Source organism: Pseudoalteromonas sp. RB2-MNA-CIBAN-0110, from assembly GCF_040309305.1.
Lineage (GTDB): Bacteria > Pseudomonadota > Gammaproteobacteria > Enterobacterales > Alteromonadaceae > Pseudoalteromonas > Pseudoalteromonas arctica.
Genome location: NZ_JBEOOQ010000040.1, coordinates 1 through 47,497, shown reverse-complemented (window position 1 = coordinate 47,497; position 47,497 = coordinate 1). Strand labels below are relative to the sequence as shown.

At 38.3% G+C, this 47,497-nt stretch carries 37 protein-coding genes, 3 tRNA genes and 1 pseudogene; 18 read left to right on the top strand and 23 right to left on the bottom strand.

Annotation, left to right across the window (positions count from 1 at the left end):
* From AAEY68_RS16990 to dnaQ, 5 genes are all read right to left on the bottom strand, one after another.
* Positions 1 to 77: transfer RNA gene (locus tag AAEY68_RS16990), tRNA-Asp, on the bottom strand.
* Between the two features lie 27 nt (positions 78 to 104).
* Positions 105 to 181 (bottom strand) — tRNA-Asp (locus AAEY68_RS16985).
* A gap of 27 nt (positions 182 to 208) precedes the next feature.
* Positions 209 to 285 (bottom strand) — tRNA-Asp (locus AAEY68_RS16980).
* A 97-nt stretch (positions 286 to 382) separates the two neighbouring features.
* Positions 383 to 1,753, bottom strand: a complete 1,371-nt coding sequence (locus AAEY68_RS16975; RefSeq protein WP_197102648.1) for a TIGR03503 family protein — start codon at positions 1,751 to 1,753, stop codon at positions 383 to 385.
* Positions 1,754 to 1,762: 9 nt separating this feature from the next.
* On the bottom strand, positions 1,763 to 2,476 hold the full coding sequence (gene dnaQ / locus AAEY68_RS16970) for a DNA polymerase III subunit epsilon (RefSeq protein WP_007586004.1): 714 nt from the start codon (positions 2,474 to 2,476) through the stop codon (positions 1,763 to 1,765).
* Between the two features lie 68 nt (positions 2,477 to 2,544).
* On the opposite strand from dnaQ, the gene rnhA reads away from it, so the two are divergent.
* Positions 2,545 to 3,009 (top strand): ribonuclease HI, encoded by a 465-nt coding sequence (gene rnhA, locus AAEY68_RS16965; protein WP_350586498.1) that lies wholly within the window; start codon positions 2,545 to 2,547, stop codon positions 3,007 to 3,009.
* 161 nt (positions 3,010 to 3,170) lie between these two features.
* Here rnhA and AAEY68_RS16960 read toward each other — a convergent pair whose 3' ends face one another.
* Positions 3,171 to 3,956, bottom strand: a complete 786-nt coding sequence (locus tag AAEY68_RS16960) for a class I SAM-dependent methyltransferase (RefSeq protein WP_101217180.1) — start codon at positions 3,954 to 3,956, stop codon at positions 3,171 to 3,173.
* A 53-nt stretch (positions 3,957 to 4,009) separates the two neighbouring features.
* Here AAEY68_RS16960 and gloB point away from each other — a divergent pair, with 53 nt between their 5' ends.
* Both gloB and AAEY68_RS16950 read left to right on the top strand, forming a co-directional pair.
* Entirely contained in the window at positions 4,010 to 4,783 is a 774-nt protein-coding gene (gloB, locus tag AAEY68_RS16955; RefSeq protein ID WP_350586496.1) for a hydroxyacylglutathione hydrolase, read from the top strand.
* Positions 4,784 to 4,938: 155 nt separating this feature from the next.
* Positions 4,939 to 6,519 (top strand): LysM peptidoglycan-binding domain-containing protein, encoded by a 1,581-nt coding sequence (locus AAEY68_RS16950; protein WP_007586008.1) that lies wholly within the window; start codon positions 4,939 to 4,941, stop codon positions 6,517 to 6,519.
* A 76-nt stretch (positions 6,520 to 6,595) separates the two neighbouring features.
* On the opposite strand, the gene AAEY68_RS16945 is transcribed toward AAEY68_RS16950, so the two are convergent.
* Genes AAEY68_RS16945 through AAEY68_RS16935 form a run of 3 tightly spaced genes read right to left on the bottom strand, consistent with a single transcriptional unit; the run spans position 6,596 to position 8,122 of the window.
* The gene (locus tag AAEY68_RS16945) at positions 6,596 to 7,045 is read right to left on the bottom strand and encodes a flavodoxin (RefSeq protein WP_197113457.1); all 450 of its coding nucleotides are present in this window, start codon (positions 7,043 to 7,045) and stop codon (positions 6,596 to 6,598) included.
* Positions 7,045 to 7,809 (bottom strand): tRNA pseudouridine(65) synthase TruC, encoded by a 765-nt coding sequence (gene truC, locus AAEY68_RS16940; RefSeq protein WP_350586494.1) that lies wholly within the window; start codon positions 7,807 to 7,809, stop codon positions 7,045 to 7,047. The genes AAEY68_RS16945 and truC overlap by 1 nt, the downstream gene beginning before the upstream one ends.
* Positions 7,802 to 8,122: a YqcC family protein gene (locus AAEY68_RS16935; RefSeq protein ID WP_222713074.1), complete on the bottom strand. Its 321-nt coding sequence runs from the start codon at positions 8,120 to 8,122 to the stop codon at positions 7,802 to 7,804. Before AAEY68_RS16935 ends, truC begins: the two co-directional genes overlap by 8 nt.
* Positions 8,123 to 8,226: 104 nt before the next feature.
* Here AAEY68_RS16935 and AAEY68_RS16930 point away from each other — a divergent pair, with 104 nt between their 5' ends.
* Both AAEY68_RS16930 and AAEY68_RS16925 read left to right on the top strand, forming a co-directional pair.
* Positions 8,227 to 9,255, top strand: coding sequence for a DUF3549 family protein (locus tag AAEY68_RS16930; protein ID WP_350586492.1), 1,029 nt, complete (start codon positions 8,227 to 8,229; stop codon positions 9,253 to 9,255).
* Positions 9,256 to 9,555 carry a DUF3301 domain-containing protein gene (locus AAEY68_RS16925; RefSeq protein WP_024593672.1) on the top strand — a complete coding sequence of 100 codons (300 nt, stop codon included), beginning with the start codon at positions 9,256 to 9,258 and terminating at the stop codon, positions 9,553 to 9,555.
* Positions 9,556 to 10,406: 851 nt separating this feature from the next.
* Here AAEY68_RS16925 and AAEY68_RS16920 read toward each other — a convergent pair.
* Complete coding sequence (locus tag AAEY68_RS16920) at positions 10,407 to 11,060, bottom strand: GNAT family N-acetyltransferase (protein WP_008169301.1); 654 nt, start codon at positions 11,058 to 11,060, stop codon at positions 10,407 to 10,409.
* 153 nt (positions 11,061 to 11,213) lie between these two features.
* Between AAEY68_RS16920 and AAEY68_RS16915 the strand changes: the two genes are divergently transcribed.
* From AAEY68_RS16915 to AAEY68_RS16905, 3 genes are all read left to right on the top strand, one after another.
* A complete protein-coding gene (locus AAEY68_RS16915) occupies positions 11,214 to 11,450 on the top strand; it encodes a DUF2789 domain-containing protein (protein ID WP_002958240.1) in 237 nt (78 codons plus the stop codon).
* Between the two features lie 96 nt (positions 11,451 to 11,546).
* A complete protein-coding gene (locus AAEY68_RS16910) occupies positions 11,547 to 11,813 on the top strand; it encodes a hypothetical protein (RefSeq protein ID WP_007378199.1) in 267 nt (88 codons plus the stop codon).
* 13 nt (positions 11,814 to 11,826) lie between these two features.
* On the top strand, positions 11,827 to 12,600 hold the full coding sequence (locus tag AAEY68_RS16905; protein WP_002958242.1) for a Zn-ribbon-containing protein: 774 nt from the start codon (positions 11,827 to 11,829) through the stop codon (positions 12,598 to 12,600).
* Between the two features lie 63 nt (positions 12,601 to 12,663).
* Here the strand turns inward: AAEY68_RS16905 and syd are convergent, their stop codons facing one another.
* Complete coding sequence (gene syd / locus AAEY68_RS16900) at positions 12,664 to 13,203, bottom strand: SecY-interacting protein (RefSeq protein WP_197113469.1); 540 nt, start codon at positions 13,201 to 13,203, stop codon at positions 12,664 to 12,666.
* Between the two features lie 59 nt (positions 13,204 to 13,262).
* Here syd and queF point away from each other — a divergent pair, with 59 nt between their 5' ends.
* A complete protein-coding gene (queF, locus tag AAEY68_RS16895) occupies positions 13,263 to 14,108 on the top strand; it encodes an NADPH-dependent 7-cyano-7-deazaguanine reductase QueF (protein ID WP_197209363.1) in 846 nt (281 codons plus the stop codon).
* A 255-nt stretch (positions 14,109 to 14,363) separates the two neighbouring features.
* On the opposite strand, the gene AAEY68_RS16890 is transcribed toward queF, so the two are convergent.
* The 3 genes from AAEY68_RS16890 to AAEY68_RS16880 are packed head-to-tail and all read right to left on the bottom strand — an operon-like array spanning position 14,364 to position 20,718.
* Positions 14,364 to 15,269 carry a peptidylprolyl isomerase gene (locus AAEY68_RS16890; protein WP_350586489.1) on the bottom strand — a complete coding sequence of 302 codons (906 nt, stop codon included), beginning with the start codon at positions 15,267 to 15,269 and terminating at the stop codon, positions 14,364 to 14,366.
* A 32-nt stretch (positions 15,270 to 15,301) separates the two neighbouring features.
* The gene (tamB, locus tag AAEY68_RS16885) at positions 15,302 to 18,991 is read right to left on the bottom strand and encodes an autotransporter assembly complex protein TamB (protein WP_350586487.1); all 3,690 of its coding nucleotides are present in this window, start codon (positions 18,989 to 18,991) and stop codon (positions 15,302 to 15,304) included.
* A complete protein-coding gene (locus AAEY68_RS16880; RefSeq protein ID WP_350586485.1) occupies positions 18,991 to 20,718 on the bottom strand; it encodes an autotransporter assembly complex protein TamA in 1,728 nt (575 codons plus the stop codon). Before AAEY68_RS16880 ends, tamB begins: the two co-directional genes overlap by 1 nt.
* Before the next feature lie 214 nt (positions 20,719 to 20,932).
* Between AAEY68_RS16880 and AAEY68_RS16875 the strand changes: the two genes are divergently transcribed.
* Positions 20,933 to 21,268: a ribonuclease E inhibitor RraB gene (locus tag AAEY68_RS16875; RefSeq protein ID WP_007378192.1), complete on the top strand. Its 336-nt coding sequence runs from the start codon at positions 20,933 to 20,935 to the stop codon at positions 21,266 to 21,268.
* A gap of 44 nt (positions 21,269 to 21,312) precedes the next feature.
* Here AAEY68_RS16875 and radD read toward each other — a convergent pair whose 3' ends face one another.
* The 7 genes from radD to AAEY68_RS16840 form a co-directional block, all read right to left on the bottom strand.
* Complete coding sequence (gene radD / locus AAEY68_RS16870; protein ID WP_350586483.1) at positions 21,313 to 23,064, bottom strand: DNA repair helicase RadD; 1,752 nt, start codon at positions 23,062 to 23,064, stop codon at positions 21,313 to 21,315.
* 124 nt (positions 23,065 to 23,188) lie between these two features.
* A complete protein-coding gene (locus tag AAEY68_RS16865; protein ID WP_007586043.1) occupies positions 23,189 to 23,491 on the bottom strand; it encodes an H-NS histone family protein in 303 nt (100 codons plus the stop codon).
* A 167-nt stretch (positions 23,492 to 23,658) separates the two neighbouring features.
* Positions 23,659 to 26,475 (bottom strand): TonB-dependent receptor domain-containing protein, encoded by a 2,817-nt coding sequence (locus tag AAEY68_RS16860; protein ID WP_165741699.1) that lies wholly within the window; start codon positions 26,473 to 26,475, stop codon positions 23,659 to 23,661.
* Between the two features lie 1,207 nt (positions 26,476 to 27,682).
* Positions 27,683 to 30,568: a TonB-dependent receptor plug domain-containing protein gene (locus AAEY68_RS16855; protein WP_350586481.1), complete on the bottom strand. Its 2,886-nt coding sequence runs from the start codon at positions 30,566 to 30,568 to the stop codon at positions 27,683 to 27,685.
* 1,685 nt (positions 30,569 to 32,253) lie between these two features.
* Positions 32,254 to 32,496 (bottom strand): hypothetical protein, encoded by a 243-nt coding sequence (locus AAEY68_RS16850; protein ID WP_024593662.1) that lies wholly within the window; start codon positions 32,494 to 32,496, stop codon positions 32,254 to 32,256.
* Between the two features lie 67 nt (positions 32,497 to 32,563).
* Positions 32,564 to 35,452, bottom strand: coding sequence for a TonB-dependent receptor plug domain-containing protein (locus AAEY68_RS16845; RefSeq protein ID WP_007584034.1), 2,889 nt, complete (start codon positions 35,450 to 35,452; stop codon positions 32,564 to 32,566).
* 241 nt (positions 35,453 to 35,693) lie between these two features.
* Positions 35,694 to 38,036, bottom strand: coding sequence for a DNA polymerase II (locus AAEY68_RS16840; protein ID WP_350586479.1), 2,343 nt, complete (start codon positions 38,034 to 38,036; stop codon positions 35,694 to 35,696).
* A gap of 193 nt (positions 38,037 to 38,229) precedes the next feature.
* On the opposite strand from AAEY68_RS16840, the gene dinG reads away from it, so the two are divergent.
* Genes dinG through AAEY68_RS16810 form a run of 6 tightly spaced genes read left to right on the top strand, consistent with a single transcriptional unit; the run spans position 38,230 to position 43,067 of the window.
* Positions 38,230 to 40,305: an ATP-dependent DNA helicase DinG gene (gene dinG / locus AAEY68_RS16835; RefSeq protein WP_350586477.1), complete on the top strand. Its 2,076-nt coding sequence runs from the start codon at positions 38,230 to 38,232 to the stop codon at positions 40,303 to 40,305.
* Complete coding sequence (locus AAEY68_RS16830; RefSeq protein ID WP_024599782.1) at positions 40,305 to 41,081, top strand: TSUP family transporter; 777 nt, start codon at positions 40,305 to 40,307, stop codon at positions 41,079 to 41,081. The genes dinG and AAEY68_RS16830 overlap by 1 nt, the downstream gene beginning before the upstream one ends.
* Before the next feature lies 1 nt (position 41,082).
* Positions 41,083 to 41,691 (top strand): primosomal replication protein, encoded by a 609-nt coding sequence (locus AAEY68_RS16825; RefSeq protein WP_182724950.1) that lies wholly within the window; start codon positions 41,083 to 41,085, stop codon positions 41,689 to 41,691.
* Between the two features lie 13 nt (positions 41,692 to 41,704).
* The gene (locus AAEY68_RS16820; RefSeq protein ID WP_350586474.1) at positions 41,705 to 42,598 is read left to right on the top strand and encodes a histone deacetylase family protein; all 894 of its coding nucleotides are present in this window, start codon (positions 41,705 to 41,707) and stop codon (positions 42,596 to 42,598) included.
* 51 nt (positions 42,599 to 42,649) lie between these two features.
* Complete coding sequence (locus AAEY68_RS16815) at positions 42,650 to 42,931, top strand: late competence development ComFB family protein (protein ID WP_024590772.1); 282 nt, start codon at positions 42,650 to 42,652, stop codon at positions 42,929 to 42,931.
* The gene (locus tag AAEY68_RS16810; protein WP_007584045.1) at positions 42,915 to 43,067 is read left to right on the top strand and encodes a DUF2496 domain-containing protein; all 153 of its coding nucleotides are present in this window, start codon (positions 42,915 to 42,917) and stop codon (positions 43,065 to 43,067) included. The genes AAEY68_RS16815 and AAEY68_RS16810 overlap by 17 nt, the downstream gene beginning before the upstream one ends.
* Before the next feature lie 2 nt (positions 43,068 to 43,069).
* Here the strand turns inward: AAEY68_RS16810 and AAEY68_RS16805 are convergent, their stop codons facing one another.
* Positions 43,070 to 43,591: an SEL1-like repeat protein gene (locus AAEY68_RS16805; RefSeq protein WP_007584047.1), complete on the bottom strand. Its 522-nt coding sequence runs from the start codon at positions 43,589 to 43,591 to the stop codon at positions 43,070 to 43,072.
* A gap of 105 nt (positions 43,592 to 43,696) precedes the next feature.
* Between AAEY68_RS16805 and AAEY68_RS16800 the strand changes: the two genes are divergently transcribed.
* A complete protein-coding gene (locus AAEY68_RS16800; protein WP_197188289.1) occupies positions 43,697 to 44,581 on the top strand; it encodes a DMT family transporter in 885 nt (294 codons plus the stop codon).
* 42 nt (positions 44,582 to 44,623) lie between these two features.
* Here the strand turns inward: AAEY68_RS16800 and AAEY68_RS16795 are convergent, their stop codons facing one another.
* Positions 44,624 to 46,783, bottom strand: a complete 2,160-nt coding sequence (locus AAEY68_RS16795; protein ID WP_350586472.1) for an exonuclease domain-containing protein — start codon at positions 46,781 to 46,783, stop codon at positions 44,624 to 44,626.
* A gap of 128 nt (positions 46,784 to 46,911) precedes the next feature.
* On the opposite strand from AAEY68_RS16795, the pseudogene AAEY68_RS16790 reads away from it, so the two are divergent.
* A pseudogene (locus AAEY68_RS16790) lies at positions 46,912 to 47,112 on the top strand (protein phosphatase); the annotation flags it as partial.
* Between the last annotated feature and the right edge of the window lie 385 nt (positions 47,113 to 47,497).

The window sequence follows — 47,497 nt, the reverse complement described above, 5'->3', positions numbered from 1 at the left end:
TGGCGGAGTGGACGGGACTCGAACCCGCGACCCCCGGCGTGACAGGCCGGTATTCTAACCAACTGAACTACCACTCCAGCTTTTACTTACAAGTTTTACGAAAATGGCGGAGTGGACGGGACTCGAACCCGCGACCCCCGGCGTGACAGGCCGGTATTCTAACCAACTGAACTACCACTCCAGCTTTTACTTACAAGTTTTACGAAAATGGCGGAGTGGACGGGACTCGAACCCGCGACCCCCGGCGTGACAGGCCGGTATTCTAACCAACTGAACTACCACTCCATATTTCCGTTGCTGTTTAGGTCTCCCTGACAGCGGCGTGAATAATACGAACCAACCCCTATTTCGTCAAGGGCTTTTTTGTTTTTTTATAGGTTTTTTAGTCATCTGTCATCGAAAGGTTTAAAATTTCACCTGATCTGTCATTTTTTGAGCCATTTTTACCGACTTGATTTTTTTCTGTGTCGGCAACATCACCTTCACTTGTTTTCTTTTTCTTTAAAAAAGGCAGCTTCACTTTAAATTTAATCGGTTTTTTCTGAACAAATATACGAATTAACAACCAACCGAGTAATAAAATGAGCGTATTGCAGCCTACAATTAAACTAATAATTGTAGATGTGGCCATTTTTTCTTCAACAGGCTCACTCTCAATCATTTTATCTGGCGTAATAATCGTTGCCGGATCAATTTCGGGCACAGCTTCTATGGGTCGTTCTATCTCAAATTTATACGTTGGTAGCGTTGCCATAAATTCACGACCATTAATATTAGTGCCAAAAACAGACAGTTCAACACTATATCTACCCCAATCATAATTTTTTACACTAAGTTGACGTGAATCGTTAGCAGCAGCATCTATGGTAAACATTTGCTCTTCGTTATTGGGATAGTAGATTTTCCCCTGGATGATGACTGTTTCTGGCTTAACAATACTTGGGTCTATATTTATAGTTAACAGATGCTCGTCTGTGTCTTGCTCTGCTAACGCGACTTCGGTTACAAAAGGCGGTTCGTGCACTTCTATTGTATTTTGCACAATGCGACGCTGCAGCAAAGGTGTCGCAACGTAAAGCTCTGGTGTCCATTCACCCGCAGGGAAATCTAAAGTAAACTCGCCGGTAAATACACCATCTTTAGGGCGCTCATCAAATCCACGTCCATCGTCTTTAAATTCAGCTACTTCTTGAATGCCTGCGCCAAAGTTAGCAAAGTTTTCATTGTTGGTACTTACAAAGTCAACATTAAGGCTAACAACATCTCTAAATAGGTTTGTATTAATTGGCTCACCGTCATTTAGTATTTTTCCGGTGATTTTTATTGTCTCCCCCCTAAACAACATTGAAGGAAGAGGCTCTGCTTCAAGAGATATCTCGCCTAATACAACTATTCTGCTGTCGGGTAAAATACTGCCTATTACTTGCCAAGGACCTGCCATAGGTTTTTTTATGGTTACTAAATCGTAGCTGAGTTCATCAAACCAATCTAAGTTAGGGTTTTTAACTGAGTCAGTAGCAAAGTACTTACTGCCATCGGGCCTCACTAAAATAACAGCAGGTGCACCTGATTTTCTAAAAAAAAGCAGTGTTATTTCATCTATTTTGCTATCTATGCGAAAACGATTATCAAGTAAAGGGATCTCATTTTGATGCCCATCGCGCTTGAGCACTTCTACTTGTTTTACGCCATATGCATTGCCAGTAAATAAACTAGCTGCACATAACGCTGTTACAAAATACATCGTTTTCATTAAATCGCCTTATTCAGCGCGCCATATACATTGGCCGCCTTCTTTGTTTACAAGATCTAATCGTGCTTCGTGTGCGCTTTGCTCAGCGTCGCTTGCTCGTAATACAACTAATGGGGCTCTATCACTATTTAAACGCTTTATACCGCCCTTCTGTTGCTCGCTGCCGTCATCTTTATTTTGATTCAAATTTAGCTTTGTTTGACCACCCGTCATGGCAAGGTACACATCGGCTAAAATCTCAGAATCCAGTAGCGCGCCGTGAAGCGTTCGTTTACCGTTATCTACATCGTAACGACGACATAATGCATCAAGGTTGTTCTTTTGACCTGGATGCAAGTCACGCGCCATTTTAAGCGTGTCGAGAACTTGACAAAAAGTATCTGTTTTAGGATAACCCTGATTAAGCAGCGCAAATTCGTTATCCATATGACCAACATCGAACGGGGCGTTATGAATAACTAACTCTGCCCCTTCAATATAGTCGAAAAACTCTTGGGCAATTTGATGAAACAACGGTTTATCACGTAAAAATTCGTTAGTGATACCGTGAACGTCGATTGCTTCTTCTTCGCTTGGGCGTTGTGGGTTTATATAAACGTGAAAGTTATTGCCTGTTAAACGGCGATTTACTAACTCTACACACCCAATTTCTATAATACGATGCCCTTGTTTAGGGTCTATGCCGGTGGTTTCTGTATCTAAAACTATTTGTCTACGTGCCATATCGAATTTTGCCTGATTCTGGTATCTTTCTATAATCACTTTATTGTACATAAGATCAAGGTAAAACAGTGCAAAAAACCGTAGAGATTTACACCGATGGCTCATGTTTAGGTAATCCAGGCCCCGGCGGTTATGGTATTTTTATGATTTATAACGGCCACGAAAAAGAAATGAGCCAAGGTTATAAACTCACAACGAATAACCGAATGGAAATGCTCGCGGCTATTGTAGCCCTAGAATCACTCACTCGAGAATGCGAAGTAAATCTAACAACCGATAGCCAATATGTTAAGCAAGGTATTGAATCGTGGATCACTAACTGGAAAAAACGTGGCTGGTTAACATCAGCTAAAAAGCCGGTTAAAAACGTCGATTTATGGAAACGCCTAGATAAAGCCTGTAGCGAGCACAATGTAACCTGGAAATGGGTTAAAGGGCATAGCGGCCATAAGTACAACGAAATAGTTGACGATTTAGCGCGCGATGCCGCTGGCAGTAACGATTTACTAGAAGATGTAGGCTACCAGCCTTAATTTATTCTGAGCTAGTTGTTATACCAATTTTATTAAAAACATGTTCATTCTATCGCATTAAATAACTCACTAACTGCGTTAAAATCATTCATATAGAACAACTATATGTCACAATTTTCGCCTTGTTAATGTGCTATTTTCTTAGCGCTATAATAGATCACTTATTTAATGCAATTGGTATTATTTTCTTGCTCGCACGATTTAAAGTGTTGCTTTGACGTTTGTCTAAGGCCTGCCCCTTTTACTGGCGCAAACTGCGGCCTTGCATGCCACTTAGGTTTTATTGGCGTAAGTGGCGCAACTCTTTTTCGTGCCACCAGCATATAAACACTGCCCATCGGTTTTAAATACTGTTTTGCAAAAGTCCGCCAAAACTCAAATCTTGATAGCCTATTACCTCTTGCCAGTGATGAATAAATAAAACGTTCGTCACTTACAATTTCAAAACCAAGTAAGTTTAGCCAATCTTTAACCCTCGCAGGTGTAAAAAAGCGCCCCGTCCATGGTAATTTCTGACCACTAAAAGGCAGCATTTGTGCAAGTCCGCACAAACTAAACGGATTAAATCCCGTAATTACTATATAGCCGCCCGGAATAAGTGTGCGATGTGCTTCTCGTAAAATGTGATGTGGGTCTGAATGATACTCTAAGCAGTGACTTAGTATGCATGCATCAATACTGTGCTCGTAAAATGGCAGTTCATCTATGTCAGCAACTACCCCAGTGTAAGGCCCAGGCTCTGCAACACACACTTGGTGTTTAATCGTACTTATACTTGTATTTAATTCGCCACTTAAATTACCTAGCTTAAGCATATGATAGCCAAACATACGCGGCAGCCATTGCTCCATTTTGCGTTCAATATCTTTGCGCAAATAATCCCCATGAGGAAACTGTTGCCACGACAGTGGTTTGGGTCCTTCTTGAAAACTAAGGGCTGGTTTCATTTTTTGAGCTCGTTATACTATGCGGTAAGTGTCACTTTATAGAGCAATTTACCATGGTGCAAGTCAAAGCAATTAAAGCCTTTTCTGATAATTACATTTGGTGTTTAACTACCGATAATAGTAACCAAGCATGGGTAGTCGATCCAGGCCAAGCACAGAGCGTATTAGCGTATCTAGCTGAGCACAAACTAACGCTTGGTGGTATTTTAATTACGCATCATCACTACGACCACACTGATGGCGTAGCTGCATTAGTTGACGCCTATCCAGATATATCGGTTTATGGCCCCGCAAATAGTCCATTTAAAGGCGTCACTCACGCACTCACGGATGGTCAAAGCATCAGTGTGCTTAATATTAACTTTAATATTTTGGCAACTCCTGGGCACACGCTTGATCATATTTGCTATACAAATGATGAACTTGCTTTTACAGGCGATACATTGTTTAGCGGTGGATGTGGGCGCTTATTTGAAGGCACGCCAAAGCAAATGTGGGGATCGTTTAATAAACTAAGAGAGCTGCCTGCAAGCTGCAGTGTGTATTGCACGCACGAATACACGCAAGCTAATCTTGCCTTTGCCAAAGCGGTTGAACCACGTAACCCAGAACTACTCGCGTACAGTAAAAAAGTAGATGAATTACGTAGTAATAACCAAATCTCCCTACCCACTTCTATTGGACAGGAGCTAAAAATAAATCCATTTATGCGTAGCGATTTGCCAACCATTACAGAGTTAGTGCCAGAAAAATTCATCTCGGTTACAAAAAACAATGAACCTTGGGGAAACTTTGCTAGTCTGAGACAGTTCAAAGACAATTTTTAATGCACAAACTAATACTTTAATATTTATTTTATTAGAATCATTAACTTAAGATATAGTGATGATTCTATTTCTGCGTTTTAAAAAGTCATTAAGTGGCAATGTTAACTCATAACAGGTAGTATTCGCCGAGTTTTTTACCCGATGTATTGGTATTTATGAATAAATCTCCCCTATTAGTAGCCTTGGCGTTAGCGCTAAGTGGTTGTCAAACTGTGACAACTCTAGACTCAGACTCTCAAGTCGCCACGCAAGCAAACCAACAACTCGAAGGCGCAAGTCCTAACGACATTAACAATGCATTGATGGTAAACGCACAATATCAGCAAGTTGACCCTGATGAGCAAGAAGCTCCCGTGTTTGATGATGTGTGGGAGCGAATTCGCTACCAACTTTCTATCGAAATACCGCAAAACCGCCCTGTTGTTACTGAACGTAATTATTACGCTCGCCACCAAGCCTATTTAGATCGTATTTCTAAACGTGCAGAACCTTACTTACACTTTATAGTTGAAGAAGTAGAAAAGCGCGAAATGCCAATCGAAATTGCACTACTGCCTATTGTAGAAAGTGCATTTGACCCGTTTGGTTATTCTAATCGCAGCGCATCGGGCATTTGGCAGTTTATGCCTGCAACCGGTGAGCGATTCGATTTAAAACAAAACTGGTGGTACGACGGTCGTCGCGACATAGTGCAGTCGACTCGCGCAGCACTTGACTACTTATCGTATTTACATAAAACACTTGAAGGCGATTGGCTAAATGCAATTGCTGCTTACAACTCAGGTGAAGGGCGTTTAATGCGCGCGATTAAAAAGAATCGTAAAAAGCATTTACCTACCGATTTTTGGTCTCTTGATTTACCAAGCGAAACAACTGCCTACGTACCAAAGTTATTAGCACTTGCCGATTTATTAAAACGCTCAGATGATTTTAACGTTACATGGCAACCAGTAATTAATGCACAAGTGGTTGAAGTGGTTGATGTTGGCTCGCAAATAGATTTAGCGCTTGCTGCTGATATGGCTGATATGACGCTTACTGAGCTATACAGATTAAACCCTGGTTTTAACCGCTGGGCAACTGATCCTAATGGCCCTCACTCTTTATTATTGCCTGTTGATAAAGCAGAGGAATTTAGCCAAAAACTAGCAAACACTGATGTTAAAAATAGATTACGCTGGCAGCGTTATATTGTGGCTCGAGGCGACAGCTTATCGGTAATTGCCAAAAAGTTTACAACAAGCTCAAGTGCAATCCGATCGCTTAATAAACTCAAATCAAATACGATTAAAGTAGGCCAAGAGTTATTAGTCCCGCTTACTGATGGCGCTATAAATAGCGAGCATTTACCAAAGCAGATGCGTTTAGCTGCTAATAAAGCAACTCGCACAAAGCTTTCGCACACAGTTAAAAGTGGCGACACGTTATGGGATATTAGCCGCGAATATGACGTAACTATGGATGAGTTGGCTAAATGGAATAAACTAAAGAAAAACTCTGTATTGCGCCTAAATCAAAAACTAACTGTGTATAAGTCAGCTAATAAACCACAAGCAACGGCAAGCACCAACCGTACTATTACATACAAAGTACGCCGTGGTGACTCACTTGCACGTATTGCGTCTAAGTTTAATCTAAGCGTTAACGAAATTATTAAGTGGAATAATTTAGCCGGTCAAAAATACTTACAACCGGGCCAAAAGCTAAAACTTAAAGTAGATGTCAGAAGTAGTTAATTTATAAAACTATATTAAAAGTAAAAAAGCAAAAAGGAGCGCATGCGCTCCTTTTTTAATACCTTAAAGTTAAGGATTAAACAGGTAGTTTTTCTAGCCATACTTTTAACCAAGGCTCGGTTACTGGCCATGGTTCAAAATCTTCACATGCATCTATTTCTAGGCGGTTGCCCACAGGCTTTGCTTGTAAATCGCGTAGTAACTCGTCAAAGCTACGCCCTGCGCCACAAAATGTATCGCCGTAGCATCTGTCACCCATTGCAATTACACCAAACGGTTTATCGGTAAGCATTGGGAAAGTGCTATTCATTGCAAAGTACAATCCTGCCAAATTACTCGGTACATCACCTTGGCCTGTTGTGGAGGTAACAATTAAAATATGCGATGCATTTTTTATATCATCAAGTGATGCTTCAGTAATTACTGTTGCAGTATGACCCGCTTGCTCTATTGTGGCTGCAACTTCATCGCTTAAACGCTCTGCACCGCCATTAACGCTGCCTACAAAAATACTAATATGTGCCATTAATAATCCTTTTCTTGCTCTGGCCAACCTAGCTGCTTACATATTTCAAGCATGTCTTCACCTAGTGGCGCTTTAATTGTTATTGATTCATTACTATAAGGGTGCACAAAACTAAGCTCTGTTGCAAATAACATTAGGCGTCTTAGCTCAAAATGCTCCCTAAAAAATTGATTATGCTGATTATCACCGTGATTTACATCACCAATAATAGGCAGTGATAAGTGCTTTAAGTGTCTGCGAATTTGATGCTTGCGCCCCGTTTTTGGAAAGCACTCCACTAACGAGTAACGCACTGTTGGGTACTTACCTATAGGAATAGGCAATGCAGCTTGGTGCAAGCAATTAAACTGGGTTTGCGCTTCTTGCGGTGCTTTATCTTGATCTGCAAACTTATCGGCTATTTTATCAAGTTCTTCTTTAAGCGGTTTATCTAAAAATACTGATTCTGGCGCAAAGCCGCGCACTAAGGCCAAATAGCGCTTAGCAATGGTGCCTTCAATAAATAGCTGGTTCATATCGCGAGCTGCTTCAGAGCTCATTGCGAACAGCAATACGCCCGACGTAGGTCTATCGAGCCTATGTACTGGAAATACATGTTGCCCTAGCTGGTCGCGCAGCATTTGCATGGCAAACTGGGTTTCGTGTTTATCTAAAAACGAGCGATGCACTAATAAACCTGAAGGCTTATTTATAGCCACATAGTTTTCATCTTGATACAAAATAGTCAGCTCGCCATATTCAATAGGCGCTGGACGCTCACTCATTTGGTTCTCCTAAAAAGGTATCAAGGGCTGTTAGTAATTCAATTATTTCATCGCTCCCTGCTTTATTCACAAGTGTCATTTGCGCCATAGGGGCAATAGCAAAGTTACGAGGCAGTGGTTGTTTATGTGTTATTAATTGCTGTATTTTATTAATAAATACAAATTGTAACCACTGCTCAAACGCCATTGTATCGTGACAAAAAGGAGTATTTGAAAGCAGTGCATCAGCGTCTATTGGCTCACTTTGCCAAAGCGCATGTTTTTGTAAAAGTGCCGTTAGCTGCACTAAATAAGTTTGGGTTTGCTGGTACATAACCACCCTCTTTTATATATGTAATGCAATTATACCCTGTTCCCTCATAGGCGGCTATGACGTATAATTAATGTAATTTTGCAGTAAAAACAGTTGAGAAAACAATGAGTGATCAAATAGCTACATTAGGTCAGCTTTTAGATGGTGCGGGTACTCAGTGGCGTGCTTTTGATATTGGCAGGCACATTACTAAGCTTGATAAAAAACAATTTTTAGCTATTGAACAAGCTCAAGTGCCTTACCCTTATCCTCTTGCTGGTCATGCTTGGCTCGCTATCCAATTTTGGGATACTAAAGCCAGTAAAGAACCTTATGTATGGTTTTTAAAGTTTCCACTTGATGAGCAAAGTATGCTTGTAAGTGCAAGTCGCGATCACTTTGCTGATATGGTTATTCAAGCGCTAGGCACTGAAATCACAGGTGAGCAAGCCGATGGAAAGCTTGATAATAACCCTTATGTTTTTACACCAAACGCAAATAAATTAGCGGCATTTAACGCCCAAGTAAAAGTACTATTAAAACAGCCTGCGTCGCAATATTACGAGCATGCACAGTTATACTTTAGCGGTAAAATTGGTTTTGATAATTGGCAAGGTGTTGCACTGCAGGGTATTGCCGATTTTGCACTACGCTTAGACAGCGATACAAACTTAAGTAATTTGCAAAAAGCATGGGCGCATTTACCTATTGAAGTACTGCAACCACTCAGTGCCATGCTTGAACACGTTGAAATACCAACATCAATGAGTGAGTTACTTGTTGATTACACACAGACCGCAATTAGTAATAACGATACATTAGCTATAACCGCAGCACTAAGATCTGTTTCAAAAGGTCAAGCTCAAGGGTTATGCGCTCAATTAGTTGATACTGTACTAAGCTCGCCGGTAAGACACGACTCTGACGTGTTACTAACAATAGCTGGGCGGTGTTTTAAGCAATTAGAAAACCCTGAACGCTTACATGTATTTATGGATAATTGCGCACATCATCAAAAAATTGATGAGTTGTTTCCTAGTATTTTTGCTGACTTAGTTGCAATACCGACTATTCGCCCGCATTTATTAGGCTTATTACGTAAAGAAAATCGTAGCGAAACCCTCGCGCGTGCAATTGGAAGGTTATTCTCTTAAATGGCAAGTTTATGGACGTTCATATTTATTGGTAGTGTAATTTACTTATTTTGGCTTAACCGAAAGGTTGCTGAAGCGGCGAACGTTCATGCTAAACGTCAAAGTGAGCAATTGCAGGTGCAATTGATGAGTGTTGCATGCACAAAACGCCGCTTTGGTTTTTTAAAGAACGGCAAGCCAGGCATCAAAAGTGAATTTATATTTGAATTTTCAAGCGATGGTGAAAATGCTTATCAAGGTGTGTTAATTATGGAAAATGAGTTTTTGAAAAGTGTGGTTGTTCCACCGCATAAAATATAAAACTGAATATACTTTAAGAGTATTTGTCTTAAGTTAATAAACTTAATTCAACACAAAAAACTAAGGCGTAACTAAAGTTACGCCCCAATTGGACTGCATCCTGCTAGATATCCATTATCTTAAATCCGTATTATCATCCCCTGAACGAGTAAACAACCTTGTTTACCCTCACATTGCATCCTGCAATATCCATAGCCACCTTGGCAAACCCACGAAATCTATCGTTTGGCTACATACTGCAGCATCATCCCTGGTAATCCTTTTAAGTAGCTCCTGCCACTTTTTGCATCCTGCAATATCCATAGCCATCTTGGCAAACCCACGAAATCTATCGTTTAGCTACATCCCGTAGCATCATCCCTGGTAATCCTTTAAAGTAGCTCCTGCCACTTTTGCATCCTGCAATGTCCACTTGCCATCTTGGCCGTCCTGCGTAAACTAACGCTCCTGCTACTTCCTGTAGCGTCATCCGTGATTATCCTAAAGTAACTCCTAGCTACTAAGTGCTTCATGCACTTCCTTATTCTTCCTTGTATCCGTTTTAGCTTGTCCTTTATGCTTCCTGCTAGCGTCCGCTATGTTGCCTATTCCGTATCCTTGGCAGTAACTCAATCATTGAGCTATGTCGTCTTGACGAAGAGAAGTTTAAAGCAATCAGGGGGGAGAAATAGGACTTAACACTAAATAAATAAACGTCACAAAAATGAAAAATAAAAATAGACTTTAAATAACAATAGCTTGGATTAAAAAAGGCTACTTATTAGTAGCCTTTAACTGATAATGCTCACGACAATGTAAGATATATCTCACGGTCTTATGTCCGTTTGGGCGCATTGGCTTACATTATAATTTTAAATAGTTGGCTCAATTATTGATTTAAATAGTAACTCGCCCTCTACTTGGTTAAAAGTAAGGTGTTTAAATGCTTCAAACTTTTCGGTTTTAAAAAATTCAGTGTGTTCTTTACGCGTTACAAATACAGCCATCCCCGTTGACTCAGCGTTACATTTAACTAAATCATCAAGCCCTCGTAGTAAGTAACGACCAAACCCTTGCCCATGAAAATGCGGATCTACGGCAATAAAAGCTAAAAAGTAGTAATTGCCTTTCTCTTTAAGGGCATCTCTAATTGTTTGTTCTTTATCTATTAATTGATTTGTTTGTAAGTAGCCCGCACTCAGCATTAATTTTAAACGCCAGTGCCAATAACGCTGCGCTTGTAATTGGCTATTAGATTCAAATACACACGCTACTGCTTTTAATTTATCGTTGCGGTATAAACCAATTAATGGCTGCTTTTCTTGCCAAAAACTACTGAGCTCTTCGCGAATTAATGATCGTAATTTTTTTTCGTATACTGATTTATTTTCGTCATTGTAGCTAAGCATGTTTTGTAATACAGGATCGTCATGATAAGCCTGATAAATTAGGCTTGCTGCAGTGCTAATATCTTCTGCGGCTAAATACTGTACGCTGAACGTATCAGCTGGCGTGGTTACACTCATTGTATTTCCTTTATTATTTTAGCTGTAGACTCTTTAACTTTATACCTAACTATATACCTAAAATTATTAACCGTAAATTCAGCGAGAGTTTAACTAGCTAGGAGTAGAGTTAATCCTTAGAATAAGTTTTCATTCGTTTAAAGGAGCAATATCATGGATACGACTAAACACGACATCAATACACTATTTGCACAGCTTGGATTACCTAATTCTGATGAACAAATAGATGCATTTATTGCCTCACATGAATTAGAAGACACAACACTACTCCAAGAAGCTTCTTTTTGGGATGAGGCACAACAGCACTTTTTAGCTGAATCGCTTGCACAAGACGGTGATTGGAGTGAAGTAATTGACGAGTTAGATGTACGCATTCGTCAAAGTAAGTAATTTTATTTAATGTACCCTCCCTTATTTATTGCTAACATAGCATCTGCGCAGCATTTATATGCTGCGTATTTATTTTATTAAAGAGTTATATATCTAATGAATTCAGTTGTATTTGATGCAATCAAAGCCCTTCTCGATGAAGGCAAAACCCCTACTGTAGCACTAACTAAAAGCCGTTTGGCACAACCGGTTCCAATGCCGATGATTATTGCAGCAGTAAGCCAATATAAAAACAATCCTGATTCAATTAATAACTTCATGAGAAACCCACAGCAGTCAGATAATACTGAGCTTAAAACAAGTCAATTAGATAGAATTGAGCAAAAACTCGATAAACTTCTTGCACTGCTAGAACAAAAATAATTTGAGACTATAAATGTTCGTTGTTGATTTAACTTTTGACTGCTACCAAGACACCACCCTAGAACAAGCCGAACAAGCAATAAATCGCTTAGTAAATGCACTGCGTTTTAATGGTCAAATAATGGGCGAAGAATTTCCAACCGTTTTAAAAGATGGATTTTTTATTACCCGTGTAATGTGCCCTACTGAAGATGCAATGCACCCGCTAAATAACAGCCCGTTTGTTAAGCACAGTATCGAAAAGTTACATAGTGCAGGGCTACTTGCGCCAAAAGTAAAAGTGATTGGACAAGATATTCACTCCAACGGCGCTGATTGCTGCAAAGAACCATCAAGTTATATTTTATACACAACCTATGTGCATACGTGTAGCCCGCTCTATTGTGGTGATGACTTTTTGCCTGTGCCGCTATTTCGTATTCCAGCAATTGCTAATGGTGACTATAAAACACTTATAAAATGGCAAGAAGATTGGCAAGCCTGCGATCAAATTCAAATTAATGGCGCAACCCGTTGTGAGTTTCCGGCACTTGAAGAAATATCGAGTATCCAAAGCGACTTATACAGACGCGGAAAAGACATAACAAAGCGAATTAGTTTTTTAACTAAAAAGCCAACCTATTATTATTTATACCGTGTAGGCGGCGTAGATAAAGCGTCTGAACTTGAACGAAAATGCCCTAGCTGCAATGGCGATTGGAAATTACCTGAATCGTGGTTTGGGTTATTCGACTTTAGGTGTGAGCCGTGTGGCTTAGTGTCGAATATATCGTGGGATTTTCAGTAACCACTTTAATGAGCGCTTAAAATCAGCTTAGTGATGACGCTAAGCTGATTTATTAAACACGTTTTAAACCTCTAATGCCTTTAAAAAAGCATTAATGTTAGGTGCAAGTACATGGTGTGTTTTTTTGCCTACGTGCTCTAAACATACTTCACCAGTGTGCACCAATACACTTACTAGTAAATCATCTTGATCTGTTAAACCAATAAATACCGTTTCTGGCTGCTTGAGCTTGCGTTTCATTAAAACGTGACCCGTTATATTTTGCTGTAACAAATTAAAATCTTCTTCGTTCCATGCTTGTAATAATTCAACCTGATGCCCATCAATAACTGCTGAAATGCTTCCACCGTACATATGCCCATATAGCTCGCTAAGCTCTTTTGGGAAATCAAGCTCAAGTGCGCTGGCTAAATCATTAAGCGAACCTGCAGGTTGCTGTCGCGCGCCCTGCCATTGAATGTTTCCTTGCTCGTCAACCTCACCAACTTCACATGGGCTTGGCCATTGTTCGTCGTGCGCAATAAGTGGGTACTTTGTAGTGTTTTTCAGGATATTTTCGCTAAATGTTTGATGAAGTTGTTCTATAAGCAATGCAACAGACATACTGTGAAACTCATTTAAATTAGATATAATGTCCCTATTGTAACTATTTAAGAGCAAACATGACAGATTACAGCAATTCTCCAGACCTTAAAGGTAGCGTATTAGGCCAATCTACTGAGTATGTAGATGTGTACACGCCAAGCTTGCTTTTCCCTATTGCGCGCAAACTAAATCGTGATGCTTTAAATATTGACGAAGCAGAGCTTCCATTTAAAGGCCAAGATATTTGGACAGGTTACGAGCTTTCATGGCTAAACAATAAAGGTAAACCGCAAGTTGCCGTAGCCTTATTTACCTTTGAGTGCCAAAGCAGCCATATTATTGAGTCAAAGTCGTTTAAGCTTTACTTGAATAGCTTTAACCAAACCCGATTTGAAAGCATTGATATAGTAAAACAGCACTTAATTGATGATTTATCAAACGCGGTTAACAGCCCTGTCAAAGTGACTTTATATAATCCTGATGATTACAATTGCTTACCGTGTACAGCGCTGCCAGGTGAATGTATTGATGACTTAGATATTGAAATTAATAATTACGATATTGATGCTAATTCACTTAAAGCAAAAAGTGATAACGTAGTTACTGAAACGCTCTACAGCCATTTACTTAAGTCGAACTGTTTAATTACCTCACAGCCTGACTGGGCAAGTGTGATTATACGATACACAGGCGAGCAAATATGTCGCGAATCGTTACTGCGTTACTTAATTTCGTTCAGAACACATAACGAATTTCATGAACAGTGTGTTGAACGTATTTATAGCGATTTAACAACACACCTTAATATTAAAGAGTTAGAGGTTTACGCGCGTTATACTCGTCGCGGCGGGCTTGATATAAACCCGTATCGCTCTACGCATTATAACGACACGCCATTTGCAGTTAAAATTAATCGTCAGTAGGTTATTTTAAACTGGAATATGAGTATTAAAAAAGGAGCCTAGGCTCCTTTTCTATTTGTATATTTAATTAATACCAATTCGCTTAATTAAGTGAGCTATTTTGAGGCTGGGAAAACGTGTTGATAGCTAGGCAAAAAATTCGCTATTTAGTTGTTCTCGGCAATTGCTCCTGCATTGCTCTACCTTCTGCATCCATGCAGTCGTAAATGAGAATCTTTTAACGCAAGTAGCGACACGTTTAGCCCCGCAAAATGATTAAGTATTATTGCGGATTGGTATAACTTCACGCTTAGTGGGTATAGGCATACCACACACATCAACGTAATTATGTGCTTTAACAAACCATGGTTCAATACGGTTTTTACGAGCACTGATCAAGTTTTTAAACACAGATGAGTTTGTTTTCATCACTTTAAATATACTTTTATCGCTTTGTATATCGCCAAGTACTTGTATATTGGTAATTGGGTTAAATACTTTTCCTTCAGTTGGTGTACGCGCTAAACGATTAAAATGCTCTATACCTTCGAGCACTCGGCCAAACACCGTAATGTTTTTATCAAGGTAACGAGGGCCTTGCCCTATCGTTACAAAAAACTCCGTACTCGCACTATTTATATCGTTATCGCGCGCCATTGCAAACACGCCACTACAATGCACTTGCCATGTTTGCGTATGTGCTGAATTTTGAGCTACTGTAAAGCCGTTTAAAAAACCCGTAACAGGCGCGTAACCATCGCCTTTTAACTCGGTAATTTTAAGTGGTTTGTTTGTTGTTAAATAAAACTCAGCAGGGACTGTTTTATCCGCTGTTTTAATTAACTTTTTACCCGAACTGTCGCCACCTTGCGCTACAAAACCTTCAACAAACCGATAAACGTTGGTATTTTTATAAAACCCTTCTCGTGCTAACTTTTTAATATTTTGAACGTGCTTTGGGGCAAGCTGTTCATTAAGTTCAATGTACGCATCGCCCGTTGGCAGCGTTATCTTTAAAGTATTTTGAGCGTTCACTACTCGCCAGTCATTATCTGTTGCACTCGCAATTACCTCACTCGCGCTCAATAAAGGTAGCTCTTGTTTAGCAACACCATTACCTAGTTGTTGAGCACAACCGCTTAATAAAACACTAAGCAGAGCTGGTAATATAATTTTTTTCATCGCTTATATCCTTATAATTATTATAGTTTTTGTTATTCCCAGTCAAACTTATATAGCACATCAACATTTTGGTATAGGCCGCTCGTTATTTCTATGTATAACTGTGAAAGTAACTGATAACGCACAGCCACTTCACTGAGCGAATCAAATACACCCACGCTATATTTAACTTGTAAGCTAGGTGCTACGTAACCTGATATTTCTACTTTGGTGCTATCACCACTACCTGATGAGCTTAAACTTACATCTGACAGCCCAAAGGTTTCACCTACCTTAGAAACAACCCCTTCGCTGCGGCTAACCCCTTGAGAAAGCAATAACTGCGTAAGCATCGCATCGCTTGACGAACTTTCTCCATCGCCTAAAGGTTGGCCATTAAGTAAATATGCGAGTGCTTGAGCTTGATCCATCGCAGGCTCAGAAAATATTTTAAGCGTTGGTTGTTCAACATTACCCGTGAGCGTAACCCCTGCAATGACACCATTTGCAGTCGTATCGGGGTTACGTATTGCTTTAATATTTAAAAATGGTTGTTCAATTGAACCGCTAAAACCTACTTGCCCGGTGCTGATTATTAAATCTTGCCCAAAGGCTAAGTAAGTACCTTCAATTAAGTTAAGCTCACCTGTGGCTATAATTGGTGCACCTTGACTCATTTTTATCGCTAAATCACCCGCAACTTTTGATTCCAAGCCAAACGATTCTACTTTTACATCGTTTTTCACAATCACTTTTAAATCTATGTCGTAATCAAACGGAACTGTTTCTGTGGCCTCGGTTTTTTGATCAACAATAATTTCATCATCGCTAACTTGCACTGCGCCCTCAGGAAGCTCTTCAATCATTATACGACCGTAAGGCACAACTACTTCACCAGCAAGCTTGAGTGCATTATTAGCCAAGCCTATTTTTAAATCCGGCGATACTTTAAAAGTAACCCCTTGCTGCGCGCGTACATAAAACTGCTCGCCAACTACCGCAACATTTACAGCAGGCTGAGCACCTTGCCAATCAACGTCACCAGTGAGATTTATTTTACCGCCCTGATTGTCGATTAAATTGCCTTTTATTGTGGCTGTTGTTTTATCAAACAATACGTTTATATTTGATTTTTGCAGCGCTATAGGTAATTGATCGCCCTCTAAACTAATATCGCTCACATTAAGCTCGCCATTTAATAATGGATCTTTTAACGTACCTGCTAACGCGACTTTTCCGCTAATATCACCTTTTAACTGCTCGAGCGTTTCAAGAAAAGGTTGTAAGTCTGAAAGGAGTATTTTATCGATATTAATGGTGCCATTAAGCGCTTGCGTATTTTGTATATCATCGATATTAATTTGTGTATTAATTTTTCCTAATACACTTGATTCTAAATTAGCTTCAAGCTTGCCAATTTGAGAATCCGAAAACGCACTAATACTTAATGTTTCGATTGGTAATTTAAAACGATCTTCTTCCGAGGTAAGTACCGCTGTTAAATCAGTAGAATCGATATTTGCGCGTAATGTTTTAAGCGCACCGCCTTGCCAATTAAGTGCAACATCGCCAGCTATATTACCGCGAGTACGAATGCTACGAGGTAGAAAATGCTTAAGCTCCTCAAGTGCTAATTTGCTTAGTTTAGCATTTAGCTGACCAAGTTCTTTTGTTTGAGCTAGCGTGTCTATACATAATTCACTTTGCTCAGATGCCCAACAATGCGCGCTTACATTAAAGTCGCTAGTTTGAGTGTTAAACATAATGGCGATATTTTTAGTGTTGCTAAAGCTTAGCTTTTTATCCCCGAGCGTTACATTGCTAAGCTCGCCATTCCAAGTGGCATTATTAATTTTGCCATTAACTTCAAGCTCTATACTGCCTTGTTCTGCATCTACTGATGCCGTAAGTTGATGATCTGTTTTATCGCCGCTGGCATCAATTTTAACGCTATTAATTTGTTGGTCAGCCACAAGCGCCGAACCAACACTCACCGATACATCGGTTTGCCAATCGGCAGCGGTATCTAACTGCCCTTTTACTGATAATTTATCAATGTTTATTTCATCAAAAATAAAGCGATCTAGTATTAACGCTAAATCAACTGAAGGCGTTAATCGCTCGCCTCTCACTTTTAAATCTGCAAAGCCATCTGCAGTAAATGGAATATTAGCTTTTTCATCACTTTTTAGCGTTACTTTGCCATCAACCTGCCAAATGTCGTCAACTTGCCCACTTAGCGCTAACTTGTTGGTGCCACTACTTAAATAAAAGCTATCAATGTTCGCTTTTAACGTATTGTCGAGCTTAAAGTTAGAAGCAAACTCTAGTGGTACATCGTTAAGTAATCCGTTTAGCTTTGTATTATTCATTTGTAGCTGCCACGCATCAGCTGCAGCATTAAACGAGCCTTCAAACTGCCCTGAAATATCACTTGTTGCAGCGTCAGTTAAATACTGCGCTTTTAAATTAGCAAGCGTGCCATTAAAGTTAGCCTTTATACCTTGTTGCCAATCAACATTGGCTTTAATCACTGCGCTGCTCTCATTCGCTTTTATACTAAGCGCTTGTAAAGTTGCTTTGGTAAGACTGCCTTTTAATTGGGTATTTAAATCTACAGCTGGGTACGCGCCTAATTGACTATTTGCCAGCAGTGTAAGCTGATAGTCGTCGGCATTACCTTTAGCATTAAGGCTAACATTTTTAACCTTCAGCTCATTACTTTGTGCATCAATAAGCCACTGTTTAATTTTGCCATTTAACTCAAACGGATAGTTTTTTTGCTTTAAATTTGCCGTTGCCGTTAAACTAAGTGGGTATTGCCCCTGCGTTTCTAAATTTAGGTTTAGGTTTGATAAGTCACCATTCAACTGCAAATTGGCTTGGTGCTCATCACTTTGTAAAACCACACTCCCTTTTAAAGGTAAGTTCCCTGCAAGCTCAGCGTTAAGATGTGTATTAAGCTGCCACTGCTCATACTTTGCAGAGAATGACTCTAAATTAATAACCGCATCTTCCACACTTAATTGCAGCGAGATGTTTTCAATAACATGCTGCGCTTCATCTTGTTCTATCGTAATGTTAGCTATTTCAAAGTCTTCAACGACTAAATCAAGTGGCGAAGTAAATTCTATACTAGGCAATGCAGGTAGCTGTATTAAAGGCGCTTGAGTATTTTGCGCCGTTTGTGTTTTCGCATCTTGTTCTTGCTCTTTTAAAGCAACAAGTATGGTGGGAATACTCAGGCTTTTAACCGTCAGCTTTGAACCCTCTGCTTTTGCTGAGAGTTTAAAATTATTAACGCTTACATTTGCACTTGGGTGCTCTAGAATAAATTTGCTTATCGCAATATTTTTTACAGCAATATTAAAAGGTAAGCTAATTTTTTCAAGTGGCTCTGCAGCGGCTTCTTCTTGTGACTCTGCAGCTTTTGGTAATGTTAAATTTATAGATTTCGCACTTAAGTTATCTATACAAATTCCATCGCACTGCCACCAAAACAAATCAATTTTCAATTGTTGTGCATTAAAGTCCAATCCGTTGTTAGTAAAGCGCACATTAAAGGCATCATTATAAATAAAGCGGCCATTTTTAATTTCAATATGTAGTCCATCAACCGCTTTGTTAGCACTATAAGCAATAAATTGATTACCGGGTGCGGTAAATAACAAACAAAATAGTGCAACAACTAACGTGACAAAAATAGCACTTACGGCGGCTGTTATCTTTTTTAATACTGACATTAAATTTCTGGCCCTATGGTAATACTTAAACGTGTGCTTTTACTTTCTTTTGTTAATCCCCAAGCGTGGTCTATACGCACGGGGCCAACGGGAGTTAAATAGCGAAAACCAAAACCAGCACCTGCTTCAAAATCATCAGAAAAATCATTAGTCGCAGTACCACCATCAACAAATAAAGCTGCTCGCCAATTTTTAGCAAACTGGTAGTTATATTCCATCGTGCCCGATAGTAAATACTTACCACCTATTAGCTCGCCGTCATCGTTCTCAGGCGAAATTGATTGGTACGCAAAACCACGAACGCTTTGATCGCCACCTGCGTAAAACCGAAGTGAAAATGGCACGTTGTTAATATCATCAACAAGCATTGCTCCTACATTCGCTTTTAAAAACACCAAGTGGCGGTCAAAATAAGTGCGTAGCCATGCATGTTGCATTTGCACCCTAATCAGATTAGTACTCGAAAGCACATCATCTAAGCCAAACTCAGCAGATATAAGCCACTGCTCTCCCCAATAGGGAGTCGTGCCACCTTTTGATTTTTTGCGCGCGTAGCTAATGCCAGGCATTAACATTTCGGTACTTTCTTCGTCTTCATCACCAATACGGTAGGTTTCTTGGTCGCGGCGTAAAAATGCAGTACGCACCCACTTATTTTCGGTCAACCATTGGCGCTGAACTTGCCCTGTTAATATTTCACTGTAAGTGTCGTTTGTGAGCTCATCTTCTAATTTATAACCGACAGAGAATCGCCATAAATCATCATTAGGATCATCAACTGGAATGGTATAAGCCATGGAAATATCTTGCTGCTTTTGTGCCACATTTAAATTAGTTTCGAGGTAATGGCCGTCTTCTGTGATCCACGGTTTACTCCATTTAAAACGCACCTTGGGTCCTAAGTCAGTACTAAAACCACCGCCAATTTCATAGCTGTTAGCTGGCTTGGGTAATACTTCAACTTTAATCGGTACTTGGCTATTTTTACGCGCTGCAATGTCAGCATAAACACGTACACTGGCAAAATAAGGGGTACTTGATAAATCCAAGTTATAGTCAGCAATATGTGTTGATTTATAAGGTTGGCCCTGCGAGAAAGGCGCTATAGAGCGTATGTATTTTTCAGCGGGTGTACTACTGGCAATTTGTATATCGCCAAATTGATACCTAACTCCGGTATCAATTATGAAAGTAATAACAGCACTATTTTTTTTAAGCGACACTTCTAATTTGCGCGCTGGCCACTTAGCATCAAAATAACCAAGCTCCAGCAACATAGATTCTATTTTTTTATGAGCAGAGTCATATTTACCATGATTTAAAACATCACCTTGCTTTAAGTGATTGCTTTTAATCAATGCCTGTAATTGAGTATCACTTTGACCATCACCGTTTAGCGTAATATTAATTGCTTCTATGCGAGTTGCAGGCCCCCGTTCAACTTTAACAATTAGCTCGCTGTCGTCTTTATCATAAATAACCTCGACGGTCGGGCTATAATAGCCAAGTGCTTTGATGCTATTTTGTACTTGTTTTTGAGCATAACGGCGAAGTGTACGGGTTGGCTTCTCGCCAATTAACTGCTTGAGGTAAAGAGCTACGTTATTTTCTAAATCGCCACTTAACCCTTCAATTTCGTAATCTTCTATGACTTTTTCTGCCGCATAGCTATTTGTCGCAATTAAAGCGCTCACAACACACATGCAACGTAAAAACTTAATAAACAAGTAAATATCCTTACTTTTAATATCTTACAAAAAACTGGTTAATTACCCGCATATTAGCATAGCCATAATGAGCAACACATTAACTTAATAACAATCTAACGCGTAAATTTAACTTTGAATAAATATCAGCATAATTAAAATTAGTACGCGTTAAGACAATATTTTAGTTACAATAGTGCCTACGAATAAAAAATTAATTTTAAATGAGTTTTTAATGCAATTCCCTGATGATGATAACGGCCAACTTTTAGCCGAAATAGCCGCTGCTGGCATTGATTTAAATAAAATGCACCAAGTCGATTTTTTTATTTTATTTGAACAAGAAGCCGATGCTGAAAAATTTGCTAAAGAAATAGTCTCTGATGCATTAGTTCAAAATGCTGAGCTTGAAAAATGTAAAGACACTGGCGTTTGGGAAGTTATCACTCAAGTACAAATGGTGCCAGAGCACACCCTTTTAGGACAAGCAGAGCAATACATTGAAAGCATTGCTAATAGCTTTAATGGATACGGTGACGGCTGGGGATTAATGGACGGTGACGAGGCTTAGTTGCCTTTTAATTGTATTAGTTCAATGTACTCTATCAGTTAAGCTTAGCGGCTTAACTGATTTGCCTTCCTAAAATTGCCTTTATAATCAAATAGCTTATCAGCTACTTTCCAACCATATTTTTTGCTTTTTCGTGCAATAACAAAATCCGGTGGTACTAATTCAAATTGTGCTTTTACTACTTGCTCTGCAGTTTTAAAATTAATAGGTGTTTGCCCAAGCCCCACACGTTGACCAAATTGCTTATTAAATATAAATTGCCCGCCTTTATTTGCGAGGTTATATACTTCATCGCAACTTGCACCATCTTCATCAAAATACGTTATTTTAATAAGTTCATCTTTAATTTGAGTTACCGATAACCCACTACATCGAAGCACAAGTGCGTCTTTTAAGTTTAATGCATTACGTAACTTATCATCAGGGTCGGCCATAACCGCGCCACAATCATGGCATTTACGTGCAGCAATATCATTTTGGGCACCGCACTGCTCACACTCTTTAAACCTAAAACGATAATCGCACTGCTCTTTATGCCCATCATCATCTTCTAACAGCCCTTTACAGCGCCTGCCAAAGTGCTCGATTACTTTTCCTGCGGAATCAGTTTTACCCCAAAATATATTCGCAAAACCACAGCCAGGACAAAGTACCTGCACAGGTTCATTATCACTATCGCCTTTTTTATCGCCTACTTCTGGGTGAAATAAATTAAAACCATTGCCGGCATAATCTATTACTAAGCAATCCGTTTTTGATTCAGATAGCCTCAAGCCTCGCCCCACAATTTGTTGATATAAACTAACTGATTCTGTAGGTCTTAAAATAGCTATAAAGTCGACATGTGGCGCATCAAAGCCGGTTGTTAGTACCGATATATTAACTAGATACTTTAATTGCTTAGCTTTAAATTGCTTAATGATTTTATCGCGCTCAGTGTTTGGCGTATCACCTGTTATAAGTGCACTTTGCTGAGCTGGTAGGTAGCTTAATATTTCCTGAGCATGCATTACCGTGGCTGCAAAAACCATAACACCTTCACGCTCTTCACTGTATTGAATTACTTGCTGTAATATCGCTTTCGTTGCGCGCTCACTGTTTTTTAAAAGCGCATTCATATCATCAGTCGTATATTGCCCAAATGCATTGCTATCTAAAGACGAAAAATCATAATGGCTAATCGCTGCATCAACTTCGTTTGGCGGCGTTAAATAATTATGTTTGATCATATACCTGAGTGGTAATTCAAAAATACAACTTTTAAACGGGCTTTCATTAGTCCCTTTAACAAAGCCATGATAATGATGATGGTATATCCACCCCGTTCCTAGCCGATAAGGTGTTGCTGTTAAACCCAATACTTTTAACTGAGGGTTATATTCTTTTAAACTACTTATTACTTTTCCGTACTGGCTTTTTTTATCCCCATTTACCCTGTGGCATTCATCAATAATAAGTAACGAATAATGCTCATTTAATTTATTTAAATTACGAGAAAGTGATTGCACACTGGCAAAGGTTACTTGATGGTTTAATGACTTTTCTTTTAAACCTGCTGAAAATATACTCGCCTCTAAACCAAAACTTTTATATTTTTGCGAATTTTGCTCTACCAGCTCTTTTACATGAGCAAGCACTAATATTTTTTGCTTAGCTATACGCGCAAGTTCAGCAATAACCAAACTCTTACCTGCGCCGGTTGGTAGTACAATAACGGCAGGATCATTACTCTTTCTAAAGTGTAAAACGGTTCGTTCTACGGCTTCTTGCTGGTAAGGTCTTAGTTTATAGCTCATGGGAAAACAAATAGGTTTGAGTGAAGAGATTTTAGCAAATAATAGCTGGGAGTTTTAAACTTTAATTATATTTTATTGAGGGGTAAACAAAAAAGAGAAGCCGAAGCTTCTCTTATATTTAGCTTTAAGCTAAAAATTTCTCAAGCTCAACACCTTCAAACGCTTTAGGACGACGGCCACGGCCTGTCCATTCAATAGTCTCACCATTAAGTTCCATACGGTACTTAGGCTTAACTTTAGTACGTTTGTCAGATGCTCCATCTTGTAAATCTTCTAGCGTAAGTCCTTTTTCTTTTAAAAGATCCAAAACTTCCTGTTTCGCTTTTTGCTGCTGGGTATATTTTGAAATTGCATCATTGATAAGCTGTTGGGCTTTTTCAAGATCCGTTAATGATGCTGTTTTAATAAAAGATCGGACTTCTTTCATTTATATCTCGCTAAATTGTGTGATTAGATTTATTTAAATATTCTTTTTTAGTATAAGGGTATTTTTCAAAAATAACTACGACACATAATTTATTAATGTATATAAAATTTATTTATAAAAAAACCGCGATTAAAATCGCGGCTTTTATCATTTTATATAAATAACAATTAGAACTTAGTAGTAAAGCTTAACTGGAAATAACGACCAGTAACATCATAAGCTTCACCAACAGTGTTTATACCTGATGCTCCACTTACAGAACTTTGGTTTGCTACAGGAGGTTGCTTATCAAAAACATTTCGAACTGACAAAGTAACGTCTGTTCCATCAGTGATGTTATAAGTACCTGATAGATCATGATAAATAACAGTCGGGAAGCGATTAAACTTTTCTAAAGGAGCACCAGTTGAGAAATTTTGGTTTCCTTCAATATTACTATCATTTGAACTTGCCCAGTACTTCATGCGCCATGATACCGCAAAGTCATCAACTGCATAGCCTAAATTTAAATTTGCACGATTAGTAGGAGTTAATACTTCACCTCTGTAATCTATCTCTTCACCAGATTCAATTGATGTTTCAGCATACTCATACAAATGATTCCAAATCAAGTCAGCTGATAATTGCCCGTAAGCAAATTCTTGTTTATAGCTTAATTCAATATCCAAGCCTTTTGTGCTTAAATCATTTTCATTGCTAGTACCAGAGCTAACTTCTGTCAAAGCACCTCTTGTATCACGTATTGCCCCACCACATGTCGCATCAAAGTCTGATGGATTAACACCGTAGCATCGGTTTAATACCGTTGTTCTAGCAGTGGTAGCAATAGCGTTATCTACAGCAATATCGTAGTAGTCAAGCGTTAATGAAAATTCATCAGTCACTTGCCAAATAGCGCCAACACTAAATGAATCAGATGTTTCTTCTTTTACATCTTCATTACCACCAACATAACCGCCAGTGCTTTGACGTTCAATAGTTGTTAAATTGAATGCGCCTTCAGTAGCAACTCGATTAGCCACTTCAGCGATAGAAAGACAGTTAGCCGCTACATTTCCGGTAGATGATGCAGTAATTGCATCACATGGATCTGCAACACCTGAAAATGTTTCACCTCTACCACCGAATAAATCAGCAATATTTGGAGTTCTAATAGCTCGCGCTGCTGATGCTCTTAATTTTACTGTATCTGTAGGAGAGTATTGTACACCTGCATTCCATGTTGTTTGTCCACCAACAATTTCATGATCTGAATAGCGAGCGGCTAAATCTAGTTCAACATTTTCGAGAACTGGTAATACAGTTTCAACAAAAACATCGTTAGTGTAGAAGCTACCATTCGTAGGCTCAGATTTATTTGTACTTGAAGCACCAGTTTGCGCTAAATCACCTGGAGAGTATGAACCTTTTTCAAGACGATGTTCTGCACCAACTGCTAGACCAACCATACCACCTTCTAGCTCAATTGGTAATTCACCTGAAAGGGTTGTTGAAAATATAAATTGCTCAACTTGACCTTGAGATTTTGCAGGTGATCTTACATATGCAACAGCTTCATCAGACAAAGTTCCTGCACCGAACAAATCTAAAGGCACACATCCTTGAAGTACTGCTAAATCATTAGAACATTGGACGTTACCTTCTGCGTTAGTGTATACATCTAATGCATTTGCAGCACGTTCAACATTTATTTGACCACCGTTTTCTTGGCGCTGGTCAGTTTTACCCCATGAAATATAAGAGTTTAAAAGCCAGTTGTCATTAATTTCCCAGTCTATACCTGTCGCAATACGGATAGTATCACGCTCTAAATCTGTTGAACGAGCACCAAACTCAACCATACGGCGAACTAACGTTGGTATATTATTATCCATTGTTAAATCAGGATTATCAGACATTAAATTTTGGCGTAAAAGGTCTGGAACTAAAGGGCTTCCCAGTTTAATCCCACCAACGCCACCACGTGAAGGTAGATATACATCATCCGTAGTAAAAGGAGTTGGTTCAATAGTCGAGTTGTATGTTTTAGATGAATTCCAGTTTACTTCCGTGAAAGAGTGAACACTATCTGAAATATCTTGTTTAAAATTAACTGCTGCGTATTTACGCTCAAGCGGAGTAACTAACTGTCGGTAAGAAGCACGATTGAATGAATTCTCATCACCTACATAAGGTGTCCCATCTGCATTGTATGCGCCAACACGGCCTTGAGGCGGATATGAAGAATTCTGAATACCAACATATTCACCACCCTCATCATTCAAAAATATAGCTTCATCATATCTTGAGAAGTCTCGATCGGATGACTTCAGACCTTTATCATCATCATATCCAGCAGCAATTGTTACACTACCTGAATCCCAGCTATTACCAGCAGTAAGGTTTAAAGAATATTTTTCGCGATCAGACTCATCTGAAACACCTGTTTGAGCGTTAACTTCAACACCTTCAAAATCGCTTCGCGTAATAATGTTCACAACACCAGCAACAGCATCTGAACCATAAATCGCTGAAGAAGCACTTTTAAGAATATCAATACGTTCAATCATTGATGCTGGTATTGCATTTAAGTCAACCGCATAACCACTTGATGGAGAAACGCCTGATACAAAGCGACGACCATTCACTAATACTAATGTTCTTGAAGAACCTAAGTTACGTAAAGATGTAGTGTTAAGACCAACGCCTGTAGTACCAAATGCACTATTTGATTGGTTTGAACCAGCAATAGTGACCGGGGATTGATTCAAAACATCAGCTACATTCAATGCGCCCATTTGAATAATATCACTTCGGCCAATTGATGTGATTGGCACGGTTGTTTCAATATCAGTGCGCTTTATGCGTGAACCCGTTACTTGAATACGCTCTACTTTTTCAACACCTTCGTTTGCAGCGATTGTGTTCATAGAAAAAACAGCTGTAGATGCTGCACCAAAAGCAATCGCTAAGCGAACAGCTTTTGAAACTTGATTATTTAACATTGGATTCTCCCTAGAATACTATTTTAATTGTTTTGCCTTCAAAAACGGTCTGCATTTAATTGCAGTACCTATTTTGATTCGAATAGTAGTCCTAACTTATGCAAAAGGTCAACACTTGGCTAACCAAATAAAACTCTTTATTTACAAAGCTTTAAAGTAACAAAAAACAAACACGATGCCCTTTTTGCAATAATTTATTATTGTATTGCTGTCTTGTTATATGGTTGTATTATTGCAAAAAATTAATTTAAAATAAGTGCTATTTACTGAAGAAATCATATCTAAGTCTCGTCTCAAACAAGTTACTTACTTCCTTATTGTGGCGAATTATGTAGGTGTAAAAGCATGCAAAAAAATAAATTACCTACATAAAATTAACAAAAATGATTGAGACAACTATAGCTATTCAACTATCTGAAAAGCACTACTTGGCCTTTCTAAAAAAGAAAGAATCCATAAGCTATATTTTCATTGATTTCAAAAATCGCACACCGATGGCAGGCTAACTAAAATAGCTGAGTCACTTTTTGTAGTAATTACTATTAAATATGTATAAATGCTTAGTCTATATTTCAGTAAGTCAGCGAGCTAGGAGTGCTAATAACTCCTTGTATAGATAAAGACGCTAGGCAAGTGACGCAAGCTTAATACTTAAACGAAGAAATGAAAGAGTTGCAGCTGTTATGCGTAATGTAATGTGATACTGATAGCTTTAAAACTCAAAGATATTAAAGCACCACCCTATTCATCAGATTAGAATGTAATAAATTTAGAATAGGCTTTTAAAGGATACGAAGACGTTGTTAACGTAGCTTTGAAGCACGTAACCACTCTATCAATAGAGTAATTGGCCTATCAGATATGATCAAGGTTGAGGGCTGTACTACCCAAGAATATATCCAATCACCACATTTTCAGCTTAAGTAATGAAACATAATCTTTCGTTGGTATCCATTCTGTTTTTTAAACGTCTGAAGAACCGCTAAGTAAATCCAACATTTTCCTATCTTACGAAACGTAATATCAACTAGATATAAAAAATTTCTGCCTAGTTATAGCGCGATTTACTTATCGTTAAATAAATCCCTATATAGGCCGGTTGGTATAAACACATATTAGGGCAAGTAAAATATAAAAAAAGCCTACTGAAATTTCAGTAGGCTTTAATATTAAACACTTTCGTTTATAAACTTATTTACTAAAGATATTAGAAACGTAAGTTTAGTCCTAAGTTGAAACGTCTGCCGTATACGTCGTAATACTCACCTTCATCGTATGTGCCAGGATTTCTAGGAGGTGTAATATCAAATAAGTTTGAAACACCTAATCTTACTTCAAGCATTTCGCTAACAGTATAACGACCGTTTATTGACCATTCTGTATAAGAAGGAACATCATTATAGTTGTTATTTTCAGCAGTCCACTCTCTGTCTAATACTGTTGAGTGGCGGTATTTACCAATCATACCTACGTATAAATCATCGTAAGTATAGCCTACCGTTAGGTTACCCTGCCAACGAGGGTATCTTACTTCACCAACTGTAGGTGTTGGTTCATAGCCTTCGCTAGAAACATCTGTATTAAACTCTCTATGCTCAAGGTAACTTGCTAGTAAACGGAAGTTAAATGAACCGTAGCTCGTTTCATACTTGTATGTACCTTCTAAATCAACACCTTTAAGAGAGTAAGATGCTAAGTTATATGGTCCATTACGAACCTCAGAAATATCAAGAGTCGTAGGATCACGGTCAACTAAGTCACAAGCACTATTATCTAAACTAGACGCTTCGTAACAATCATCAATAACACGCTGTGCACCTAAAGAGTTAATTGCATCTTCAACGTCAAAACTCCAATAATCTGCAATTAACGTGATATTTTCAGTTGGGGTATAAATTACACCAAATAATGTATCGTCAGACGTTTCTTCTTGAAGGTTTGCATTACCTGAATTCACACTTGGTGGAGTAACACTACGCCAATCATCAGATGGTCTCCAATCTCCAACTGTAGTACCTGGGTTTGGAATACCTGCAGCTTGACAGTTAGCAATTAAGTTTGCTTTTTTGCTATCACTCGCTGTAGATATATTAGTTTGGTCACATGGATCGCCATAAGACGCGAATGACTGAGTACCAGCAGAATAAAGTTGAGATAATGATGGAGCACGAACCGACTTAGACTTTGTACCACGGAAACGAAGTTCATCGTTCATTGCATAGTTAAAGCCTACCTTCCAAGCTACATTATCGCCCACTGAAGAGTAATCCATGTAACGAGCGGCTAACTCAAGGCTTAATGAATCAACAAATGGTGCATCCACTAATAATGGAACTGACATTTCAACACCAATTTCATCAACTGTAAATTCACCATCCCATGCTTTTACAAAGTTACCAAACACTAGATTATTCTGCATTGCTGCACCAGGTTCATTAGAACCAGTTTCTTTACGATGCTCAGCACTTAAAGCAAAAGAAACACCACCGGCAGGCATATCAAAAGCATAACCAGAAATAACACCACCAATAACTTGCTGCTGTTTAACTTTAGAAATTGATGCTGAGGTAGTAACGTAATCTAAAGCTTCTTGAGATGCACCATTAAGACCGAACAGGCTCAATGCCTGACAACCATCTAACGCACCAACTAAAGAACCATCTGAATCACGGTCTGCACAACGAATTGCTCCGTCAATTTCTACCGCGTCAATAGCCTTGTTAAAGTTCTCAGTAAGGAATTCACCGTTCCATGTAGTGTCGTTTTTATTGCGACCGTAACTAAAATATACTTCGTAATCGAACTCTTCTAGTAGTAACCCTTGGAAAGAAAGAGTTGTATTAAGTGTTGTGCGATCATCTTCATAGGTACGATTACCGAAACCCGAAGCTAGCTTATAAATTGTAACTGAATCTCTATCAGCTTCATCTAGTTGTGCTTTAGCAGCCGGGTCTAAAAATGCATTATCTGAACGAATCGATTCAGCAAGGAAAATTGGGCTACTTTCTGCATAAGCACTTGCTTTTGAAAAAGAAACTTCAAAATTCATTGAATGATCGTCAGCATAATTATTTACAATGTTTGTAAAAACATTAAAACGATTAAGTGGTGTTGCAAGATCTTGATGTTCAATAAATTTGTAACCATTAGAGAAGCCGTCACCAAAATATCTAAGTTGATTATTCGGCGCAGGTCTTGTTACACCACCAACTATAACGGGACTAAATTCACCATTATCACCAAATACAACATGGCCATCAGGTAAGAATGCATCACCTGCGCGATCGTAATAGCCTAGTGTTTGCAAACCGGCAAACTCACCTGTAGCTAAAATATTCTGTGGAATTCCATCTGTGTCAGAAACATTATCAGGGTTTAACATCCCAGAAACTGGGTTACGAAGAAAGTCACGGTCTTGAGCTTCAAGCTGTTCTGTTTCTGAGTAAGATAAGCTCGTAATAAAACTTATTTTGTCGCTTTCACCACCAAATGTGAATGAAAAAGACTCTTCTTCACCACCACTTTGTTCTGTAATAGATTTTTTGTAGTTGAAGTCCATAGTATCTTGAGACTTTTTCAAAATAATATTAACTACACCCGCAATTGCATCTGAACCGTAAACTGCTGACGCGCCGCCATGAACAATATCCATACGTTCAATCATTTCAGTCGGAATGCCGTTTAAATCTACCGCAGGATTATCTACAGAAGCACCTACGTATCGACGACCGTTTACAAGTACTAAAGTACGACCTTCTCCAAGCTGACGAAGATCTGTAGTATTTATACCCGCACCAAAAATAGTGTTAGTAGTTGTTGTAGGTGCAGAGCCTACGCCAGATGAAGGCAGCTTTTGTAACAAATCTGATATGTTTGTGATGCCGGCATTAGATAGCTCTTCGCCAGTAATTGTAGTTACAGGAGTAGGTGAAACCTCTGAAAAACGCTTAATACGTGAACCTGTAACCTCTATACGTTCTACTTTTTCAACGCCTTCTTCTGCCGCAATTGTATTTGCAGCGAAAACAGCCGTTGATGCTGTACCAAAAGCAATCGCTAAGCGAACTGCCTTTGAAATTTTATTGTTTAACATTTGATTCTCCCTAGAATACTATTTTATTATTTATGCTTAATTTTTAAAATTAATGCGCAATAAAGCCACTTAACAAGACTAAAAATGCCTATATGAAGGTACAGTAGGACTTTATTGTGTGACGGATGATAGTACTAGAGAAACAAAGAGGTCAACACATTATTAACTTTAAACCAGCAAAAATAACAAATGTGTCTTTCACCATTACAATAAAATCAACAGTAAGCAGCTGATTTTATTGAAAAAGTAATATGTGTATATTTAAAGCTTATATCACCTTAAAATAAAATACTTTAATAACAATAACTTGAATGTTTGTAAAGATTTGTAACAAAGCATCACTAAAATATATAAAAACATTCATATTTAGTAGACTTATCTAAAGCTGCAGGTTTAAAAAAGTGTCTCTTTTATTTAAGGTGAAATAAAAAACAACCTTACTATCAATTAGATAACCTCACTTTTATACCTTAACAATAAGATATATATGCGATTACTTTAGTCTTTTCGAGTATATGACTTATAGTATGCTTGTAAAATTTATTATAGGAATGGACCCAATTAATGTGTAAACATACATAATTACTTACTCCTTCCTTATTTTGCAATCTGAGTTGTAAATTTTATGTTTTTTAACTTAGATATGTGGAAAAAACCTTTTGAAGTAATCACTTAAATTTTATCCTGATCTTTTTAGGATAGGCAGATTATAACCAAGCTACCTGTGTGGCTTTTATGTAAATACCTACTACTGCCTGCATTTAATTTGTTTGAAAAATTCAGTTTAGAACTATTGGGTACACATGTCAGATTATAAGTTTGGTTATATTATTTTGTAATTTGGCCTACATCGTGTTTAACCTGATTTATTGAGCTAGCCAGCTGCAAATCATAAATAAACTTTCTTTGATATGTCGTAAAAATGTTCATTATCATTTTTATACTCGAAAAGAGCATCGACTGATGAGTGTTTGTTTAATGAGAGGAAATTATGAACTCAATTGTGAAGGTAGTGCTTGAACATTTGGTTATTAACTGGCCAATATTATTCCTTAATACTTGTTCTAATGATATTGAAACCATCTCTTTATTTACTAATTTGGTAACATTCATCTGAGTATCACATTAACCGGTAAATCAAAGTTAAAACATCCAAAATTATCAGATAAGCTACATGTATCTGATACGGCCTTAACTGTTAATATTGAATGTACTTAAGAAGAGTTACCCCCTATTAAGTGTAATGCGGGATACCCTCTATATTCATATTTACAGATACTTTTGCCGGGAGCCTCTACAATGATTATCGCTAGAAATAGAACAACTAAAGTTTATAATTACTCAGAATAAATAAGCTATAAATTATAAATCACGACAAACACTTAAAACACTTATTTCCATTAAAATCAACTACTTAACCGCTCCAAGAGATAAATCATATATAATAATTTTGTAAAACATACGTTATTGAAATACGATAAAACACCAACTAAATACAAAGTTACCACGTTAACAAGGTTTGGCAGATAGTCGAAAATCAATGAAATAATGTAGCCTGGAGGAGGGGTAAGTTTAATAGCAAATAGTTTACTTAATATAGATAACCTGTCCGCATTATTATTAGTACTAACACATCAAGATTTCAAACATAAGTTAAAGTATTGCAATTAAACTTAGTAGTAAAATTAGTTCCTATCTTGGTAAATATTTCCTCTTTTGTTAATTTCTCTCATTGCCTCTTGGTTTTTTTTGCGTCTTTCTTCTGCCAACTCTTTTGACATGCATGTACGCTTTTTAATATTACTACCTGTCACCGCTATTTTTTCGCATACCATATTTTCATTACTGCTCAGAGAGTCTTCACTCAGTGAACTACAACCAGATAGAAATAGTAAACTTGAAATGATTATTACGATTAGCTTTTTCATTTTATTCCCTTAAAGTAAAAGCGCTAATATTATAAATATTAGCGCTTTATTATTGTTTTTCTGAACTCTAGAACTTAGCGTTAAGAGTCAAGAATATATGACGACCAGTTGTATTGTAAGTACGAGGGTCTGTATTATCGTTAAACCCTGTTGCTGCATACGGAGGATCTTCATCAAATACGTTATTAATACCAACAGTAGCTGTGTAGTTATCAAGGAAGTAACTAAAGCGAACATTGTGTATTACTTGTGAGTCAACGGTTCTAATAACATCATAAGAATCAAGAGTACCACCGATATTAACGGCTTCAGTTCTAAATGAAGAGTTAACATCAGCTAAATCATCAGGGTCAATATTTGTAAAGTTTTCTTCAACTTCACCAATGTAACGCAATGCATAAGTTGCAGACCAATTCTCTTGAGCTAACGATACATTGAAGTTAGTTTTCCACTCAGGGAAGTTACCATCACCACTATTTCGGCGGTAGTAGCCAGCATTTTGAAGTGTTGAACCGTCGGCTTGAGTTATTGTGTAGTCGTCATAGTAAGTTGCATCTAAGCTTGCTGATAATGAACCAATTGACGTATCAGTTGTATAAGCAACATTAAAGTCGTAACCAGATGACTCTACACCACCAACATTTATGTTTCTGTTATCAATGTCACTTGAGTTACCAGCTAAAATACCTGATGTATAACGAGTTATTTGATCACAGTATGTACCGCTTTCAGCACACTTGTTTAAAATTAACTGCTCGCCTACAGAGCTAATTGCATTTTCCAGCTCGATATCCCAGTAATCGATTGTGAAAGATAAACCATCAACAAACTCAGGGCTATAAACTACACCAACTGTAAATATATCAGCTTCTTCTGGTTGTAACTCTGGGTTACCACCAAGAGTAGAAGATAATTGGTCACCAATAGGTTCAAAACCAGCTGCTGGTACGCCGTCAGCTATACAGAATGATGTAGGGTTAGTAGCACACGGGTCCGAAACTTCAGGGCTATTATCTGATGCGCCAGAGAATAAATCAGAAGTTGAAGGTGCTCTAAATGCAGTAGATGATGTTCCTCGGAACATAAGACCGTCCATAGGAGACCATTTAATTCCTACTTTATGGTTTGTAGTATCGCCAAAAGTATCATAATCAGAATAACGAATTGCCAAATCTAGCTCTAATACTTTTGCAAAAGGTGCGTCATATAATAGCGGTACATTAAACTCAGCATAAGCCTCATCTACAGTGTAGCTGCCTGATGTTTCTTGACGGCTAGATCCAGATGTAATTCCTAATGCTATTAGTGCATCAGGGAAATCACCACCTTTCTCTTCACGATGTTCTAGACCAAATGCCATACCTAAACTACCTGCTGGTAATTCAAATGCACTACCAAATACACTACCACTAATAATTTGCTGTTCGTTTGAACCAAAATCGTGAGCTTCAAACGAAATAAAATCTAACATTTCTTGAGTAACTTGGGTATCAGTTCCTGGGATACCAAATACATTTAATGATGTACAACCAGCGATAGGATCATCTACAGTTCCACATACAATGCTACCGTCAACGTCTTGGAATGAAGGACCTACGGCTTGTGAAACTTTTTCAAAGTTTACGCCACCAGCTCGTTTAGTTGTAGAATCACTTGAACCAAAGATGTATGAAACTTCATAACCCCAATCGTCATTGATATCGCCTTCAAAACCAACTACTGCGCGAACTGTATCTACGCGAAATTGAGTATCTCGGCCACCAGTTTCAACCATACGACGGCGCCAATCAGAAATCTCAACTGAGTCACCATTTCTGTCTTTAGGACCAAATTGTTGGTTATAGTAGTTATCTGCAGAATAATTTGCATTTGTCACACCAAAGAACGCAAGTGGTGCTAGAGGTAATGGAGCAAGCTTAGTATCTGAAATACGGCGGTTTAAACTAACTTCTGAAAAGAAACGAACATGATCAGAAAACTCATAGTTACTCTGAACAAATACGCCATATCGCTCAGCCGGAGTTAAGTGAAAGTTTACAGGCGCAAAGTTGTAAGTATCTTTATCCCAATCCCAACAATCATAACCAGTTGGATTAGAAAAATCGCTTGGATCTGATTGACCAGGACCATTAGCTGCACCGTGAGTAAAAGAAGAACAATCTTCACCAGCTACTGAACCATCAATACCGTTGTAACGACCCCATGGTGGAGCTGAAGAACCACCTTTAGAAAGCTCACCTGTATGATCCATGTCTAAAGAAAATTTAGACCAGTCTCTATCACCAGAAGACTGAGAACCTTGCTGAACGTAATATGCACTAGCTACCACGCTGCCTTTATCGCTTGTTAAACCTACAGTAAAATCGTAGCTTTTAGTTTCGCCATCACCGCCATGTGTCGAAGCATCGTAACTTGCTGTAGCTTCAAAACCTTCAAAATCATCACGTGTAATAACGTTAACTACACCGCCAATAGCATCTGAACCGTAAATTGCAGAAGCACCGTCTTTTAGAATTTCAACTCGCTTGATAATTGCTGTAGGGATTGTACTTAAATCTACAGAAGAGTTTGCACCGCTACCCGACGCAACCATTCTACGGCCATTTAATAATACTAGCGTTCTTGAAGAACCCAAACCGCGTAAAGATACACGCACCGCACCTGAGCCACCATTATTAACAGAAGCATTAGTACCCGCACCAGCAACTGAAGGAATTTCTTGAAGAATGTCACCTACGTTACCAATACCTGAAGCAATTAGGTCATCGCGTGTTAATATTTGTACTGGATTCGCACCTTCCATATCAGTTCTTTTGATACGTGAACCAGTTACTTCAATTCTTTCTACTTTATCGGCGCCTTCGGCTGCCATTGTATTACCTGAAAATACAGCTGTTGAAGCTGCACCAAATGCAAGTGCGACACGCACTGCTTTAGCTACTTGATTGTTTAACATTTGATTCTCCCTGGTGTCACTACTTTATAGTAGCAATCATTATTTAATTATTTTAGTTACATAAGATTAACAGCAACTAAAGCAAATAATAAACAAAAACCACCAAAAAGCCAACAAAAAGTTAACAAACCTTTGCGGAAAAAGAAATATTTGCGAATATAATAATTAAAATCGCAATAAACTAGAATAAATAAGATGTGGACAGTATGAAAACACAGATATGTTGCTATTTATGGTGTTATTAAAAAAGTTTCTCTTGTAAATTTAACCCAAAAGAAACACTTGAGTGCGAAACAAGATCAACCATTTCAATTAGCGGTACAATCTGTTTTTCTACATAAATTGCATAGTCATAGCTATGAAAGCCTTGATACAGTTCAACTCCAGCAGTTGTGTAAACAAATGTAACAAATTCACCTCTATCAACCGTAAATTCGCTATTTTTTTTCTGGTGTTTTTTAACTGCTTGAACATGAGGGGGAATATTTTTCTTATAATCGATTAAGTTTTGACCTAATCTCTTTTTAAAAATGAGTAAATGATCAAAATCACCTTGGTATAACTTTGTTGTATAGTCTTTAACAAGGTCATTTATATTTAAATTTCCATCAAAAAGACTAGTAAATAGGTCGAACTGGAATTGTTGAGCAAGTTTAGTCCAATCACTTCTTACTGTTTCTAATCCTTTAAATACTAGTTTTGATTCGTTTGGTTTAATTAATTTACCGACATAGCGCTTTTTAGAGCCAACTAGCTTCCCCCTTATGGTTGGCAAAAAGAAAGGGCTATAAAGAGATTCAAATTCTATTTCTAAATGACTTGTTAAGTTGTGCGTTTGTTTAATCTCGCTAATCCAATCTGTTGTTATCTTTTTAGCTAAAAACACGCCAATTTCATTACACTCGTCGTGGGTTAAATTATCATCCAACTTAATAAATGTAGAATCGGTATCGCCATAAATAACGCTATAACCAAGCTCTTCTATCCATTTTTTAGTTTGTAGCATTATTTCGTGTCCTCTTAACGTAATAGAGCTAGATAACCTGGGATCGTAAAACCTGCACCCTTTTGAGCCTAAAACACCATATAAGCTATTCATTATTATTTTAATTGCTTGAGAAAGCATTTGATCTTGATTGTCTTTGGCGAGCTGCCTTTGGGACGCTAAGCTTTTAACAAGTAAAGGTAAGTGATGCTTGTCTCGCGAGAATAGGGCTTTATTAAAACCCTGCACACTTTGGTTTGGATTTTTTAAACCTTCTATCAGTCCGAGTGGATCAATGTAGAAAGTTTGCATAATACTGGGGTACAAGCTTTTAAAATCTAAAACAATGACATTTTTATAAAGCCCAGGAATAGACTCCATTACATAACCGCCTGGGCTTTCAAATGTAAGTCCATGATCGCCCATATTAGGGGCAACATAACCGCTGCGATGCAGTAGTGGTAAATACATATTAATAAAAGCAGCGACAGAGCCGCCCTTTTTTTCAAGCTCTAATCCTGTGAGCTTTGTTCTTATAATAGAAAAATCGAGTAGCTTTAATTTATCAAAAATTTTATTTACCAAAATACAATCTTGTCGATTATATTTTGCTAAAGAAAGCTTATCTTCATTAAATTGCCTAATAATTTCCTGCAGACTATTAGCCGTGTCGATTAATTTGGACTCACCCAACACTTGATTTGAAACATTAGCTAAAGAAAAACTCTCAAAGCTATATGTACCATTTTTTAAAGTGTCTATTCCATCAACCACACATCGCCCAGGGATCGATACTCGAGTAAAGTGTCCTTTGCGAACATATAAAGGTTGATCTCCCCTACCCAGTAATAACTTAATGCCTAGTGCTTCAGCTCTTTCATGAATAACCGAAAAATCGAACTCAATTACATTCCACCCAATTATGACATCAGGATCGCTAAGCTTAATAAAATGCTCTACCCCCCTTAACAGCTCAGCCTCATCTACACACCAAATAATATCAAACTCTAGGTTTTCAGCTTCTCTATCTGGCTCGCCAATCATTAAAACACAGTCTAAATTACAGCCCACAAGTCCAACAGAAAACAAAACGCCACTTTCGTTACATTCAATGTCTAACGACAGCTTATTAAGAGTTGGGGAGTACTCATCATTTGCTTTTAATTTTGCCTCTGTTACTAATGTATAACCATTTTGATAAAAAACATTACCCGTTATCCAAGCACCTCCTTTTATAAAGCGCTCCATTAGGTAGCGCTCTATTGGTCGAATATCTTCTTCAAATAATACAACTCCACGTTGCTTTAAAGCTTTAGCAGCAGAATAAAAATGCTTTAGTGATTTGAAGTAACAGGCCGACATATCTTCTTGCTGAAAGTTTTTTAACTCAAGACTTTTAATATTAAAGATAAGTGACTCAGCTGCTAATATTTTATGCGCTATTTCAGCATCTTTACTTTTGATAAAAAACAGCGCATTTTCGTTAGCTGATACTGTTTTTATAGGCCCTTTATCACTACAAAACCACGCTTCGTAGCAGATGCCGTTAGCAGTATCATAAGCATGAGAAGAAACAATAAAACCGGCTGTTAAGTACATTATTACTAAACCTTATTCATATATATGTAAGTTTTTACTTAATTCAAAATGCTTTAAAGCCATACATTCAACCTAAATAAACACTCAGATACTTTATTTGCTAAATTAATCTCATCACTTCTTGTAGTTACACTCTTATAACTCTAAAATCCATAGCACTGTAATTATATACATACTTTAGGTAAATCATCCCATGCTTTCTGACTCACTAAAAAAAACAATTAGGCAAGTACACCAGCATGTGGCTAGCAACCTAAACGATTATCGCCCTCGTAGCAGTCAAAACTACCTTGTAGCCGAAATAGCAAAAACGCTTGCTGGCGAATACCATAAAAAGCAGCGCATTTGCGTAATTGAAGCAGGCACCGGTACCGGTAAGTCTCTTGCCTATTGTTTAGGCGCGTTGCCTCTTGCCTTAGCACAAAAAAAGAAGCTCGTTATTTCTACCGCAACCGTTGCATTGCAAGAACAATTAATAGCAAAAGAACTGCCATTTTTTAAAAAGCATTCAGGTCTCGACTTTAAATTTGATTTGGTAAAAGGTCGCCATCGTTATATTTGTGCCCACAAACTACATAATGCTGTAAACGGCGATAGCCAAACACAAATGGACTTTATGCCAACGCTTACTTCACCACTGAGCACAATGGAAACCAAGTGTTTGAATGAGCTATATAACGCCTATGTAAATAAAAAATGGCAAGGCGATAGAGACAGCTGGGCCGATACTGTACCCGATAGAGTGTGGAACTTAATAGCCTGCGATAAACATTCATGCCAACGCCAAATGAAGGCCCATCAAACGTGTCCGTTTCAGCTTGCTCGTAATCAATTAATGCAAATGGATGTGCTGGTAATTAACCACTCTTTATTACTTGCCGATTTAGACCTAGGCGGTGGTAAAATTTTACCAGAGCCCGACAACACCATTTATGTAATTGATGAAGCGCACCATTTAGCACATATAACACGCGATTTTTCATCGGCCGCAGCAACAATCAAAGGCACGATAGAATGGCTTGATAAGCTCACCAAGTTTAGCGGGAAAATGGCGAAGGTTTTAGTGGGGCAAAGAGCTATTGGGCAAAACTTTAAACTTTGCGACAGCATTAATGACGCGAATAAAGATTTAAAAGTAGTGCGCGACATTCTTGATAATGCTGACTTTGAATACTCAAAAGACGATACTTACCGCTTTGAACACGGTGAAATTCCACAATCGCTGCACAGTAAAGCAAAAGATATAAGCGAAGCCACGCAAGATGCGCTGCGCTGTTTAAACAAAATGCACGACACCCTTACCCAAGATGTAAGCGATGGCGACATAAAACCTTACGTTGCCGACCCAATACTAGGCGAAAGCGGTCAATACATAAACCGGTTAGAACAACTAAACAAACTATGGTTTAGTTACGCAAAAAAAGGCGAAGGTGCTCCTCATGCACGGTGGATAAAACGCCTTGAATACAAAAGCCATCACGACCACTTATTAAGCGACTGCCCTATCGAGGTCGGTTATTACTTAAAAGATAAATTGTGGCGAGAATGCGCGGGCGCTGTTTTGTGCTCTGCTACATTAAGTGCACTGGGCTCGTTCGATCACTTTGCTTACGAAACAGGACTTGCTAAAGAAGAAGGCGTTAAATTTATTAAAGTACCTTCTCCTTTTGATTACCCCAAACAAGCCACTTTACGTATTCCGGTATCTAAAGTAGAACCTACCGATAAAGACTTTAGTGATCACCTAGCTAAAACTTTACCAGAGTACCTAGATGATAAAAAAGCGAACCTTGTACTATTCGCTTCTTACTGGCAAATGGACCACGTAACAAAGTTTCTTAGAACAAAAGGTTTTAACTTATTAGTACAAGGTGAAATGTCGCGAGAAGCATTGCTTAAATTACACACTAAAAATGTAGACGAAGGCAAAGGCAGTATTTTATTTGGAACACAAAGCCTTTCAGAAGGCCTTGATTTGCCTGGAAAATATTTAGAAAACTTAATAATTACTAAAATTCCGTTTGCTGTACCTACTTCGCCAATAGAAGAAGCGCAAGCAGAGTTTGTACAAAGCAAAGGTGGCAACCCGTTTTTAACGATTACCGTACCAGACGCCGCAAAGAAATTGGTGCAAAGCTGTGGTAGACTGCTGCGAAAAGAGAGTGATGAAGGCTGTATTACTATTCTCGATAGGCGCTTAGTTACTAAGCGATACGGTAAAGCCATGCTCGACACCCTACCACCTTTTAAAAGACAAATAGATTATTAATGTTTGAACTCGCACTCGATCCAACAACCTGGGCTGTTTTATGTGCTGTTGCACTTGCCGCAGGTTTTATAGACGCTATCGCCGGTGGCGGTGGCATGTTAACTGTGCCCGCTTTACTAACAGCTGGCTTACCTCCGCATTTAACATTAGGCACCAATAAACTAGCAGCAAGTTTTGGCTCGTTAACGGCAAGCTATACTTATTATAAAAAGAACTTATTTAGTCCAAAGTTTTGGGCTGCCTCCATTATTGCTACCGCTATAGGTGCATTGATAGGTACTGTTATTGTTGATCATTTAAGTATCGATTTTTTAAACAAACTACTCCCCATTATTATTATTTTAGTTGCCGCTTATAGCTTATTTGGTAATTTAAGTACCACAGAAGGCGATGAACTGCCTAAACTCAACAAAGCGATGAAAATAAAACAATGGCTACAGGGTTTAGCATTAGGCTTTTTTGATGGTTTAGCAGGCCCAGGTACGGGTACTTTTTGGACCGCTTCTAATGGCATGCTTTATAAAATGAACTTGCTACTCAATTGTGGTTTAGCGCGTTCAATGAACTTTGTTTCTAATTTTATATCGCTCATCACCTTTGTAGCACTCGGACATGTAAACTTTTTACTTGGCATAACAATGGGCTTTTTTATTATGCTAGGCGCATGGATTGGAGCGCATTCAGCAATACGTTTTGGTAGTAAATTTATTCGCCCTGTATTTAATACTATGGTTATACTTTTAGCATTAAAACTAATTTACGAGGCTTACTTTTAATATGCACCCTACAGCTTTAGATAAACTACGCCAACAAGTTGCAACGCTAAAACAACAAGCTGAGCAATTTGATAAAGCTAAACTTTTTTCTAAAAATCGTTACATGCAAGCGCAACCTAGCTTGTTTGACCGCGCAGTTTTTAGTACTAAAAGTATGAACCTCGTCGATTACGTAATAGAAATAGAAGATGAAGTGTCAAGATTACCGCCAAGTGAGCATCGCCATGCTTATACCTACGCGCTTGAACGTATAGGAGCTCAGGTACAAGCTGTATTCAACGTTATTAAATCAACGCCTATTTGGGTTAAAGAAAACAAAAGCCATTATAAACCTCGCCCTAAGCAAACTGTTTATAAGCACGCTGTACAAAAAATAATGCAATCATCGCATGAGCTTTACGACGAATTAAAACAAAACCATGAGTTTGAACGCCGTTTAGTACTCATGATTGAAGAACGTAAAATGCAAATGGATAAAGCCTCGCCAGCTAAAGCACAAAAACTTAACCTTGAAATATTAAGCACACACGCTCGATTAGGTCGCTGCAGAAAAGCAATTTCTGCCACCGAGGACAAAATACAACAAGTAGAAAAACAGCAGCTGCGTTAAGGCGCACTTTACTATGCAGCTTTATTATCATCCATTGTATTCAGACCTTATCCTTGCAGAACGTCATCGATTCCCTATTCAAAAGTATAAGTTACTTAAAACCGAAATAGAAAATCTAGGTGTTTCGGCTATTCACTTTCAAGAGCCTAAAAAAGTAACCGTATCTCAACTTGCGTTATGTCATAGCCAACGTTATATAGATGACTTTTTAAATGGGACTCTAGGTGATAAAGCGATTAAAAAGATGGGATTTCCCTATTCGCAACAACTTGTAGAGCGTACTCTTTTATCAATTGGCGGGAGTATTCAAGCTGCAGAAGCGGCTTTTAGTCACGATCTAACCTTCAATTTAAGCGGTGGTTATCATCATTCTCATAGTGATTTTGGCAGTGGCTTTTGTATTTTTAATGATTTAGCTATTGCAGCAGCACATTTAATAAATACAGAGCAAGCCGACACTGTTTTAATTTTTGATTGCGACGTACACCAAGGCGATGGCACAGCACAAATCACTCAAAACCATAACCAAATTATTACCTGCTCAATTCATTGTGAACAAAATTTTCCTCGTAATAAGCAAGAGTCCACTTACGACTTTGCATTGCCCGCTAAAACAGCCGACGATGAGTACCTTGCTACATTAAAGCAAGCACTCGATTTTTGCGTGCGCATACATAACCCTGATATTATTTTGTATAATGCAGGCGTTGATATTTACACTAAAGACGAGTTAGGCTTGTTTAATATATCGCTCAATGGCGTATATGAGCGCGACTTGTTTGTTCTCAACTTCTGTAAGCAACATAAAATCCCACTAATGTGCGCTTTAGGCGGCGGTTATCAGCGTAATTTGAGTTCACTAATTAATGTTCATAAACAACTATTTAAAGCCGCTATCGATTTATAGTAAGCCTTAGTATAGACTCAGTTAAACGGATTATTTTAAAGCGGTGGGAATATGCGATTACACGAAGACATACACAACTATTACGAAAAGATTGTAGTTGAAGAAATCATCAAACTTAAACTTGATGAAAAATATGATGAAGATGTAATGGCTGACTTTTGTTGTACGGTACTAAATCAGCTCCCACCACGATATATTCGCTACGATGTAGATATGGCGTTTTATTTACCGCAATCAGAACGCATACATATGGAACAACGTGTGCAAACAGCAATAAATGTCGCCATTAGCCAAATATCAAAAAAGAAAGAATTAAATGACAAGCCCACTTGATCAAGCCCCTACACATATTAAACTTGCAGTAGATTTAATTATGATACTAGAGCAACACGATGTTGCTCCAGAAGAGGTCTTAAAAGCACTCGATATTGTAAAAAGCGACTTTGAAAAAAAGCTAGAAAAGCCATAACTCTATTCTATTATTTGTATGTCGTGCTCGGTAACGCTACCTTCGTGCTTAGTGCAATCAATTTTAACTTCACCAAATGTACGCCTAGGCGAAGTTGAACGACGACAGGTCATATTTTGTGCTTTAACGCCAAATTGCGTTATATACAACGCAACTGTTTCGTCTATTTGTTGTTTTTGCTGCGTAGTCGCTGCACTGTAAAATACATCGTATTGCGCAGACCAATTTTCAACCCCCGCTTCTTTTGCAACGCCTAGCCAGCCCATCCCTAGTTTAGTAGATTGCTCCAAGTATTGGCCTTTCAAAAACATAAACGCCAACGTGTATTGTGCGCTTTTATAGCCTAGCCCAGCAGGCTCTTTTAAATAATTGAAAGCGGCCTCAAACTGTCCTTTTCGATACGCTTTAATACCATTGTATTCATTCTTTTTCATGGTGGTATCACTGTAAAGGTTGATTGAGCTTGAATTACATCCACCCAAAAAAGTGATAAATACCATAGAAACTACTGAGAACGTTTTCATTCTTATCCTTAATTTATTATTTTTATATGCCAGTTCCGAATATGGCTTACACTTTTTATAAACCCTGTTATTCTAAAAACCAATCAGCTTAATTAAAATACTATCATGAGCTTAGCAAGTTTACTGCGATTATTTTTTCTGGCCGCTATATGGGGCGCTTCTTTTTTATTTATGCGAATGGCAGCTAACAGCTTGGGGCCTGCGGTATTAATTGAGTTTAGAGTAGGCTTTGCTGCAGTTACTTTATTTATTGTTGCTTTGTATTTAAAACGCCGCTTAGCGTTTGTCCAACATAAAAAACACTTTTTTATTATAGGCGCGTTTAATTCTGCCCTTCCGTTTTTATTTTTTGCTTACGCAGCCCAAACTATTAGCGCATCCACACTCTCAATTTTAAATTCGACAACACCAATATGGGGTGTTGTCGTTGGAATTTTATGGACGAAAACAAAGCCCAATAAAAGTATGGTGCTTGGTTTACTACTTGGCTTAATAGGCGTTGCAATACTCGTTGGGCAAAATCATTTTGTATTAAATAGCCAATCAATAATGGCTATAATAGCAGCATTGAGTGCTTCACTTTGCTATGCCATTGCATCGCATTACACTAAAAACGCGCCTAAACTGGCCCCATTCGATAACGCCCATGGCTCAATGTGGGCTTCGAGCTTTATGGTATTACCGCTTATCTTATTTATGCCAATACGAGAAATACCAAGCACCAACATTATGCTAGGTGTATTAGTACTGGGCGTTGTATGTACCGCGCTTGCGTATATATTATTTTTTAAACTTATTGACGATATAGGCCCAACTTCAGCACTCACTGTCACCTTTTTAATTCCATTATTTGGCATATTTTGGGGGCATTTATTTTTAGACGAGCAAATAGGGCCAAATACATTACTAGGCGCACTATTTGTAATTGTAGGCACAATGCTAGTTACTGGTTTTTTACCACGAAAAAAACACTTAGCTAAAACAAGCTAAGTGCTTTTAATTTATACTACCTCTTACGTTAAGATTTACTGCTTATTCACTAATTTGGGATTGCTGAATAAGTAATAACAGCTCTGCAGTGGCGGTTGCATCGGCAAGTGCTCGGTGATGGCTGGTTAAATTTAAATTAAAGTGCGATGAGAGATTACCCAGCGAGTACGACTTTAAGCCTTTGAACGCTTTGCGCGACTCAACCACGGTGCACATTTTTGGCATTTTAAAAAAGTGCCCTGCCATCTCGCATTCTTTTTTAATAAAGCCGTAATCAAAATTAACGTTATGGGCTACAAAAATACTGCCTGCGAGTTTATCTAACAATGGCTGTGCTACTTCGGAAAATACAGGGGCGTTACGCACCATGCTGTCGCTAATACCGGTTAATGACGTTATAAATCCGGGTATGTGCCTCTGTGGATTTACAAGTGTCGTCCAGGTGTCTATTACTTTGCCGTGCTGTACTTTTACAAGGCCAATTTCGGTAATGCGGTTACCGCCTTTTAAGCCGCCCGTGGTTTCTATATCTACTACGCTGTAAATACGGTTTGGATCTACAAACCATTTAACGGCGGCAATATGTACCTCAAAGCCTACATTTTTTAAGTTATCAATGGTGGTTAGTTGGTTGCGCCTAAGTTTGTCGCCCGGTGCTTTTACTTCTTCAAAATGTACTTTGCCATTATTGATAACCATTAAGTCGGGGTAGCCGTCTTTTAGTTGTAAATAATGTTTGCTCATATTGGTTAAATGAGTAACTAATGCCTCATGCGGGCTATTTAAAATAAGTGCTTCTAACGGTTGTAGTAGCTCTTTATGCCATCTAAATAAACCATTAGGTTGCTCAAAGTATTGCGCTACATTTTTACACACTAAATTAAGTAATGCTTGCGACGTTTGGCACTGCGCTAAACGCTCATTTATTTGTGCTTGCTGCGCCTCATAAAAATTACCAAGCCTTAATACTTGCGGATAAATATCAAACTCATTGCATGGCGGATAAGGCGACTCCACAAATAACTCGTGCCAAAATACTAAACCAAACAAACTTTGCCAAAGCGTGTTTTCGGTATTAAATACAGCCATACCTTGGCGAGTATAATAATCGTTTACGCCCTGCTCTACTTCACCTCGGTACAGTTCATCTATTTCTAGCACGCACTGGGTATCGCTAAGCATGGCACTTAAACGCGAACGTGTTTTTTTATTAAACTTACGCATTAAAAAGTCGTCAGCAAAATACAGTAAATCATCCGTAAGTGGGTTTTCAATAATCGCTTCTAACCGTGCTTTTACCCACTCTTTATTGCCAAGCCTGTATTGCTCTCTTATTTGAATTTCTTGTGCTTCGCTGTCATCCACGCACCCTTCAAGTAAGCTAAAAGCAAGTTCGCTATCAACACCTTTTAATTGCCGATAAAGCCTTACTAATAATTTATTTTTTAACGCAACAGCAATGGCACCGTGCGCGGCTTGCACTAAAACCTGCGACCCTAAAGCAACGTAATCGCTCTCATCGGTTATATTTTTGAATACTAACCGATAACGGTTTAGTAAATAGTTTGATTGCGCTTCATTAAGTGTTTCAAAGCGCGACAAGCTCTCGCTGTGCCCTTCGCGCGTAGCGGTTAAACCTAAATCTCGCATTACAAAACGGTTTTGATGATTCACATCACCACCGCTTAGTTTGCCTGCAAATAAAAACTCAAAATACTCGTAGTAATCACTGCGGTTATTAATTACATATTGGCTATAAAGTGGCGCAAGCTCGTGTGGGCATACTTTAAAAAACTCACGGGCAATATCCACCAGCGCGCCTTTAGCGGCGCTCTTTTTAAAGCTTATTTGCTCGTCGTAATTACTTAGTAACTCCAGCAAAGCAGGTTTGGTTAAGTGAGCCAAAAGCTGTGAATAATGCAGCTCGTTTGGCTCAAATAAAATACCGGCTTTTTTTAGCGTATAAATAGCCTGATGCGGTGAGGTTATTTCTTCATAATTAAGTGACTGCGCTTGCACCAAATAAGGCTTGCGTGAGTACACGCGCGCCAACATGCACTGGCTTTGCTCATCAAGCTGGTTAACTTTATTAATAAATTCACTATGTTTAGGCTCAAGTAAATGCATACATTTACTTGTTACAAACTCAATAAGCTCTCTAAAATGCGCTAAATAGTATTTTGCTGGTAATTCTTTTTTCATAATATCGCCACAACTGTATATAAAAACAGTATCTAGTATTTGCGCTTATTATTCAATCTTAAACTTGTAATCAGTAATGGTTATATTAGGCATATAAAAATAATATGGAATCAATAAGACTAAATGTAAAAAGCGACATATTACAAGCCATACAACAAAAGCAAATCATTGCCATACATTGCAAAGGCGACACTGGCCGCACAGGCTTGGTCGCTGCGCTTATTTTAAATTCGGCAGGTTACACAAAAGAAGAGGTATACAGTCTAGTACAAGGCATTCGCCCTAAAGCGCTTACTATAGAATTGCAAAAAGAGTGCTTTGAGGGGTAAGACAGTTACTAGGGAGAATTTAGCACTATAAATAGTGCTAAGAATTCTATTTATAGCCTGTAATGAATTAGCACTGATAAGATTAATCACTTGTTATGCATTGTTTACACAGTAATTCCATGATTAGGTTAACCGATAAATGTCTAGTGCCCCAGCAAACCAAAAGGATATAGAGGAAACCTAGCCGCGATGAGGTCGCATTAAGTTACTAGCTTAAAAGTCACATCGGCTGACGAAGCAGAGGATTTTGTTTATTAATTTAGAGTTGACCGTTTCTGAAAAAAACGGTCAATAAGAATACTAGTGCCTATTGTTGTGATTCAATGAAACCGGACACAAATTTAGGTGGTATTATTACCACTCAAACAGAGGTGTTCTATGACAA

What these genes read in the sequence shown, in the direction of transcription:
- gloB (WP_350586496.1), top strand. Translation starts at nt 4,010, where the DNA reads ATGGTGCAAGTCAAAGCAATTAAAGCCTTTTCTGATAATTACATTTGG.
- AAEY68_RS16855 (WP_350586481.1), bottom strand. Translation starts at nt 30,568, where the DNA reads ATGTTAAACAATAAAATTTCAAAGGCAGTTCGCTTAGCGATTGCTTTT.
- AAEY68_RS16840 (WP_350586479.1), bottom strand. Translation starts at nt 38,036, where the DNA reads ATGTACTTAACAGCCGGTTTTATTGTTTCTTCTCATGCTTATGATACT.
- AAEY68_RS16875 (WP_007378192.1), top strand. Translation starts at nt 20,933, where the DNA reads ATGCAATTCCCTGATGATGATAACGGCCAACTTTTAGCCGAAATAGCC.
- AAEY68_RS16795 (WP_350586472.1), bottom strand. Translation starts at nt 46,783, where the DNA reads ATGAAAAAAGAATTACCAGCAAAATACTATTTAGCGCATTTTAGAGAG.
- AAEY68_RS16860 (WP_165741699.1), bottom strand. Translation starts at nt 26,475, where the DNA reads ATGTTAAATAATCAAGTTTCAAAAGCTGTTCGCTTAGCGATTGCTTTT.
- AAEY68_RS16850 (WP_024593662.1), bottom strand. Translation starts at nt 32,496, where the DNA reads ATGAAAAAGCTAATCGTAATAATCATTTCAAGTTTACTATTTCTATCT.
- dinG (WP_350586477.1), top strand. Translation starts at nt 38,230, where the DNA reads ATGCTTTCTGACTCACTAAAAAAAACAATTAGGCAAGTACACCAGCAT.
- AAEY68_RS16950 (WP_007586008.1), top strand. Translation starts at nt 4,939, where the DNA reads ATGAATAAATCTCCCCTATTAGTAGCCTTGGCGTTAGCGCTAAGTGGT.
- AAEY68_RS16845 (WP_007584034.1), bottom strand. Translation starts at nt 35,452, where the DNA reads ATGTTAAACAATCAAGTAGCTAAAGCAGTGCGTGTCGCACTTGCATTT.
- AAEY68_RS16945 (WP_197113457.1), bottom strand. Translation starts at nt 7,045, where the DNA reads ATGGCACATATTAGTATTTTTGTAGGCAGCGTTAATGGCGGTGCAGAG.
- AAEY68_RS16960 (WP_101217180.1), bottom strand. Translation starts at nt 3,956, where the DNA reads ATGAAACCAGCCCTTAGTTTTCAAGAAGGACCCAAACCACTGTCGTGG.
- AAEY68_RS16975 (WP_197102648.1), bottom strand. Translation starts at nt 1,753, where the DNA reads ATGAAAACGATGTATTTTGTAACAGCGTTATGTGCAGCTAGTTTATTT.
- truC (WP_350586494.1), bottom strand. Translation starts at nt 7,809, where the DNA reads ATGAGTGAGCGTCCAGCGCCTATTGAATATGGCGAGCTGACTATTTTG.
- dnaQ (WP_007586004.1), bottom strand. Translation starts at nt 2,476, where the DNA reads ATGGCACGTAGACAAATAGTTTTAGATACAGAAACCACCGGCATAGAC.
- AAEY68_RS16825 (WP_182724950.1), top strand. Translation starts at nt 41,083, where the DNA reads ATGCACCCTACAGCTTTAGATAAACTACGCCAACAAGTTGCAACGCTA.
- AAEY68_RS16820 (WP_350586474.1), top strand. Translation starts at nt 41,705, where the DNA reads ATGCAGCTTTATTATCATCCATTGTATTCAGACCTTATCCTTGCAGAA.
- AAEY68_RS16865 (WP_007586043.1), bottom strand. Translation starts at nt 23,491, where the DNA reads ATGAAAGAAGTCCGATCTTTTATTAAAACAGCATCATTAACGGATCTT.
- AAEY68_RS16810 (WP_007584045.1), top strand. Translation starts at nt 42,915, where the DNA reads ATGACAAGCCCACTTGATCAAGCCCCTACACATATTAAACTTGCAGTA.
- syd (WP_197113469.1), bottom strand. Translation starts at nt 13,203, where the DNA reads ATGTCTGTTGCATTGCTTATAGAACAACTTCATCAAACATTTAGCGAA.
- AAEY68_RS16930 (WP_350586492.1), top strand. Translation starts at nt 8,227, where the DNA reads ATGAGTGATCAAATAGCTACATTAGGTCAGCTTTTAGATGGTGCGGGT.
- AAEY68_RS16830 (WP_024599782.1), top strand. Translation starts at nt 40,305, where the DNA reads ATGTTTGAACTCGCACTCGATCCAACAACCTGGGCTGTTTTATGTGCT.
- AAEY68_RS16920 (WP_008169301.1), bottom strand. Translation starts at nt 11,060, where the DNA reads ATGAGTGTAACCACGCCAGCTGATACGTTCAGCGTACAGTATTTAGCC.
- AAEY68_RS16925 (WP_024593672.1), top strand. Translation starts at nt 9,256, where the DNA reads ATGGCAAGTTTATGGACGTTCATATTTATTGGTAGTGTAATTTACTTA.
- tamB (WP_350586487.1), bottom strand. Translation starts at nt 18,991, where the DNA reads ATGTCAGTATTAAAAAAGATAACAGCCGCCGTAAGTGCTATTTTTGTC.
- AAEY68_RS16905 (WP_002958242.1), top strand. Translation starts at nt 11,827, where the DNA reads ATGTTCGTTGTTGATTTAACTTTTGACTGCTACCAAGACACCACCCTA.
- queF (WP_197209363.1), top strand. Translation starts at nt 13,263, where the DNA reads ATGACAGATTACAGCAATTCTCCAGACCTTAAAGGTAGCGTATTAGGC.
- AAEY68_RS16935 (WP_222713074.1), bottom strand. Translation starts at nt 8,122, where the DNA reads ATGTACCAGCAAACCCAAACTTATTTAGTGCAGCTAACGGCACTTTTA.
- AAEY68_RS16890 (WP_350586489.1), bottom strand. Translation starts at nt 15,269, where the DNA reads ATGAAAAAAATTATATTACCAGCTCTGCTTAGTGTTTTATTAAGCGGT.
- AAEY68_RS16910 (WP_007378199.1), top strand. Translation starts at nt 11,547, where the DNA reads ATGAATTCAGTTGTATTTGATGCAATCAAAGCCCTTCTCGATGAAGGC.
- AAEY68_RS16815 (WP_024590772.1), top strand. Translation starts at nt 42,650, where the DNA reads ATGCGATTACACGAAGACATACACAACTATTACGAAAAGATTGTAGTT.
- AAEY68_RS16915 (WP_002958240.1), top strand. Translation starts at nt 11,214, where the DNA reads ATGGATACGACTAAACACGACATCAATACACTATTTGCACAGCTTGGA.
- radD (WP_350586483.1), bottom strand. Translation starts at nt 23,064, where the DNA reads ATGAGCTATAAACTAAGACCTTACCAGCAAGAAGCCGTAGAACGAACC.
- AAEY68_RS16800 (WP_197188289.1), top strand. Translation starts at nt 43,697, where the DNA reads ATGAGCTTAGCAAGTTTACTGCGATTATTTTTTCTGGCCGCTATATGG.
- AAEY68_RS16805 (WP_007584047.1), bottom strand. Translation starts at nt 43,591, where the DNA reads ATGAAAACGTTCTCAGTAGTTTCTATGGTATTTATCACTTTTTTGGGT.